58 protein-coding genes, 3 tRNA genes and 2 riboswitches (1 of these 63 running past the window's edge) are annotated in these 57,224 nt (G+C 44.7%); of the genes, 39 read left to right on the top strand and 22 right to left on the bottom strand.

Annotation, left to right across the window (positions count from 1 at the left end):
* Both BM283_RS04205 and lpdA read left to right on the top strand, forming a co-directional pair.
* On the top strand, positions 1–1,165 hold the 3' portion of the coding sequence (locus BM283_RS04205; protein ID WP_090689982.1) for a glutamate-5-semialdehyde dehydrogenase. Its footprint begins 101 nt before the window's first position; the window shows 1,165 of its 1,266 coding nt (coding positions 102–1,266); the start codon falls outside the window, past its left edge; it ends in the stop codon at positions 1,163–1,165.
* Between the two features lie 49 nt (positions 1,166–1,214).
* Entirely contained in the window at positions 1,215–2,930 is a 1,716-nt protein-coding gene (gene lpdA, locus BM283_RS04200; RefSeq protein WP_090689979.1) for a dihydrolipoyl dehydrogenase, read from the top strand.
* 5 nt (positions 2,931–2,935) lie between these two features.
* Here the strand turns inward: lpdA and BM283_RS04195 are convergent, their stop codons facing one another.
* Complete coding sequence (locus BM283_RS04195) at positions 2,936–3,892, bottom strand: LysR family transcriptional regulator (protein WP_090689977.1); 957 nt, start codon at positions 3,890–3,892, stop codon at positions 2,936–2,938.
* 345 nt (positions 3,893–4,237) lie between these two features.
* On the opposite strand from BM283_RS04195, the gene BM283_RS04190 reads away from it, so the two are divergent.
* Entirely contained in the window at positions 4,238–4,657 is a 420-nt protein-coding gene (locus BM283_RS04190; protein WP_090689973.1) for a hypothetical protein, read from the top strand.
* A 79-nt stretch (positions 4,658–4,736) separates the two neighbouring features.
* Here the strand turns inward: BM283_RS04190 and BM283_RS04185 are convergent, their stop codons facing one another.
* Both BM283_RS04185 and fur read right to left on the bottom strand, forming a co-directional pair.
* Complete coding sequence (locus BM283_RS04185) at positions 4,737–5,291, bottom strand: hypothetical protein (RefSeq protein WP_090689971.1); 555 nt, start codon at positions 5,289–5,291, stop codon at positions 4,737–4,739.
* Complete coding sequence (gene fur, locus BM283_RS04180; RefSeq protein WP_046850747.1) at positions 5,288–5,731, bottom strand: ferric iron uptake transcriptional regulator; 444 nt, start codon at positions 5,729–5,731, stop codon at positions 5,288–5,290. Before fur ends, BM283_RS04185 begins: the two co-directional genes overlap by 4 nt.
* Before the next feature lie 96 nt (positions 5,732–5,827).
* Here fur and BM283_RS04175 point away from each other — a divergent pair, with 96 nt between their 5' ends.
* The 3 genes from BM283_RS04175 to BM283_RS04165 all read left to right on the top strand — a co-directional run bounded on the left by BM283_RS04175 (position 5,828) and on the right by BM283_RS04165 (position 8,029).
* A complete protein-coding gene (locus BM283_RS04175) occupies positions 5,828–6,253 on the top strand; it encodes an outer membrane protein assembly factor BamE (RefSeq protein ID WP_090689969.1) in 426 nt (141 codons plus the stop codon).
* Positions 6,254–6,389: 136 nt separating this feature from the next.
* Complete coding sequence (dapB, locus tag BM283_RS04170) at positions 6,390–7,196, top strand: 4-hydroxy-tetrahydrodipicolinate reductase (RefSeq protein ID WP_090689966.1); 807 nt, start codon at positions 6,390–6,392, stop codon at positions 7,194–7,196.
* Positions 7,197–7,228: 32 nt separating this feature from the next.
* Positions 7,229–8,029, top strand: a complete 801-nt coding sequence (locus BM283_RS04165) for a symmetrical bis(5'-nucleosyl)-tetraphosphatase (RefSeq protein WP_090689964.1) — start codon at positions 7,229–7,231, stop codon at positions 8,027–8,029.
* On the opposite strand, the gene BM283_RS04160 is transcribed toward BM283_RS04165, so the two are convergent.
* From BM283_RS04160 to gcvT, 6 genes are all read right to left on the bottom strand, one after another.
* Entirely contained in the window at positions 7,983–8,654 is a 672-nt protein-coding gene (locus tag BM283_RS04160; RefSeq protein WP_254776151.1) for a lysophospholipid acyltransferase family protein, read from the bottom strand. The two genes, BM283_RS04165 and BM283_RS04160, sit on opposite strands and share 47 nt — an antisense overlap.
* 204 nt (positions 8,655–8,858) lie before the next feature.
* Positions 8,859–9,794 carry a carbohydrate kinase family protein gene (locus BM283_RS04155; RefSeq protein WP_090689959.1) on the bottom strand — a complete coding sequence of 312 codons (936 nt, stop codon included), beginning with the start codon at positions 9,792–9,794 and terminating at the stop codon, positions 8,859–8,861.
* A 124-nt stretch (positions 9,795–9,918) separates the two neighbouring features.
* Positions 9,919–11,364, bottom strand: a complete 1,446-nt coding sequence (gene gcvPB, locus BM283_RS04150) for an aminomethyl-transferring glycine dehydrogenase subunit GcvPB (protein WP_090689957.1) — start codon at positions 11,362–11,364, stop codon at positions 9,919–9,921.
* A gap of 65 nt (positions 11,365–11,429) precedes the next feature.
* Positions 11,430–12,791: an aminomethyl-transferring glycine dehydrogenase subunit GcvPA gene (gene gcvPA / locus BM283_RS04145; protein WP_090689955.1), complete on the bottom strand. Its 1,362-nt coding sequence runs from the start codon at positions 12,789–12,791 to the stop codon at positions 11,430–11,432.
* A 57-nt stretch (positions 12,792–12,848) separates the two neighbouring features.
* Positions 12,849–13,238, bottom strand: coding sequence for a glycine cleavage system protein GcvH (gene gcvH, locus BM283_RS04140; protein ID WP_090689953.1), 390 nt, complete (start codon positions 13,236–13,238; stop codon positions 12,849–12,851).
* A 41-nt stretch (positions 13,239–13,279) separates the two neighbouring features.
* Positions 13,280–14,371: a glycine cleavage system aminomethyltransferase GcvT gene (gene gcvT, locus BM283_RS04135; RefSeq protein WP_090689950.1), complete on the bottom strand. Its 1,092-nt coding sequence runs from the start codon at positions 14,369–14,371 to the stop codon at positions 13,280–13,282.
* Between the two features lie 41 nt (positions 14,372–14,412).
* A riboswitch (glycine riboswitch) is annotated at positions 14,413–14,520 on the bottom strand.
* 12 nt (positions 14,521–14,532) lie between these two features.
* A riboswitch (glycine riboswitch) is annotated at positions 14,533–14,629 on the bottom strand.
* A 502-nt stretch (positions 14,630–15,131) separates the two neighbouring features.
* On the opposite strand from gcvT, the gene BM283_RS04130 reads away from it, so the two are divergent.
* From BM283_RS04130 to BM283_RS04070, 13 genes are all read left to right on the top strand, one after another.
* Positions 15,132–15,208 (top strand) — tRNA-Pro (locus BM283_RS04130).
* A gap of 38 nt (positions 15,209–15,246) precedes the next feature.
* Positions 15,247–15,323, top strand: a tRNA-Arg gene (locus tag BM283_RS04125).
* 66 nt (positions 15,324–15,389) lie between these two features.
* A tRNA-His gene (locus tag BM283_RS04120) sits at positions 15,390–15,464 on the top strand.
* Between the two features lie 572 nt (positions 15,465–16,036).
* Positions 16,037–16,921, top strand: coding sequence for a non-homologous end joining protein Ku (locus BM283_RS04115; RefSeq protein ID WP_090689948.1), 885 nt, complete (start codon positions 16,037–16,039; stop codon positions 16,919–16,921).
* Positions 16,922–19,462: a DNA ligase D gene (gene ligD / locus BM283_RS04110; protein WP_090689946.1), complete on the top strand. Its 2,541-nt coding sequence runs from the start codon at positions 16,922–16,924 to the stop codon at positions 19,460–19,462.
* Between the two features lie 19 nt (positions 19,463–19,481).
* On the top strand, positions 19,482–19,670 hold the full coding sequence (locus BM283_RS04105) for a hypothetical protein (protein ID WP_090689943.1): 189 nt from the start codon (positions 19,482–19,484) through the stop codon (positions 19,668–19,670).
* On the top strand, positions 19,667–20,077 hold the full coding sequence (locus BM283_RS04100) for a hypothetical protein (protein WP_090689941.1): 411 nt from the start codon (positions 19,667–19,669) through the stop codon (positions 20,075–20,077). The genes BM283_RS04105 and BM283_RS04100 overlap by 4 nt, the downstream gene beginning before the upstream one ends.
* A gap of 201 nt (positions 20,078–20,278) precedes the next feature.
* Positions 20,279–20,653, top strand: a complete 375-nt coding sequence (locus BM283_RS19240; RefSeq protein ID WP_217646433.1) for a hypothetical protein — start codon at positions 20,279–20,281, stop codon at positions 20,651–20,653.
* Positions 20,635–20,970, top strand: coding sequence for a hypothetical protein (locus BM283_RS19235; protein ID WP_217646432.1), 336 nt, complete (start codon positions 20,635–20,637; stop codon positions 20,968–20,970). Before BM283_RS19240 ends, BM283_RS19235 begins: the two co-directional genes overlap by 19 nt.
* Before the next feature lie 119 nt (positions 20,971–21,089).
* Positions 21,090–21,332 (top strand): ISAzo13-like element transposase-related protein, encoded by a 243-nt coding sequence (locus tag BM283_RS04090; protein WP_090689938.1) that lies wholly within the window; start codon positions 21,090–21,092, stop codon positions 21,330–21,332.
* A gap of 279 nt (positions 21,333–21,611) precedes the next feature.
* Complete coding sequence (locus BM283_RS04085) at positions 21,612–21,989, top strand: hypothetical protein (RefSeq protein WP_090689936.1); 378 nt, start codon at positions 21,612–21,614, stop codon at positions 21,987–21,989.
* A gap of 520 nt (positions 21,990–22,509) precedes the next feature.
* On the top strand, positions 22,510–22,854 hold the full coding sequence (locus tag BM283_RS04080; RefSeq protein WP_254776148.1) for a hypothetical protein: 345 nt from the start codon (positions 22,510–22,512) through the stop codon (positions 22,852–22,854).
* A 503-nt stretch (positions 22,855–23,357) separates the two neighbouring features.
* The gene (locus BM283_RS04070; RefSeq protein WP_090689930.1) at positions 23,358–23,732 is read left to right on the top strand and encodes a hypothetical protein; all 375 of its coding nucleotides are present in this window, start codon (positions 23,358–23,360) and stop codon (positions 23,730–23,732) included.
* Between the two features lie 620 nt (positions 23,733–24,352).
* Here the strand turns inward: BM283_RS04070 and BM283_RS04065 are convergent.
* The gene (locus BM283_RS04065) at positions 24,353–24,823 is read right to left on the bottom strand and encodes a transposase (protein ID WP_254776161.1); all 471 of its coding nucleotides are present in this window, start codon (positions 24,821–24,823) and stop codon (positions 24,353–24,355) included.
* A 59-nt stretch (positions 24,824–24,882) separates the two neighbouring features.
* Complete coding sequence (locus BM283_RS04060; RefSeq protein ID WP_090689926.1) at positions 24,883–25,179, bottom strand: IS630 transposase-related protein; 297 nt, start codon at positions 25,177–25,179, stop codon at positions 24,883–24,885.
* 772 nt (positions 25,180–25,951) lie between these two features.
* On the opposite strand from BM283_RS04060, the gene BM283_RS04050 reads away from it, so the two are divergent.
* Together BM283_RS04050 and BM283_RS04045 are read left to right on the top strand one after the other, a co-directional pair.
* A complete protein-coding gene (locus BM283_RS04050; RefSeq protein ID WP_090689920.1) occupies positions 25,952–26,359 on the top strand; it encodes an IS30 family transposase in 408 nt (135 codons plus the stop codon).
* A gap of 444 nt (positions 26,360–26,803) precedes the next feature.
* On the top strand, positions 26,804–28,339 hold the full coding sequence (locus tag BM283_RS04045; RefSeq protein ID WP_175492020.1) for a hypothetical protein: 1,536 nt from the start codon (positions 26,804–26,806) through the stop codon (positions 28,337–28,339).
* A gap of 685 nt (positions 28,340–29,024) precedes the next feature.
* On the opposite strand, the gene BM283_RS04040 is transcribed toward BM283_RS04045, so the two are convergent.
* The gene (locus BM283_RS04040) at positions 29,025–29,348 is read right to left on the bottom strand and encodes a hypothetical protein (RefSeq protein ID WP_254776159.1); all 324 of its coding nucleotides are present in this window, start codon (positions 29,346–29,348) and stop codon (positions 29,025–29,027) included.
* Positions 29,349–30,037: 689 nt separating this feature from the next.
* Here BM283_RS04040 and BM283_RS04035 point away from each other — a divergent pair.
* A complete protein-coding gene (locus BM283_RS04035) occupies positions 30,038–30,364 on the top strand; it encodes a hypothetical protein (protein ID WP_090689915.1) in 327 nt (108 codons plus the stop codon).
* A gap of 201 nt (positions 30,365–30,565) precedes the next feature.
* Here BM283_RS04035 and BM283_RS04030 read toward each other — a convergent pair whose 3' ends face one another.
* Positions 30,566–31,192, bottom strand: coding sequence for a hypothetical protein (locus BM283_RS04030; protein ID WP_090689914.1), 627 nt, complete (start codon positions 31,190–31,192; stop codon positions 30,566–30,568).
* A 414-nt stretch (positions 31,193–31,606) separates the two neighbouring features.
* On the opposite strand from BM283_RS04030, the gene BM283_RS04025 reads away from it, so the two are divergent.
* From BM283_RS04025 to BM283_RS04005, 5 genes are all read left to right on the top strand, one after another.
* Positions 31,607–33,703: a sensor histidine kinase gene (locus BM283_RS04025; RefSeq protein ID WP_254776146.1), complete on the top strand. Its 2,097-nt coding sequence runs from the start codon at positions 31,607–31,609 to the stop codon at positions 33,701–33,703.
* A gap of 11 nt (positions 33,704–33,714) precedes the next feature.
* Positions 33,715–34,389 carry a response regulator gene (locus BM283_RS04020; RefSeq protein ID WP_046850729.1) on the top strand — a complete coding sequence of 225 codons (675 nt, stop codon included), beginning with the start codon at positions 33,715–33,717 and terminating at the stop codon, positions 34,387–34,389.
* A 1,767-nt stretch (positions 34,390–36,156) separates the two neighbouring features.
* Positions 36,157–37,506 (top strand): SulP family inorganic anion transporter, encoded by a 1,350-nt coding sequence (locus BM283_RS04015; RefSeq protein ID WP_090689911.1) that lies wholly within the window; start codon positions 36,157–36,159, stop codon positions 37,504–37,506.
* Positions 37,507–37,631: 125 nt separating this feature from the next.
* Positions 37,632–38,042: a universal stress protein gene (locus BM283_RS04010; protein WP_090689910.1), complete on the top strand. Its 411-nt coding sequence runs from the start codon at positions 37,632–37,634 to the stop codon at positions 38,040–38,042.
* A 4-nt stretch (positions 38,043–38,046) separates the two neighbouring features.
* On the top strand, positions 38,047–38,451 hold the full coding sequence (locus BM283_RS04005) for a universal stress protein (RefSeq protein WP_090689907.1): 405 nt from the start codon (positions 38,047–38,049) through the stop codon (positions 38,449–38,451).
* Positions 38,452–38,589: 138 nt separating this feature from the next.
* Here BM283_RS04005 and BM283_RS04000 read toward each other — a convergent pair whose 3' ends face one another.
* On the bottom strand, positions 38,590–39,321 hold the full coding sequence (locus tag BM283_RS04000; RefSeq protein WP_090689906.1) for a hypothetical protein: 732 nt from the start codon (positions 39,319–39,321) through the stop codon (positions 38,590–38,592).
* A gap of 578 nt (positions 39,322–39,899) precedes the next feature.
* On the opposite strand from BM283_RS04000, the gene BM283_RS03990 reads away from it, so the two are divergent.
* The 7 genes from BM283_RS03990 (at position 39,900) to BM283_RS03960 (ending at position 45,261) form a co-directional block, all read left to right on the top strand.
* Positions 39,900–41,225, top strand: a complete 1,326-nt coding sequence (locus BM283_RS03990) for a SulP family inorganic anion transporter (RefSeq protein ID WP_090689902.1) — start codon at positions 39,900–39,902, stop codon at positions 41,223–41,225.
* Positions 41,226–41,340: 115 nt separating this feature from the next.
* On the top strand, positions 41,341–41,751 hold the full coding sequence (locus BM283_RS03985; RefSeq protein ID WP_090689900.1) for a universal stress protein: 411 nt from the start codon (positions 41,341–41,343) through the stop codon (positions 41,749–41,751).
* A gap of 696 nt (positions 41,752–42,447) precedes the next feature.
* The gene (locus BM283_RS03980) at positions 42,448–42,879 is read left to right on the top strand and encodes a glycine zipper family protein (RefSeq protein ID WP_090689897.1); all 432 of its coding nucleotides are present in this window, start codon (positions 42,448–42,450) and stop codon (positions 42,877–42,879) included.
* A 72-nt stretch (positions 42,880–42,951) separates the two neighbouring features.
* Positions 42,952–43,308, top strand: a complete 357-nt coding sequence (locus BM283_RS03975) for a HopJ type III effector protein (RefSeq protein ID WP_217646431.1) — start codon at positions 42,952–42,954, stop codon at positions 43,306–43,308.
* 1 nt (position 43,309) lies between these two features.
* On the top strand, positions 43,310–44,356 hold the full coding sequence (locus tag BM283_RS03970) for an NAD(P)/FAD-dependent oxidoreductase (RefSeq protein ID WP_217646430.1): 1,047 nt from the start codon (positions 43,310–43,312) through the stop codon (positions 44,354–44,356).
* Positions 44,331–44,909, top strand: coding sequence for a tRNA 5-(aminomethyl)-2-thiouridylate-methyltransferase MnmM (locus tag BM283_RS03965; RefSeq protein ID WP_090689892.1), 579 nt, complete (start codon positions 44,331–44,333; stop codon positions 44,907–44,909). Before BM283_RS03970 ends, BM283_RS03965 begins: the two co-directional genes overlap by 26 nt.
* 40 nt (positions 44,910–44,949) lie before the next feature.
* Positions 44,950–45,261 (top strand): pyrimidine/purine nucleoside phosphorylase, encoded by a 312-nt coding sequence (locus BM283_RS03960; protein WP_090689890.1) that lies wholly within the window; start codon positions 44,950–44,952, stop codon positions 45,259–45,261.
* A 20-nt stretch (positions 45,262–45,281) separates the two neighbouring features.
* Here the strand turns inward: BM283_RS03960 and BM283_RS03955 are convergent, their stop codons facing one another.
* From BM283_RS03955 to BM283_RS03925, 7 genes are all read right to left on the bottom strand, one after another.
* Entirely contained in the window at positions 45,282–46,763 is a 1,482-nt protein-coding gene (locus BM283_RS03955) for a protein adenylyltransferase SelO (protein WP_090689888.1), read from the bottom strand.
* Between the two features lie 200 nt (positions 46,764–46,963).
* The gene (locus BM283_RS03950) at positions 46,964–47,461 is read right to left on the bottom strand and encodes a ribonuclease HI (RefSeq protein WP_090689886.1); all 498 of its coding nucleotides are present in this window, start codon (positions 47,459–47,461) and stop codon (positions 46,964–46,966) included.
* Between the two features lie 71 nt (positions 47,462–47,532).
* Entirely contained in the window at positions 47,533–49,011 is a 1,479-nt protein-coding gene (locus tag BM283_RS03945; RefSeq protein WP_090689885.1) for a flavin-dependent monooxygenase QhpG, read from the bottom strand.
* Positions 48,995–50,404, bottom strand: coding sequence for a radical SAM/SPASM domain-containing protein (locus BM283_RS03940; protein WP_217646429.1), 1,410 nt, complete (start codon positions 50,402–50,404; stop codon positions 48,995–48,997). Before BM283_RS03940 ends, BM283_RS03945 begins: the two co-directional genes overlap by 17 nt.
* 43 nt (positions 50,405–50,447) lie before the next feature.
* Complete coding sequence (locus BM283_RS03935; RefSeq protein ID WP_217646428.1) at positions 50,448–51,272, bottom strand: hypothetical protein; 825 nt, start codon at positions 51,270–51,272, stop codon at positions 50,448–50,450.
* A complete protein-coding gene (locus tag BM283_RS03930) occupies positions 51,265–52,683 on the bottom strand; it encodes a hypothetical protein (protein ID WP_217646427.1) in 1,419 nt (472 codons plus the stop codon). Before BM283_RS03930 ends, BM283_RS03935 begins: the two co-directional genes overlap by 8 nt.
* Positions 52,684–52,689: 6 nt before the next feature.
* The gene (locus tag BM283_RS03925) at positions 52,690–54,222 is read right to left on the bottom strand and encodes a ferritin-like domain-containing protein (protein ID WP_090689879.1); all 1,533 of its coding nucleotides are present in this window, start codon (positions 54,220–54,222) and stop codon (positions 52,690–52,692) included.
* Between the two features lie 463 nt (positions 54,223–54,685).
* Here BM283_RS03925 and BM283_RS03920 point away from each other — a divergent pair, with 463 nt between their 5' ends.
* On the top strand, positions 54,686–55,477 hold the full coding sequence (locus tag BM283_RS03920) for a Shedu immune nuclease family protein (protein WP_090689876.1): 792 nt from the start codon (positions 54,686–54,688) through the stop codon (positions 55,475–55,477).
* A 123-nt stretch (positions 55,478–55,600) separates the two neighbouring features.
* Here BM283_RS03920 and BM283_RS19840 read toward each other — a convergent pair whose 3' ends face one another.
* Positions 55,601–55,738: a hypothetical protein gene (locus BM283_RS19840; RefSeq protein ID WP_254776144.1), complete on the bottom strand. Its 138-nt coding sequence runs from the start codon at positions 55,736–55,738 to the stop codon at positions 55,601–55,603.
* On the opposite strand from BM283_RS19840, the gene BM283_RS20465 reads away from it, so the two are divergent.
* From BM283_RS20465 to BM283_RS18625, 4 genes are all read left to right on the top strand, one after another.
* Complete coding sequence (locus tag BM283_RS20465; RefSeq protein WP_368086402.1) at positions 55,706–55,780, top strand: hypothetical protein; 75 nt, start codon at positions 55,706–55,708, stop codon at positions 55,778–55,780. The genes BM283_RS19840 and BM283_RS20465 overlap by 33 nt on opposite strands.
* Before the next feature lie 94 nt (positions 55,781–55,874).
* The gene (locus tag BM283_RS03910) at positions 55,875–56,360 is read left to right on the top strand and encodes an antitoxin Xre/MbcA/ParS toxin-binding domain-containing protein (RefSeq protein ID WP_090690112.1); all 486 of its coding nucleotides are present in this window, start codon (positions 55,875–55,877) and stop codon (positions 56,358–56,360) included.
* Complete coding sequence (locus tag BM283_RS03905; protein WP_090689874.1) at positions 56,360–56,818, top strand: RES family NAD+ phosphorylase; 459 nt, start codon at positions 56,360–56,362, stop codon at positions 56,816–56,818. Before BM283_RS03910 ends, BM283_RS03905 begins: the two co-directional genes overlap by 1 nt.
* Before the next feature lie 35 nt (positions 56,819–56,853).
* Positions 56,854–57,015 (top strand): hypothetical protein, encoded by a 162-nt coding sequence (locus tag BM283_RS18625; protein WP_175492018.1) that lies wholly within the window; start codon positions 56,854–56,856, stop codon positions 57,013–57,015.
* Positions 57,016–57,224 lie beyond the last annotated feature (209 nt).

The following is a 57,224-nucleotide window of genomic DNA, read 5'->3' as shown; positions in this document are numbered from 1 at the left end:
GGCACTCATTGCAATGGCCAAAGCGATCAGGCACGATGAGAAAAATTTATTAGGTGCCAATACACGCGATCTCGAGAATGCAAAAGCTAAAGGGTTGGGTTCAGCGATGATCGACCGTTTGGCGCTTTCTTCTAAGAGTATCGCAAGCATGGCTGATGGCTTGCTGCAAATTGCAGCTTTGTCTGATCCTATTGGCGAGATGAGTGATTTGAATTATCGGCCTTCCGGTATTCAAGTAGGCAAAATGCGCGTACCGTTGGGGGTGATCGGCATCATTTATGAAGCGCGACCGAATGTAACCGCGGATGCAGCGGGTCTATGCCTGAAAGCAGGCAATGCAGCGATATTGCGCGGCGGATCGGAAGCGATGCACAGCAATCAAGCCATTGCTGTCTGTGTGAAAGAAGGGCTACGGGCTGCCAGGCTGCCGGAAACAGCCGTGCAAATAATTGAAACCAGCGACCGTGCGGCAGTGGGTGAGCTGATTACCATGAAAGAATTTGTCGACATCATTGTGCCACGCGGAGGCAAAGGACTCATTGAGCGCATTTCCAGTGAGGCATGCATCCCTGTGATCAAGCATCTGGATGGGATCTGTCATGTTTATATCGACGATCAAGCCGATCTGGAAAAAGCCATCCGTATTGCTGACAATGCCAAGACACAGCGCTATGGCACGTGCAATACCATGGAAACCTTACTCGTGCATGAAGGCGTTGCCAAACAAGTTTTGCCTCCTCTTTGCAAAATCTACCTGGATAAAGATGTCGAGCTACGAGGTAACAAGGCGGCTTGTGCCATTATTCCGCAAATGAAACTGGCCACAGAAGAAGACTGGCGCACCGAATACCTGGCGCCTATCCTGAATATCGGCGTTGTTAGTGGTCTGGATCAGGCAATCGAGCATATTACTGCCTATGGGTCTCAGCATACCGATGCAATTGTGACAGAAAATTATAGTCATGTACGCCGTTTTCTGCGCGAAGTGGATTCAAGTTCAGTCATGGTCAATACTTCCACGCGTTTTGCCGATGGCTTTGAATATGGGCTGGGGGCAGAAATTGGTATTTCCACCGATAAAATTCATGCACGCGGTCCGGTAGGATTGGAAGGACTGACGAGTCAGAAATTTATCGTGCTCGGCGATGGCCAGATACGACAGTAACCGATGAATTGATCACCCTCAAATCTTCTCAATTTTAAAAACAAGAAGTATGGCAAATCTAATTAAAGTAGAAGTTCCTGATATTGGCGATTTCAAAGCCGTTTCCGTCATTGAAGTGCTGGTTAAACCAGGTGATAAGATTGAAAAAGAAACTTCATTAATTACCCTGGAGACGGAGAAAGCCTCGATGGAAGTACCTTCTCCTGAAGCAGGGCTTGTCAAGGAAATGCTCGTTAAGGTGGGAGATAAGATATCGCAGGGATCACCGATCATGACGTTAGAAGTCCTTGCTCCTGCTCCCGCTCCAGCACCAGAAACTGCTTCAACTGAAGCCCGGACAGCAGCGACCACGCGCGGGACTCAACATGCCGAAGTCGTTGTGCTGGGGGCAGGGCCGGGTGGTTACACGGCAGCTTTCCGTGCAGCTGATCTGGGTAAGCAAGTGGTACTGATAGAGCGTTATCCCACACTAGGGGGAGTATGCCTGAATGTGGGCTGTATTCCTTCTAAAGCACTGCTGCATGTGGCGAAGGTGATTGCTGAGACTAAAGAGATCGAGCAGCAGGGTATTATTTTTAGCCAGCCTCAGATCGCTATCGATAAGTTGCGAACTTGGAAAGAGTCTGTTGTGGGTAAGCTCACTAAAGGGTTGGCAGCACTTGCCAAACAGCGCAAGGTAGAAATTATCCAGGGTGCCGGTAAGTTTGTTTCCCCTAACATGATGGAAGTGAACACCGCTGACGGTATCAAAACGGTTTCATTCGATCATTGTATTATCGCTGCAGGTTCCACTGCCACGCGTATTCCGGGTTTTCCTTATGATGATGGCCGTATGATGGATTCTACCGATGCATTGAGATTGCGGGATATTCCTAAACGGATGCTGGTGATCGGTGGGGGCATTATCGGCCTGGAAATGGCGACCGTGTATGATGCGCTGGGCAGCCAAATAAGCATAGTCGAGCAGATGGATCAACTCATTCCGGGGGCTGATAGTGATCTGGTCAAACCGCTTTACCAGCATATATTGAAACGTTATGAAGCGATCTATTTCGGCACCAAGGTCAGTAAGATTGAAGCCGGAGAGAAAGGATTAAATGTGTTTTTCGAAGGGGATCATGCACCTGAGCCTCAATTATATGATCGTATTCTGGTTGCAGTTGGGCGTCGTCCTAATGGAAAAATGATTGGTGCAGAACATGCAAATGTGCAGGTAAACGAGCGTGGTTTTATTCCGGTGGATGGGCAAATGCGCACCAATATCCCGCATATTTTTGCGATTGGTGATATTGCAGGCGAGCCTATGCTAGCGCATAAGGCGACGCATGAAGGTAAACTTGCTGCCGAGGTGATTGCTGGGCACAAAGTAGCCTTTGATGCACGTGCTATCCCTTCAGTGGCTTATACTGATCCAGAAATTGCCTGGATGGGTTTGACTGAGATCGAAGCCAAAAAACAAGGAATTGATTATGAAAAAGCGATATTTCCTTGGGCAGCCAGCGGCCGCGCGATTGCCATGGCGCGGGAAGAAGGCTTCACCAAGTTGTTATTAGATAAAAATTCCCGTCAAATCCTGGGTGCAGGTATTGTCGGTACGCATGCTGGTGAGTTAATTGCAGAAGCCGTACTCGCGCTGGAGATGGGCGTCGATGCGCAAGATATCAGTCTGACCATTCATCCTCATCCGACTTTATCTGAAACGATTTTCTTCTCTGCGGAGATAGCAGAGAATACGATAACCGATTTATATATGCCTAGGCGATAATTTTATCATTCATGTTTCATAGAGTTTGATGGACGATTTTTAGGTTCGGGTTGTGCAGACGGGCTATCCCAATAAGGTTCTCTGCCAATCCGTGCTGAAAGAAAATCAATAAATGAGCGAACCTTGGCTGGCAGATAACGATTAGGAAGATAACACGCATACACATAGCGTTCTACCGGGATATATTCAGACAATACAGCCTGTAAATGACCATTTTGCAGTTCTTTTCCAATGGTAAAGGTGGGTAACAGAGCAATCCCCAGACCGCCGAGCACAGCTTGAGAAAGCGCATCGTCATCGTTGATACGCAGTGTTCCTGAAACAGGTACGGCAATTTCTCCTTCCGGCCCTTTAAAGCGCCAGTAACCTTGCTCACCTGAAAGGGTGTAGTCGAGGCAATTATGATTAACCAGGTCACTCGGTGTTAGTGGCACGCCGCGTCTAAGAAAATAGTCCGGGGTGGCAACCAGTTTTCGACGTACAGGAGCCAGCTTACGAGCTATCAAATTAAGGTTTGGTTCGCCAGTGACACGAATGATGACATCGTATCCTTCTTCCACGATATCTACTGGACGATCCGTAATGGTCAAATCAATTCGAATTTCGGGATATCGAGCAAGGAAATCAGCCAGGGCAGGTGCAACGTGAAGAGTACCAAATGCCACCGAGGCACAAATTCTCAGCATACCCCGCGGTTCGGCATGTAGACTTGTAACCACCTGCTCAGCGTGCTCTGCTTCTTCCAGGATGCGTACCGAATGTTCGGCAAAGGCACTCCCCACTTCGGTCAAGCTAAGATGACGTGTGCTGCGATTCAGCAATCTTGCGCCTAGATCAACTTCAAGTTTAGCTACAGCTTTACTTACTGCAGAGCGAGAAGTATCCATGCGGCGGGCTGCTTCAGCAAAGCTGCCTGCTTCTACAACACGTGCAAAGGTGGCAATCAGATTAAGATCTTGCATAAATTAATTTCTCATCATAACCAAATATTGAATTATAAATTATTTTATTGTGTCCTTACAAACAACAATATATTTCATTCTAACCTACTTATTTTCTCACTCTTTTACCAATATCATTCATCCATAAGAAGAGGCTCAAAGGTTGAATCGTAACAAATTTCATTTGTTTATATTGGGAATTAAAGGTGAAATTTAAGAGTACCTGATTGGTATAATTTTTAATAGAGACGGGAAGTGAAATTATTGTTCGTATAAAGCAAGCATATTACTGTTGACGGATGAGCACGTATACTAATGCAATTATACCAAGTAGAAAATAATTGAAAATTTAAAGGTATAAGTGAAATGAAAATTAAATTATTTAATTTCATAATTGCACTACCGCGGATACTTCTGATCGGTATACAAGCTTTGGTTATCTCTCTCGGCTTTGTGACAGCTGTTGCCGTAGCAGCAGGAAATTCATATAACATTGTTCAAGTTGCTAAAGCCGAGATGGAGAGTAAAAGATGTAATTATCTTGGGAAAGTATGGGGAAGCTCAGATTGGGGTAAGTTATCTATGAATGCGAGAAAGCATAAGGCGGAAGACAGAGCCTTAAGAATGGCTTCGGAGCTTAAAGCTACCCATCTCGTGTGGCGAGAAAATTCAACAGAATCTGATTCCTATCCACATGCTTCCGGTGATGCTTATCAGTGTGGAAATACAGTAAAAACAGGGAATATCGCTAAGGATCGAAGTAATACTGAGAAGAAAATATATTGATAATAATAAAATTATAAAGTGTAGTTGGAATTGAGGCGTGACTGGAAGGCTTATTTAACCTAAGTCACGCCATTTTATTTTATCGAGTGAGCTCTTCTTGTTGCTTGCTTCGCCTCAAGTCAATTATTTGTTCCATTAGAACTCTTTTTTCAGTTTCCAATTCTTGATATTGGGCATGGAGTCGATCCAGATCCGAGTTGTATTGCTGTATCCGCTTCTGGCGCTCTTGCTTTTTTCGGACCATTTCTTCGTAACTTGGCGGAGAACCGCCGATGGTTACTTCTGGTAAAAAATCGCTCATTTTGGCTGATCCCAGTTCGGGGGCTGCTCCTGTTTGAGGATATGTTCCCATGGGAGGAATAGAAGTGATTTCTTCTTGCTGTTGTAATTCATTACGACGAAGTTCTTGCGTCATCTGGAATTGCTGATAAATATTTTGTTGATTTTGATTTATTTGTAATAAGTCAGTTTCTAGTTGACGAATTTGCTCGTCAATGACAGATTGTGCTTGTACAGAAAGTGAAATCAGCAGCAAGCAAAGAGGAAGGAAAACAAATGATGCTGTACTCCATCCATAACTGATTCCGATAAATCGCCATGCCCTGTTCCTAATATTTCGCAGCGGGTATTTCATAATTTTCGATAAGGGCAATCTGTTTTAGTACAATCAGCATAGAGCGACAGTGAGTGGGCCTGCAGACTGAATCCACGGTCTTTGGCGATTCTGATTTGGCGTTTCTCGATTTCTGCATCATAAAATTCTTCTACACGACCGCATTGTAAACAAACTAAATGATCATGATGCGAGTCACTACTTAGTTCGAACACAGCTTTGCCACTTTCAAAATGATGGCGTTCAAGTAAACCAGCCTGCTCAAACTGCGTTAATACACGGTAGACTGTCGCAAGACCAATATCTTCTCCTTCATTGAGTAATTCCTTATAGACATCTTCTGCCGATAAGTGGCGAACCGAGCTATTCTCAAACAGGTTGAGTATCTTGAGGCGGGGCAGGGTCGTTTTTAAGCCAATTGTTTTGAGGTCAATGCCTTTGAGATCTTCATATTTGCTCATGGTTTAATCAATCCGAGAAATTATTTGCTGTATCATATAGTATAGTGCTTAGTTCACTTTGAAAATACTCCTTTGAACATCATACCCGTGCTTAGTATGCATCTAAAAATACTACTGTTATTGGTTGCTTTTTTATTTTTTGGTTGTACTTATATCCCTGCACTGCCTTATAAAATCGATATCCAGCAGGGTAATGTAGTTACTCAAGAAATGATAGAGAAATTAAAACCGGGGATGACCCGGTCGCAAGTGCGTTTTGTTTTAGGCACACCACTTATTACTGATGTGTTCCATAACAATCGCTGGGACTATTTTTATTATTTGGCACCACGTGGAACATTGTCTGAGAAGCGAACGCTTACTGTAATTTTTGATGGCGATCGGCTTTCTCATATTAACGGCGATTTTTCACTTTCTCCTTCTTCAGATAATTTGTTGTCAGCAACGCCTCGTCTGGGAGAAGAGCGTCTGCCATACTTGAAAGAAGATCAGGGTGAAAATGATAAAGGTTCCCAAGAATAGAATAGCTTGACAAAACAGGTTGTAGCAAGCAGTAAGGAATAAATTCACCCTATTATTTGATCTACAGAGATCCAATCAGTTCAATCTCGGAATGGGGTAGAATGGAATTAACTAATTAGATAGTTTTTCTGGAAAAATGACAATTCTGAATATTGCTGTGGCTGGAAGTACCGGGCGCATGGGTAGAGTGCTGCTGGAAATGATTGCTGAGTCATCAGATATGCGGTTATCTGCTGCATTGGACCAAAAAGATAATCCATTCTTAATGAAGGATGCGGGTGAGCTGATTGGATCACCTTGTGGTATCCCGATTAAGAGCGATTTTGTGTCAGCGTTACCTGGTAGTGATGTGCTGATAGATTTTACGCGTCCAGCCGGCACACTGGCGCATCTCGCCATCTGCCGTAATGCCGGTATAAAAATGGTCATTGGCACCACTGGATTTTCGGCAGCTGAGAAAGAAGTACTCAAGGCGGCATCGGAGGATATTGCGATCGTATTTGCTCCCAATATGAGTGTGGGTGTAAATGTCATGTTCAAACTATTAGAAGTGGCTGCAAGCAAGTTACTTAATGATTACGATATAGAAATTGTAGAAGCACATCATCGGCACAAAGTAGATGCACCGTCTGGTACGGCTTTGCGTATGGGCGAAGTAATTGCGCAAACATTGGCCAGAGACCTCACGAAAGTCGCAGTTTATGGCCGTGAAGGCGTCACCGGAGAGCGTGCTGCTGAAACAATTGGTTTTGCAACGATTCGTGGTGGCGATATAGTAGGTGATCATACTGCTATTTTTGCGGGTATAGGTGAACGCATAGAGATCACTCACAAGGCTAGTAGTCGCAAAACATTTGCTGTCGGAGCATTACGCGCTGCCCGGTTCCTTGCTACGCAACGTAATGGCTTGTTTGATATGCAAGATGTGCTAGGCTTGCGGTAAAGAAAATCAAATCCTAATTATCCGGTCTCATTATGGCCACTTACGCTATTGGCGATGTGCAAGGTTGCTATCAATCATTCCAACAGCTTGTTGAATTAATTGGGTTTAACGCTACAAGAGATAAATTGTGGTTAGTGGGTGATCTCGTCAACCGTGGGCCAGATTCACTCACTTTGTTGCGTTCTATCATAGAACTAGACAACGCAGTTATTCCAGTATTGGGTAATCATGATTTACATTTGCTTCTGGTTGCAGAAGGCTTGAGCAAACAGCATTCAGGTGATACGTTGCAGGATATACTGGATGCGCCTGATCGTAATGATTTACTCAACTGGTTGCGCCATCAAAAATTGTTTTATGTTGAGGATGAATATGCTTTAGTCCATGCTGGGATATTACCAAGCTGGGATATTCCTCAAGCAGCAGAGCTTGCACATGAAGTAGAAACTGCCTTATGTAAACAAAATTATCATGAATTTTTGTTACATATGTATGGCAATGAACCCAATTTCTGGCATGACGGCTTGGCTGGCTATGAACGCTTGCGCGTCATTATTAATGCGATGACTCGTCTACGTGTTTGTACAGCGGACGGTAGGATGGATTTTACCTATAAAGGTCTGCTGCAGTCTATTCCTCAAGGTTACCTACCGTGGTTTGAAGTACCTCATCGTGCCAGCAAATCAACAACCCTTATTTTTGGTCATTGGTCTGCGCTCGGCCTACAGATAAGGGAAAACTTGATAGCGTTGGATACAGGTTGTTTTTGGAAAGGGAAGCTTACTGCTATTCGTCTGGAAGACCGGAAAGTTTTTCAGGTGCCTTGCTTATAACGGGTAATTGTAGCGTTTCAGCAATAGCATGCTCTGATAAGCGTGTTAATTCTCGCCGATTTTTGCCTGTACAATTGATTGGATCCAGAAAATATAATTCAGCCTTAATGGTAGGTTGCTTCAGTATAAGTTTTAGCGACTCTACGATAGTCGAGTCGACATAGGCAACGTTCGTATTAGACGCTCCTGCTATATCGCGATATCTGATTGCAACCGGGTATAGAATGGCTTGCACGGTTACCGCAGATTGGAGCAAAGAGGCATGAAAGTGAAGAAGAGCTGTCCCATCACTCGTTCTGCCTTCTGGAAAGATGGCAACACTATCTCCACCCACCAGTACTTCACCGATATCCTGGTTAACGCGTCGCGTATCATTGCGTTTCCCGCGTGCAATAAATATGGTCCCCGCTCTATCACATAAGATGTTAAGTAAGGGCCAGCTGAGAATCTCAGTTTTAGCTACAAATCTGACAGGATATAGTGCCAGAATAATTATGATATCCAGCCAGGAGATATGATTGGCAATTAATATGACACGCTGCTTATCTTCAGGGGGTAAGGAGCCACGACAACTTAATTTAATATTCAAAATTTCAAGCAGTTTTGTCGCCCATTTGCGTACCATATATCTCTGCCTGGGTCGACTAAAATAAGGATAGGCAAGGGATTGAAACAAACCAGAAAAGATATGCAGCAATAGTCTAACGAGTCTGATGACCTGAATTATTTTAGAAGTTTGGATGCTATTCATGAGATCATAAGGCGGTTAATGCACCTTGAGGAAGAGTAGAGTAGATTTATCTCAATCCTAATCCAAATTCCGTTTCTTCTAGAAGATTCGATTCCCAAATGCTTCAAAATAAAGCTGATCGATTTCGTCATGACTAAACCGATGATTCTGGCCGCCACGGTGTGCAATTTTGATGGCACCTAATAATGAAGCAAGCTGGCCAGTGGTTTGCCAATCCATATCATGGGTGATGCCATAAAGTAATCCAGCTCGATAAGCATCCCCACAACCCGTGGGATCGATAATAGTATCGGACTTAACGCAAGGAATTTCAAGTTGGCGACCTTCTGCATAAATTGTCGATCCCTGTGCGCCTTTAGTAATGATCAGGGCTTTCACGTTACCGGCAAGCTCACTCAAAGTGTATTTTGTACGTTCTTGCAGCAACTGGCCTTCATAATCATTGACTGCGATATAATCAGCTTTAGCGACAAAATCAATCAATTCATCACCATTGAACATTGGTAGCCCTTGACCGGGATCAAATATAAAAGGAATACCGCATTCGTGGAATTCGCGTGCATGAGCAATCATTCCCTCTCGACCATCGGGTGCAATGATGCCCAGATTGATATCCTTGGCATCTTTTACAGAATTATAGTGCGAAAAATTCATAGCACCAGGATGAAAGGCCGTAATTTGGTTATCATCTAAATCCGTTGTAATAAACGCCTGCGCAGTAAATGCTTCATTTATCTGACGAATATAGACTTTTGCCAAATTCAATTTCTCTAACCGATAAGCATAAGGCTGGAAATCATTGCCTACGGTGGCCATGATCATTGGATTTCCACCCAACATGTTTAGATTATAAGCAATATTGGCAGCACATCCTCCGAACTCACGACGCATGTCGGGGACCAGAAAGGCCACATTTAGCACATGAAGTTTGTCAGGCAAAATATGGTGCTTAAAATGGTCCTGAAACACCATTATGGTGTCATAAGCAATAGAGCCGCATATAAGTGTATGCATGGATTATAAGTGTGAGAGCTTGAGAGTATCTGAGGTACCTTAGAACAGCTTTTCCCCGAACAGATCAATATTCAAACAGATCAGTCGGGGAGTCAGCTAATATGTGAAGTACAATCGCAATGGATTATGGCTTCCAGGTTAAATCTAATTCCCGGGCAGCTTTGACGTCATCCAGTTTGCGTAGAGGCATATCATGCGGAGCACTTTTTACCATGTCTGGTTGCTCCTGAATTTCTACCAGAATTTCCTTCATGGCAGCAGTAAATGCGTCTAACGTCTCTTTGGACTCTGTTTCGGCGGGTTCAATGAGCAAACACTCGGGAATTAAGATTGGAAAATAGGTGGTAGGCGCATGGTAGCCTTTATCCAGGAGTCGTTTAGCTAAATTCATCGCAGTGACACCTGTTTTTTCTTTGATATCTTTCAGCGTGACGATAAACTCATGGCTGGCGCGTCGGGTCGGGAAGGCAATCTCAAAGCCGGCTTTGCTCAATTCTGCCATTAAATAATTGGCGTTGAGCGTGGCGTACTCAGAAACACGGTTCATTCCTTTTACGCCCAGCAAACGTACATAAACATAAGCTCGCAGCAATACCCCCGCATTCCCCATATGTGCGGATAATCGACCGATTGTGTGTGGTACATCCTTTTCAGTCAACCAGCGATAAACTCCCCTTTCATGAGCAACCATAGGTACAGGTAAATAGGGCAGCAAACGCTCGGCGACACCTACTGGGGCCGCGCCAGGGCCACCGCCGCCATGAGGTGTTGAAAAAGTTTTGTGTAAATTGATATGAATAACATCGAACCCCATATCGCCTGGTTTGACTTTACCGAGTACAGCGTTAAGGTTAGCTCCATCATAATACAATAACCCACCTGCATCATGAACGATACGGCTCATCTCGGAAACATTTTTCTCAAAAACTCCCAAAGTTGAGGGATTAGTCAGCATCAAACCCGCAGTCTGTGGCCCGACCGCTGCTTTTAATGCAGCCATATCCACATTGCCTTCTTTATCTGTGGCTATTTCAACAACTTTGTAGCCGCACATGACAGCAGTAGCCGGATTGGTGCCATGCGCAGCATCAGGAACGATGATTTCCGTGCGATTTTTGTCGCCGCGCGCTTCATGGTAGGCGCGTATCATCATGACTCCGATGAGCTCACCTTGTGCCCCTGCCATGGGTGTCAGACTGACTCCTGCCATCCCGGTCACATCCTTCAATATTTCCTGCAATTCATACATACAGGCAAGAAAGCCTTGTCCTGTGTCTTCGGGCGCCAAAGGATGTCGTGCCAGAAACTGCGGTAACATCGCGAGCGCATTGCAAGCGCGCGGGTTGTATTTCATAGTACAGGAACCCAGTGGGTAGAATTCCGTGTCGATCGAAAAATTCTTTTGGGAGAGACGGGTGTAATGACGCACGACATCCATCTCTGAAGCCTCCGGCAGAAGCATGGGCGATTTGCGTAGCAGATTTTGTGGAATATTCTTTTTTTCTGCTGTGGTGGTTGAAAATTGCGAGCGATTACGCCGTCCAGGTCGTGAGTGTTCAAATATCAACATATAATCTTTACATAATTGGAGATTAATTCAAAGCAACTAAAACTGCATCATAATGGGAATTCGATTCAACCGTATTTTTTAAGAATCTTCCCGAGCATTTCGCTGTACTTGTTCAAATCATCAGCTGTTTTCGTTTCGGTGGCACATACCAGCAAAGCATTCTCCAATTCAGGGTAATGCTCTTGCAAGTTTAATCCGCCAAGAATTCCTTGTTCCTTAAGGGCTTGTAGAATTTCATTAACTGGTCTCGGCAGTGTCAGTGCAACCTCATGAAAACAAGGTCCGCTATAGACTCGTTTTACCCCAGGTAATTGCTCCAATTGCTCTGCTAACTGTAACATATTGGCATGTGATTGAGCCGCTACCTGCCGTAATCCTTCAGGGCCTAATAAAGACATATAAATGGTGGCTGCTGTTACCATTAATCCTTGATTAGTACAAATATTCGAGGTGGCTTTGGAGCGGCGGATATGTTGTTCGCGTGCTTGTAAAGTCAGCACAAAACCTGGTTTATTATCTAAATCAACCGTCCGGCCGATGATGCGCCCTGGCATTTGGCGAACCAAGTCATGCTTGCAGGTCATAAACCCGAAATAAGGCCCACCGCTGGAAAGAGGAATACCCAGAGGTTGACCTTCACCCACGGCAATATCTGCACCTTGAGTGCCCCATTCACCTGGGGGCACCAGCATCGCCAGTGACATTGGGTTAACGACAGCGATGACTGATGAATGTTTTGCGTGCGCCCAGTCTGTCATCGCATCGACTTGCTCAAGAACACCAAAGAAATTAGGTTGAGGAATGACGAGTGCAGCAAAATCTTCCTGGCCAAACGGTTCAAGATGTTCAAGCAGAACCTGTCCTGACTCAGGGCAGAAAGGAATTTCCACTACCTCAATATCCTGGTTTCTGACGATAGCGCTTAATACCTTGCGGTAAGCAGGATGAACCGTGCGCGGCACCAGGATACGGCGCGATGTCTTATGTTGGCGAACAGCCATCAAAGCAGCCTCAGCAAGTGCCGTGGCACCGTCATATAGGCTGGCGTTGGATACGTCCATACCAGTTAATGAGGCCATCATTGTCTGGTATTCATACAATAATTGGAGCGTACCCTGGCTCGCTTCAGCTTGATAGGGCGTATAGGAAGAATAGAATTCACCGCGAGTGGTGATTTGCCAGACTGCTGCAGGAATATGGTGCTCATAGGCCCCCGCGCCAATGAAGCTGAGATAAAAGCCATCAGCTTGCGCGCGCTCCAGCATGAGTCTTGAGATCTCCATCTCAGACATGCCTGGGGGTACACATGTTAATGCGCCTGTTTTTAGGTCAGGCGGAATTTCATCAAATAATTCTTCAATAGAGCTTGCTCCGATACTGGCAAGCATTTCTTTGACATCTTCTTCAGTATGAGGAATGAACGGCATGATTGATAGTGTGTAAAGTATTTTGTTGCAATGAATCAAAAAGAAAAGAACTGGAAATTAATGCCCTTCGCTTTCCAATGCTTTTTCATACCCTTGCGCATCAAGTAAACCTGCTAGATCAGCAGCATTGGCTGGCTTCAATTTAAATAACCATGCTTGATAGGGATCTTGATTGATTTTCTCTGGTGAAGACTCCAATTCAGAGTTCACTGCAACCACTTCACCTGCTACAGGAGAATAAACATCGGCTGCAGCTTTGACAGATTCAACCACCACGCATTCCTCTTTTTGTGCAAGCGTGCGGCCAATTTTTGGTAATTCAACAAATACCATGTCTCCGAGTAATTCTTGAGCGTGCTGGGTGATGCCTACCGTGATTGTGCCATCACTTTCGGATTTTACCCATTCATGTGATTTTGTATATTTTAGTTGTGTTGGGATACTCATTTTTTAACTCCAAAATTAGGAAAATTTTATTGGTCTCGGGGTCAAACCAAAATTTGACCGTTTCGTACAAATGGATATTTTACGACTTTGGCAGCGAGTTTTTTATCTCGTACCAGTACATGAACTTCTTCGCCAATGGCGACTTCTGCTGGCAGGCGTGCCAAAGCGATTGATTGATTAAGCGTGGGTGAGAAACCACCGCTGGTAATTTCTCCCTCACCATCAGCTTGATCACGATGCGTTACCACTTTCTGATGACTACGAAGTACACCTTTATCCAATAATAATAGACCGAATAATTGTCGTTTGGTAGTAGTTTGCAAGAGCGCTTGCTTACCAATAAAATCCCGCTCGCTTTTTAGATCGACTGTCCAGGCTAATCCTGATTCGAGTGGGTTAGTGGTTTCATCCATGTCCTGACCATAAAGATTCATTCCTGCTTCTAAACGCAACGTATCGCGTGCACCTAATCCTGCCGGCGCTACACCCGCTGCGTATAGTTTTTTCCAGAAATCCACTGCGTCATTGGCGGGTAAAATAATTTCAAAACCATCTTCCCCGGTATAGCCCGTGCGTGCGATAAAATATTGCTCGAATGAGGCTGCTTGGAATTGCTTTAGATTGTCCGTGGTTGACTGGGCACCGGGTATGACTTGCCAGACTTTAACGCGCGCATTGGGGCCTTGTACAGCAATCATTGCCAAATCACGGCGTGGTTTTATTTCGAGATAAGGTGCGGTTTTATCACGTTGTGAGGTGATCCATGCAACATCTTTATCTGCAGTACCTGCATTGACTACTAATCGAAACCAGGATTCTGATAAAAAATAGATAATAAGATCATCAATGATTCCGCCATCAGGATTAAGCATACAAGTATAAAGCGCTTTACCTGATACAGTAAGCTTATCTACATTATTGGCAACCAGTTGCCGCAGGAAATGACGAACATTTTCCCCATGAATATCGACAACCAGCATATGTGACACATCGAACATGCCTGCATCCTGCCTGATCTTATGGTGTTCTTCTAGTTGTGATCCATAATGAAGCGGCATATCCCAACCACCGAAATCAACCATTTTTGCGTTCATTTCTCGGTGGGTCTGATTAAGAGGGGTTATTTTTAGCACAGATTTTCTCCCTAAGATAAAAAATGAAGCCTTCTCTTGGACTTCACCCCTCTGTCCTTTTACCTGAGAGTTTTACGGTAGAATTCTGTCCGCGTGCCCCTTCGGTGGCTGAACTCACAGTTAGTTCGGCGCTCTCCAGATTGCCTGTCGCAAGCAGTTTTTTAGTCAATGCTGTTTTTATAACTATACCTGAGCGATTCCGGGGGGGTTACGCCTTCGGCGGCGCTTAAATAAAGCGCGCTCTCCTGCTTGGATATATTAAATGGCAGGTCGCCACTATACCTTAGCTAAGTTAGTGAAACAAGATGGTTGTATGAATCATTCTCTTTTCAGGTATCAAGCTATCAAAATATTATTTTCAGTAAGCGGCAACGTATCTGGATTTTCTCATACAATGGAGAATCTAAAGGAATAGATAAGGTGCTGTATTGATCAAGAAATATTAGAAATAAAGGACGGAGGAGACGTAGATGTTATCTGTTATTAGCTTTTTATCCATTTGTGACAGGTCAATAATCAATAATCTGTGGCTGCTCAATAGTAATAAATAAAAGTTGTTGAATAGAGACAAAATGGTTTATTTCAATTAATATTGAATCATTCATATTTATCCTGATACTAATTCTGCAAATGAGCTGGAAAAAGTCTTTACTTTAGCCTTATTAGCCGGCCATCCTGTAGAAATAAAAATTTGCTGTGCAAGTAAATATAAATTGGAATTTGACGAATACTTTCTAAGAAGGTATATTAGCCGACTTTCCGGGGTGTAGCGTAGCCTGGTAGCGCGCCTGGTTTGGGACCAGGATGTCGGGAGTTCAAATCTCTCCACCCCGACCAGTATATTCTGCTGTGTTGGATTAAACCCGGCTTGAGTAGTGCCCGTAGCTCAACCGGATAGAGCACCAGCCTTCTAAGCTGGGGGTTACAGGTTCGATTCCTGTCGGGCACGCCAAGATTACGTCTTTAAATTACAAAATATCATTGCTAAAGTGATAAGCATACCGATTTAGCGTAGATGGTGGCTGTAGCTCAGTGGTAGAGTCCCGGATTGTGATTCCGGTTGTCGTGGGTTCGACCCCCATCAGCCACCCCAAAAAAATCAAATACTTGCGTCATTTAAGCCTATCTATTTATTGGTTGTGGGACATTTTTTGAGGCATTCACAAAAAATTTCCTTAATTTCATTTTCATCGTAGTAACGAATGGATGCGACCAATCCATGATTGCATGCCCATTATCCTTCCTCCTGAAGCTTGGCATACCTAGCTTTATTAGACAATTTTACCGAGCGTATTGGTCCTATTTATCCCCTGTTGAGGGTGGGTAACAGAGAAATCTACGCGATTCGATAAGACAATAATAAATGAACTTTATTCTCAAAGATCACACCTTCTATTTATGGTACTAACACTCTCGTTGTATTAGGTGGAGACATTGATATTTGTGTTTTAGCAATCATCCTAAGGTAATTGTAGCTTCAAGCCTTATGTAGCTCCGACAATAAGATAAGAGTTAGGCTCCATAATGAATATACTTAAACAACAATTGTCAACCCAAATAGAAATCAAGAAACTGAGAAAATTCCCTCCAACTGGCATTAATTATCCGAAATTATAGGGGCGGTTTCCCGGTTTATTATGGATAAGTTATCTTAAGGAGAAGGACATGCCACAGCACGAATACTGGAAAGGACAGATCAGATTGTCCCTTGTTTCCTTTCCGGTCCGCCTTTACCCAGCCGTGACCGAAAGCGAAAAAATCCGTCTTCATAAATACGATAAGGAGACTGGCCAACGAATCCATTATCAAACTGTCAACGAAGAAGGAGAGGTCGTTGAAGCAGACGATATTGTCAAAGGTTATGAATACGAAAAGGGCGCTTTTATTCCTATTGAAGATGAAGAGATCGAAAAGCTGCGCTTAGAGAGCGAACACACAATTGATCTCGTTCAGTTTGCTGACCTGTCTTCAATTGATCCAATCTATTTTGATCATCCTTATTACGTCTCCCCGGACAATAAGCTAGCGCATGAAGCTTATGTGACCATTCGAGATGCATTGAAGAAAAGCAGGAAAGTGGCCATAGGCCAGGTCGTCATTGCAAACCGTGAACGCATTGTAGCGCTTAAAGCTTGTAGCAAAGGGCTGATACTCGAAACCTTGCGATACAATTATGAAGTTCGCAAAGCCGAGCAATATTTTGAAGATATCCCATCCAATGCCGAGTCAGAAAAAGACCAAATGGATTTGGCCTTGGAACTTATTGAACGCAAATCTGGCGACTTTGATCCTACCAAGTTCAAGGACCTTTATCAAGAAGGCCTGAAAGAAATTATCGAGGCTAAGATGGAAAAGCGCGCCCCACGGGTTAAGGGCGAGAAAAAGCCAACTGAGAAAGTCATCAGTATCATGGACGCCTTGCGTAAGAGTCTAGCACAATCCAAAGGCGGCCAGGCATCCGAGTCAAAGGCGGAAAGTACCCCTAAAAAAGCTGCGTCGAAGAAACCTGCTGCAAAGAAGAAGGTAACCAGGAAAAAGCAGGCAGCCTAAATGTCGCGTGACCTTTTAAAAAAATATAACGAAAAGCGAGACTTTGGCATTACGGCTGAACCGAAAGGCAAAGTCGGAAAACGCGCTAAAACAAATCTGGGTTTTGTTATTCAGCTGCACGAGGCGACCCGTACTCACTATGACTTCCGGCTTGAATGGCACGGGGTAATGAAAAGCTGGGCGGTGACAAAAGGCCCGAGCTACGACCCTGCAGATAAACGGCTGGCAGTTCGTACCGAAGATCATCCGATGGATTACAATGATTTTGAAGGCGTCATTGCAGACAAACAATATGGTGCCGGGCCGGTCATGATCTGGGATAAGGGAACCTGGATGCCCGAAGACGATCCAGACAAGATGGAGAAAGAGGGCCGTATTACTTTTACAATTGAAGGTAGCCGCATGAAGGGGCTGTGGCATTTGATCCGAATGCGCACGTTGGATAAACGCGAGAACTGGCTGCTCATTAAGGGCAAAGACGACTTTGCGTTAAGCAAAATCGAGAACGCTGATTTCCTCAAACGCGAGAATACCAGTATCGTAACAGGTCGTACTATGGACGAGATTCGAAAGGCAGGGCTTGGCAAAACCACCGAGCGTACAAAAGCGCTCAAATTAGAACCCATTAAACCCGTATCGAAACCCAACAAGGCGGTCTCCCAACCAACGACCTCTCTGAATGCTCTTTTAAAGCAGTACGATGAGCCAGAACTCGCCACTCTCGTTGACCAGGCACCTGGGGACGATGCATGGGTTCACGAGATCAAATTTGATGGCTATCGCCTCATGGCCTTTGTCTCAGATGGAAAAGTTGTTCTACGTACCCGAAGCAAAAAAGACTGGACCCATAAGTTTGAATCGTTGGCCAAGGCTATCGCGGCATTGAATGTTAAGAATGCGGTTTTCGATTTAGAGGCTTGTGCCCTTGACCGGAATGGCAGGATCGCTTTCGGGGCATTACAGGTTGCGCTCTCAAACGATGAACCTGAAAAGATTGAAGGCTGGATTTTTGATCTCCTCCATTTAAACGGCGAAGCCTTGATCCAGGAGACTTTGATTGATCGCAAAGCGCTGCTGGAGCAGATTTTAAAGGAGGCAAAAGGTCCCATCCATTACTCAGAACATTTCGAAAGTGCCCCAGACCTTCTGGATAAGGCTTGCAAAATTGGCGCAGAAGGTTTGGTTTCCAAGAAGAAGGATAGCCTTTACTGCGGATGCCGGACTAAAGATTGGGTGAAAAGTAAATGCGGCCTTGAGCAGGAATTTGTAATAGGCGGCTTGATGCCTGGTAAAGCTCACGATAAGGCCATCGGTGCGCTATTGTTGGGATATTATAAGAATAACCAATTCACCTATGCAGGCAAGGTGGGAGCAGGTTTTTCTCGAGAGCTTGCCAAGGAGATTTATCAAAAGCTCATTGCGCTCAAAACGGATAAATCGCCCTTCTTGGACAAGGTGCCCAGAGGGTTACGCGGATATATTTATGTGAGGCCCGAAAAACTCTGTGAAATATCCTTTACGGAGTGGACGCGAGATGGTCGTATCCGCCACGCATCCTTTAAAGGGCTTCGGAAAGATAAAAATCCTAAGGCAGTGGTGGAAGAAATACCACATCCTTTGAGAGAGGTAACCGGCGGTATGAAGCCTCGCACGAAAGCGAGTAAGGTGAAGGGGGCGGTATCATTCAACGGTGTAACGATTTCGCATCCCGAACGGATTGTTTATCCGGATACTGCCATCACCAAAGGGGAGGTCGCAGCATATTACGCGAAGGTTGCGCCCTCGATGTTTCCGTTCATTAAAGGGCGTTTAATTAGTTTTTTGCGTTGCACGGATGGCATCGGTGGGGAATGTTTCTTTCAACGAACCGCTATGGAGGGCCTGGGCAGCTCGGTCAAATCAAAAACTGTCACGCATAAGGTCAATAAGCACGAATATATTTACGTTGAAGATGAAGTGGGAATTTTGCAGCTTGCGCAAATGGGAACGATAGAATTCCACGCATGGCAGAGCACTTTGGAAAATGAGGGAAAACCCGATCAAATCATCTTTGATCTTGATCCAGATGAAGGCATTCCGTTTGAGGCGGTAAAATTAGCGGCAGAAGATATACGCAACCGTCTTGAGAAAGCCGGGCTTGTCTCATTTCCACGGCTCTCAGGCGGTAAAGGCGTTCACATCGTTGTTCCCATTAAACCGGATTATGAGTGGGACGAGATTAAAGAATTCTCTCGTGAGTTCTCGGAGAACATGGCGCGGGAAGTGCCGGAGGCATATGTCGCCAATATGAGCAAGAAGAAACGTGCAGGGAAAATCTTCATAGACTTCTTCCGCAACGACTTCTCTTCCACGGCAATTGTACCGTTTTCATTGCGCGCGCGAGCAGGTGCATCGATTGCATGGCCTGTTACGTGGACGGAGTTGAAGAAATATAAGAAGGCCAATGCCATTACTCTTAAAGACATCGATGCTAAACTCTTGAAGAATGCAGAAAAAGTATCGGCAGAATTCTTGAAAACCTCTCAGAAGCTTAAACTCTAATTCCGAATGGAAATTAATAATGCTAGAACAACACGTGGCTGGCAAGACTATCGTTATGGTCAGCGCTTCCAGTGGATACGAAGCGACAATTAAATTAGCCACCTGTAGAATTAAGATGCTAGAGGAAGTTGCGGCAGAAATTACCAATGGTGGTGACCACATTCGAGAAAGAATGAAAGCTGAAGACGAAACAAGAAAAGAATCATGAAACTTGTTCAGTTCCTACTTCCGCTAAACGATAATTTGGGAAAGAAATTTCCGAAAAAACTCTTCAAGGATATCAAGGAAGAGCTAACCAAGAAATTCAGCGGCATTACTGCATTTTCGCAATCGCCAGCGGAAGGTGTCTGGGAAGATGAGGGATATGTTCAGAAAGACCAAATCATTATTTATGAAGTGATGGCCGTCGAGTTTGATCAAAATTGGTGTGTGATTTTACCCACAAGCTTGAGGCAAAACTCAAACAAGAAAAGATTGTGCTTCGCTGGTTTGATGTTTCAACGCTTTAAGCAGCCAACCCCTGCCTATATATGGAGGAAAATGAGGAATACCAGTTCCTTTAACCCAGGGAGCAGCGTCCCAGGTTCTAGTAATGGATCTTGCCATCTATTTTGAGGAACACTTCTAAAAATTTAATTAAATGCGAATTAAGAGCTGAAATAGAAGCCAGTTCATCAATAACGTTAAACTATTGAGGAAGACATCACCCAACCTCAATAAATCAAATTACCAATGAACTGGCAAAACCGATTAATAACAATTTATCTCTATATTTGGAAGCATTATCAGCAAAATCTTTGGGCTTATAGTCAAAGAATGAGCCATTACGCGGATTTAAGTTTTAGCGACGAAGAAGTGATTGCTCTCTACCTGTTCGGTGTGATGGACAAGGATCGAGAGATTAAAGGCATTTATAAGTACGCAGATGGCCATTTACGCGATGGGTTTCCACGACTTCCAGGTTATGTGGCTTATGTTCAGCGCCTGAATCGGGTTGCCGATGTGTTTGCACCCTTATTAGCACTGATTCAGCAGGAACAGGAAACGAAGAATCCCAGGCAAGTTTGGCTGATCGATTCATTTCCGGTAGTCTTAGCCAAACAAGGTCATCGGTTTAACGCGTGTGTAGCGAAACAGTTGGCGGATGCAGATTATTGCTCAACCAGGAAGCTGTGCGGGTTCATATCGTAGGACGCCGCCAACCAGGCTCATTGCCGGTCCCTGCGTACATCGGTGTGACTGGTACCAGCGATCATGATGGCAAGATATTTGATCAGATTCGGCCACAATTGCACAACAACCAACTGTATGGTGATAAAGGTTATCAACGGCCCGACGCCGAAGAAGTCAGACAAGCCCAGAATCTGACCGTCTTGATATCGGTTAAAAAACAAAAAGGGCAACCTTACCTGGAACCACAGGATCAATGGTTGTCTACAGCAGTTGCTCACGTGCGGCAATCGATTGAGGCATTATTTGCCTGGATTGAAGAAAAAAACAGGCATTGAATGTGCCAGCAAAGTTCGTTCTTATAAGGGGCTTATGGTACATGTATTTGGAAAGCTGGCTGCGGCTCTGTTTTTCTGGAATTTCTTGCGAGTTAGCTCTTAATTGACATTGTAATCCCATCGAACCATATTGGGGAATTTGGGAACAGCATTGGAATGGAGCCCAACTGGTGGATACCGCAACCATGCTGGCATGGGCGAAAAGCATGACCTGGAAAGGTAGCCACCCGATGGTAAAATTGAGCCGCAGGCTCTACCGGAAAGGCGTTTCTCTATCCAGGAAAGCCATGCGGAAGATTGAAGCCAGATTGGAGCGCAACCCGCTTTTGCCCAAATGGGACATTCTGATTCGGCCTACCTGATGGGGATGTTTACTTTCGGAAATCGCCTTAGCTTGCTATAGCATGCAGGTAGATGTCCATTAGTGAATATCCTATAGCTTTGGGTATTTCTTCTAACGACATTACCAATATCCAAGGGAGTAATACTGCTGGCCGAGACTAGTTGATCTGTTCTAATGTTTTTTTAATAGCGTACTGAAACATTTTTTTACTCTGTGGGTTAGCGAACAGTATTTTTCCAGACGCCGGAGTAGAGTATGAGGGCAGCAATTTTGCTGTAATGATATGGAGGGATAAGTCATGAAAGTTTTGTCTATACTTAAAAATTCTGCTTCATCCGTTCTAATGGCAGGCCTGATGGTAGGCTTAATTGGTTTTGCTCAAGCGCAAACCGGTGCATCTGGGGCCTCAGGTGGCTCAATGTCCGGCCAAGGAGCTAGCCAAGGTGGCAGCAGCATGAGCGGTAGCAGCAACACGTCAGGCTCTGTGGGTGGTTCATCATCAACTTCTACTCAAAAACCAGGATCAGGTTCATCAGACTCCACTTCATCGAGCTCGGGGTCGTCTGGAGCTACGGGCAATGGTTCAAGCGGAGGTAGCTCTGGGCACTCCTCGGGTAGTTACGGATCGGGAGGGGCGGGAACTCCATCAGGAACCCCGGGGGGTACCAGCTATTAAGCTGCTCTGGTCTTGTGGGAAAGCCCTATTTCAGGGCTTTTCGATGATTTGCCGACTAAACCCATACTTAACCAACTCACCTGTTATTACTGCTTCACGTGCAAATATGGTGAAGTGAGTGGATACAGTAGGTTCCCGTAATTATCAGTCGGGAGGTTGCTATTAACGATAAATAGAAGGAAGGTTATGAGATGCTGATGGATAAAAAATGATAAATAATTAAACCTGAATAAATAATAAATTGATTATATTGCTTTAGACAAATTTTACTTTTTAGTTCTGCGGCAAGCTAACGTATCCAAGATGGTAATCTCTCCAAGAGTTAAACCGTGCCACCACTCAGGCACAAAAAGCATATTGTTTTTTTAAATAGTAGACCTACCAATCTTTATCTAACGGTGCTGGCTATCCTGCTTTTATTTTTCTCAGCTTATTCAGCTTGTATTCATGTTCTTCAGTATAAAGTTATTGCTATCAGAAGAAATTCTAATAAACAAAATAACAATGAACGAGGTTAAACATGAAAACGAGCACTAAAATAGACATGCCGATAAAATTATTATCTGGAATGTTGTTGAGTTTTGTTCTGGCTGCTCCTATGATAGTTGAAGCTGGAAGAGGCCATCACCATCACCATGGTCACCACCACAATCATGGCCATCACCATCATCATGGCCATCATCGTCACCACCATCATTACAACCCGCCGAACATTTATTACAACCAATCCTACTATCCTCCTGCGCCTGTCTATTATTCCCCTGCGCCTGTGTATTATCCTCCTGCGCCTGTGTATGGCGTAGGACCGGGTCATTTATTCATGGGTATTACTACTGGTAATGCCGGCTTTATGTTTGGTTATTAAATCCGATATCTCATTAGGGCTTGTTGGCATTTCTCATAGATAACAAGAGATATCTGCAAGCCATGGCAATTATGCTTTCTTAAATTTTATTTAGCTTGTCATATTGTGTTGTCACTACTCGATACTGCTTTAATCGGGCAAAAGTATTTTTCACTCAATGACGACTCTATATAAGCCCCAGCCCATGTCTGTATTACCTTTAGCCGAGTTACCTCTCTTGCTCTTGCCGCTCTAGCACTTTTTTTCACGATTTCCTCCCATATGCCCCACTGGTTTAACCCTTTATATATTTTGCCCACACTCAAGCAAATTGCCAAATTCTTCCGCTATCGATGATAATCATGTGTTTGGTGTGGCTATGTTTTTGTTTTTATTCTTATATTAATCAGTTGGGTGCTGAAATATTTTCTTACTCTGTGGGTTAGCGAACAGTAATTTGCTGAACGCCGGAGTAGAGTATAAGGACAGCAATTTTGCTGTAATGTAATATGGAGGAATAAATCATGAAACCTTTTTCTATTGTTAAAAATCTTGCTTCATCTGTTCTAATGACGGGCCTGATTGTGGGCTTGGTTGGTTTTGCCCAAGCGCAAACCGGTGGAACTACTGGGCAATCAGGTGGTTCAATGCCCGGCCAAGGAGCTAGCCAGGGTGGCAGTATGAGCGGTAGCGGCAGCACGTCAGGATCAAGGGATTCATCGTCAACCTCTACTCAACGACAAGGATCGCCGGGCACGCCAGGCTCCACTCCATCGGGCACGGGCTCCTCTGGAACCTCAGGTGGTGGATCAGGCGGAGGTGGCTATGGGTCACCATCAGGTACCCCGGGATCGGGAGGAACGGGAGCTCCTTCGGGAACGGGGGGTAGCCGGTATTAAACCACTTTGGTCTTGCGGGAAAGTCCTATTTCAGGGCTTTCCGATGACTTGCCAAATAAACCCATACGGTAACTAATCTACCAACGATTATTGTGCCTGGGCGTGGACATGGTCGAATGAACGGATAATAATGATTATCGCCATTATCGGTCAGATAATTGTTAAAAAAAATAAATAGTGGGATACTGATGGGTAAAAAATGAAAAAAAGCCAAAGTGAATCAGAATAAGTATTACTTTATGTATTATGGACTGCGCTGGTTTTTTTGGTTTATCCGATTTGTGATTCCGATTGGCGTAGGTTCGAATTTCATCAATCATTCTAATGCTTTGGAGTTATTTTAGAATGAGCCGAAGTGTTTTTCTTGAAAGTTTTCTTCCATTTTTAAATTAAAACTGGCTTTGTCGGCCTCACCTTGCCATATTATTTATGCTGTCTGTGGCTCGCCCTCGCGTCATGTTTGATTTGGAAATGGAATTAGGCACCCTATCTCTAATCTTTTTCTATTTTTAGTCTAACCGGTAACCGACAAAATATTGCTTCAGTTGCTGGTACAGTAAGCGCGATAATTCGTAGAACTCTCTCTTTTACTTAATATAGCAGATCTCATATAAAATGATTTAAATTTCATAATCGGCAAAGAGCTGCTCGATGGAACACCCTTCCCTTTTTCTGATGGCTTTGGCCTGAGCCCATTTGGGTTCAATGTCATTTAAGTCCGGGGAATAAGGCGGCAGGTATTCAAGTGTATGCCCGGCATTGGCAATGGCGGTTTGGATATCCTGCCGTTTATGGAACGTTGCGTTGTCCATGACAATCACGCAAGCGGGCAGAAGTTTAGGCAACAAGTCCTGCGTTATCCACGCATAGAAAATGTCAGCGTTGATATTGGCGATGAACAGACTTATGGTCAGCAGCGTCTTTCCGATCAGAGCGCCAATCACATTGGTTCGACCTCGTGCATGCCAGTCTTTTACGCCATGGACGCGCTCACCCACTGGCGCATAGCCATGCGTGCGGGGCATGTCGTGCGCAAAGCCGCTTTCATCAAGATAAACGATGACGCGGCCTTCGCGCTCATAGCCTTCAATTTTTTGCTGGAAGATACGCCGCTCTTCTTCGCTGGCTTTGGGGTGACGCAGGCTTTTTTTTATAAGTCACGCCCAGACCGCTTTAAAGCGTGATTAATGCCTTGCTTGCTGACACCCAGCCGTTTGGCGCGCTCGTACTGATATGCGTCCGGATAATTCTTGACGTCTTGCGCCAACTTCTCCATGTCGATCTTGGTGGCAGGCTTGTTGCGGGTGGTCTTCGGAGCGGGTGTTTTGATCCAGCGCGTCACGCTGGCTATTCCGACGCAAAAACGCTTGGCCACTTGTGCGATTGAGAGATTCTCCTTCTCCCGAACGGATAATACTTTACGGCGAAATGATATCGGATAGGTCATCTGTAAATTATAATCAATTTATAGGGGACATGCTATAGAAGTCACGAACGCTGGTTCGTGACAGCAAAAACTTAGTTAATCTGAATCCGCGATTTAGTCATAAATTTTCCGTCTTTCTTGTTGAGTTATTTATACTTTAAAGAAATAAATCGGCTCATTCTTGCTCAGATAAATCATAAATCTATTGCCCCGCTATTTACAGCTTGCCTGAAGCTAGTGCGTTTTCTCGTTGTGGTAAAAGTGAAGAAAGCATTGATACTGTTTTGTTCCAACAGTACGCTCAAAGTATTGTTGGATAGAAAAACTACTCTTATTACCCAGCTGATCCTTTTGTTTATCGTGCTACCAAAGTCTGCTTCTTCTATTGGCATAGACATAGAAATTCAGATGTTTGATGTCTACTCCTCAAGTATTTGACAGGTAAATTAGAGCATTATCCGCTTCTAGTCTCAGGATATAGAAGCAATTGTTCAAAATTGGGCTGTGCCATGCTCAAATTCTCCTGTTTATTCGATTTTGAAACCTCTCCATTAAATCGCTGAAGGTTCGCAAATCAGCTGTACCTGAAATTACGCCACTATGCGAAAGAAATATCGTAAACGTTATGGTAGCCTCATACGCAGCCGTAAGGACATTCCCAATCGATAGATATTGATAGATACCCTGAGGTAGCAAACCGACGAGAACGGTTAGGTAACTGGGGAGCAGACACCATGATTAGCTAGGGACACAAAGGCACACTAGTCACGCTAGACGAACGCAAATCCAAACTATGTCTTGCCTACCAGCGGCAAATAAAACTGCAGAGGCGGTGACATGCGGGATCATCACCCTGCTGGATATATTCAAGGACTGGGTGCATACCCTTACCTTTGACAATGGTAAGGAGTTTGCTAAGCATGAACAGGTAGCGGATGGTATTGAATCTGAAACATATTTTGCCAAGCTTTGCCACTCGTGGGGGCGTGGCCAGAACGAGAGCGCCAACGGGCTGCTGCGCCAGTACTTTCCCAAAGCGATGGGGCTGCTGGATGTGACTGCCCAGCAGATGTTGGAAGCTGTCCACAAACTTAACAGCAGGCCAAGAAAGTGCTTGGGGTTTAGGACGCCTTACGAGGTGTTCCGCGAATTATCAGGCACAGATGCTGAAAAATTGATGGGTTATGCACTTATTACTTGAATTCAAGTATTTTTAACAAAGACAAAATAAATTTCTAAAAATTAACTGGTTATGCGACGTTATGGAATGCGTCTCTAATTCTATACAAAATAAATGGTTTAAAAATAAATAGTTATATGAAATACCAACTTTGATTGTCGTATGATGGTGACAATTATTTCTTTAGATTTTCTATTTACTCTAAATAATTTATTGATTTATAACAATAAATACATTATGGCATGAATAATGCTCTGCATAACGCTAATACTAATTATTTTTATTAGTAGTTGTTTTTTTATTTAATCAATTAATACTAAAAAGAATCACAATCTCAAAATCTTCGTCATCAGTAAAGTTGCAAGGCTATTCTTCAGTTTTCCGACTTGATTTTGGTGCTTGGTGAAAATTTAGGTTCATCAAGATTTTTGCAAGTTAATTTGATTCTAAACATAGGAGTATGTAGTGAGTAGTAAATACAAAATTAAATTGAAAACATTATCCGCTTTACTGTTGTTGCTAGCAGCGCCAGTAATTGCAGATAGGACAGCATCTGCGGAAAGGAATGTCCACTCAAATACTAATGCCAGCTCAAATAGCAATGACAGTTTAAATAGCAATAAAAGCTCAAATAGTAATGGCAACTCAAATCGCCAGCCAAATATGCTTCGTACGAAGAATAACCATGGTACCGACGTATCATTTAGTACTGCCGGTTTTATAGATCTTGATAATCCATTTTTTAAAAGTTTTGGATCTAATGGTCGTAGCTGTGCTTCCTGTCATATTTCTTCGCAAGGATGGACGATTACACCCAAAGGAGTGCAAGAGCTCTTCGAAAAAACAGAAGGGTTGGATCCACTTTTTAGGCCGGTAGATGGCGCGAATAATCCTGAGTCTCCTCATCCGGATCAATTAACGCTTGAAGAACGCCGCAACGCTTACAGCATGCTGCTGAATAAAGCAAATATACGCGTAGGAATCGGTATGCCTGCTAACGCAGAATTTGAATTAACAGATGTTGATGATCCTTACGGTTTTGCAAGCGAAACCGAGCTGTCTTTGTTCCGCCGTCCGATGCCAAGTGCCAATCTTAAATTTTTAAGCGCTGTCATGTGGGATAGTCGAGAAACTACGGAGGATCTAACTTCTACGAATTGTATTATTGGAACTGCACATTGTTTTTCTCCTATATCTGTAGATTTAACTACTCAATCCAACAATGCTACCTTAGGTCATGCTGAGGCATTGAATGATTTGAGCGAAGAAGAGCGAAAAGCGATCGTGGATTTTGAATTAAGTCTGTTCAGCGCACAGATAGAGGATAATGAGGCGGGTTCTCTAACCGCGGAGAAAGCGCGTGGCGGTCCTCAAGCACTTTTGGAACAAGATTATTATTTTGGTATAAATGATACTATAGAGGGCGATTATCAAACTGGTGCGGCTTTTAATCCCAATGCGATGTCGCTTTATGATAGTTGGAATCGTTTTAATAAACGCACTCGATCAGCAAAAAGGACTACGCAGGCACGTGCTGCCATTGCGCGCGGTCAAGCGTTATTTAATACAAAACCTATCAATATTACTGGTGTTAAGGGGCTTAATGATGATTTAGACGAACCCGTCATTGCAGGTACGTGCACGACATGCCACAACACCCCTAATTCTGGTAATCACTCTACACCGGTGCCGCTGGATATTGGTATTTCTGATGCCTCACGCCGCACATCGGATATGCCGCTCTATACCCTGAGAAACAAAGAAACTGGTGAAACGATCCAGACAACCGATCCGGGACGCGCTTTGGTTACAGGTAAATGGAAAGACATTGGTCGTTTCAAAGGACCCATTCTGCGCTCTGTAGCATCACGACCACCATACTTCCATGATGGTTCAGCTGCTGATTTGCCTGCAGTAGTTGAGTTTTACAATAATCGTTTTAATATCGGCCTTACCGCAAAAGAGAGGGCAGATCTTGTCGCTTTCTTAGCAGCGCTATAAAACTCTCGCATTCATCAGCAATGAACACCTTCCCTCAAGGGAGGGTGTTCATACGTGGCTTTATGTAAAATTAACCATAGTTTTGTTGTGTTGAGCTTTGGTTTTGATAAACATGATCCTGGCATTCACCTATATTATTAGTTTATCATTCTCGTAATTAAAGAGATAAACATTGTCGCTGAAACAATCGATAGCCATTACTGTCAGCTGAATATAGTTATCATAAGTGTTTAAAAAAGTTAGCAACTGTGCGTTATTATTGCGCGCACTAACTGAGCTAGCTGATAACGTGAGCATGCATATAATAGATTACCTGAGCTAGTAGCTTCTTCATTAAAACAACCTTTCTAAAATATTAATTTTAAGTTCCGCCAATTTTGCTGATATAGGGAATCGCAAGGACGGTACACATTTGCTATGAATCGGCTATCTCCCGCGAGGTTCTTTGCGAACTATAGTGGCTGACTAGCGCTCATTCTTTGCCTGATAAATCACTTTGGTACCTTTAGTACATTAGATTAATACAATAGTTGGAATCATAATTTCCACTATATGGCAAAAAATCAAATTATTGTTAAATATTCTCTAAAAGTCAGCTTAATTCAGTGCTCATGCTATTTTGAGCGGTTATAGTCGCTATGGCAACATCAGGGATTGTATCTGGCTTGATTTGAAGTCGTCTAGCTTACAAAGATTTTGGAGGGCGGAATAAGGAATCCAGAATAAATTCTGGAGCGGTAACGGAAGTAAATGAAGCTAAAGCTTCTTTACTAGCGGGAATAGATATTATAATTAAGGGTGCATTAAAGAATAAGGGAATGAATTGTCCGGCTGCATGAAGACATAAATGAGTTGCTTCATCCAACACTCCATTATCGTCGCCAAGAGCAACATGCAAATCGATATGCTTCTGTGGATCACCGAAAAACAAAGCAGCACGGTAGTGATGATCTAACTCATGAGCAAAAACCTTACCATTAAAAGACCAACCGAATGTATTCGTGAGCATGCTCACGAAAAATATCAGGATGACAGAATTAATGAATGATTGTTTTCGCATATTATTTGTAATATATCACTACTAATATCCTTGTCATAACGAATTATGTTTTGGACAAGGTGAATCTGTGTTTCTCCTTAAAATCATCTTTTATAGTACTACTAAAAAAATATTTCTAACACATTGATTGGCAATGTGATACGTGTTAATGCTCTCCTTGGCAAAAGGAGAGCGAGTATAATTGCATATTAGCTTAATGTCAAATAAAAGATAATGGATAATGTCAAATAAAAGATAATGGATAATGACGAGTTTATGCTTCGTCATTATCTTTTACTCAAGTTTTGGAATTAATTTCTGGTAAAGAAATCATTGTAATAAATTGATTTTAATGAAGTAAAAGACTCCTGAGTGATAAAACTTAGTTTGCTTGACGAACTTAACTAGCCACAAGAGGGTTTTGATAAATCGTGATATAAAACGATTAGGCTTGCCAAGTTTAATTGGTGATTAATTTGACTAGTCGGAGCTGCAGATTGATAATGTTTTTCCATCATTGTGGAATCATTGTATGTAGTCATTTTGCTGCATCGCGCTGGCTTGCATAAGCGCTCGGGGCGGTCACGCAAGTTGTCTATTTGCTGTTACTGTGGGTGTAGTTAAAGGTTGATTCGATTGACATGATTTTCTGCAAATCCATGCAAAGTTTCAGCGATGCCCGAAAAGATTTTATATATGATTATCTCAAGCGGGAAGATGTTAATTGGCGACGCCTGCATTACCAGATTGCACGACTACTGAAGAAGTGTTTCTCCCGCTGGATAGAGAGCTTTATATCAGTCAGAAGAATATTGCTGAGCTTAAGCGAGCCTTTTGTGATGGTCGCTGCATATGGCAAAACACTACTAACCGCTATCTTGCGCATGAAGAAGGATAAAACCCGGCATCGCTATAGCTGTTACATTACAGATACGATACCGCGCAGGCAAGTCGTATTCTGGACATGGTTTTTTCCATTTGGATAGTTACTTACACTTCAAAATCAGAAACTCTCTAAGTTAATCTTCCATTACCTCGTCTGTCTTGCCCAGAAAACGATTGGCTGGTGGCATAGCTTGTCACTCATCTGTTGGTCGATTGTTTCGTCCTAAGCTGTGGCACCCATGTTATTTTAATTAACCTGAAAGCAATCAAGTTCGGTTATATTTCGGTTATATATTAACGCGTTATTGCAAGGCAAGCGTCTGAAGAGAAGATAGCAAATTATCACGGAATGTTTCACATTGAGTCACGTACATAAAGCTAACGCGCTCATGCACACAGGGCGGATTGATCGCGCCATAATCGATTCTTAGCTTTCCTCTCTTTTCTCTGGTGAGGTAATATCGATCATTCCGGTTGGTAGCAGTCGCCAGCACAACATGAAATATATCGGTATCTACGCTAGCTTCGGGGATTGATAAACTTTCGTACTCAATCATTTCAACTGTTTTATACAAATTTTTCCTTTTTATCAGTTCAACTACCATTTTGAAATTTTCATTAACGCCTGAATATAATGGATCATAACGTAGATCTTCCCTGGTCATAGGATAATCCGGGGAAATTGCTTTAAGATTCGTTAAAATAGTTGTATAGATCAATTCCTGGGAAGGAATCAAAGCGATGAGCTTTCGCTCAATAAGCGGCGCAGGAAGCGGTTCGGTGCTTTCGATACAGCGGGTATGCATCGCAGCTCTCGCTGCGATATATTTTTTCTTACCTTTATATTCTGCGCCTTCAAGATAATAAGTTGTGCTGCAACCAGATAGTACCAAAGTAGTCATTAAAATAACGAGTACAGCTTTTTTCATATTGATTATTTTTCTTTATAGATATGTGTATTTTTTAATCTCATTATTCCATTTCTAAATCAAAACTGGCTTTATCGGTTGCACATTGCTGTATGATTGATACTGTCTGCGGCTCGCCTTCGCGTCATTTTTGATTTAGAAATGGAATTAGGCAATAAATATTAGCTGCCTAATTTTTGCGATAAATCTTATACCCAAATATTATGGGAACAAACGCTTCAAAGAAGAATCTTTAGTCATTAATTTCTAATTTATTTGTAATATTAAAGCTGACTTTCCTCTCTGAAGTTGTATGGTAATTGTACCTGCAATTCTAGCCATGATAGCCTTAACACCCTATATTTACTGGTCTTGCATATAAGCACATGATATTAAGCCAAATAAACATAAAAAAACAAAGCGGGTGACTTGGTTATGATTCGCGAACACCGAAGCATCAGTATTATTGGCGGATTATTGCTGCTAGGATTGACTCTGACAACAGGTATTGCAGTTTATGATGTAATGCATCGCCAGATTGAATCCGCACTTGGTAGAGGACTGGATGCAGTATTAGAAGGCAAAACGTATTTATTCGAGATTCAAATTGAAAAAGGTCTCGCGGACACACGTGCGCTAACCATGCGGCCTTTCATGATTCAGCCAATCCAGCAGCTTAATGTTCAACCGGACAACTTCAATGCACTGCACGACCTTGATCGGAACGTTAATTCATTAACACAAATCGGTTTTTCGGCTGCTATCGTTTATGATGTGCACGGGAGAGTATTGTCACAGGTAGGCCATTTTTCTGATAAACAAACTCAATCATTACCGCTGACTATACAAAATAATACTTTTCTCTTATGGGATGATCAATTTATTTTGCGCACTAGTGAAGATGTGTTAGACCAGGATGGGCATCGCATTGGCAGAATTACGACAGAGAGTTTTTTGCCGTACCTGACTCGTAGATTTAGTGGAATAAGATCAATTGGTGAAACTGGGGAGTTTATGTTATGCGCACCTCCAGCTCCAGGAGATAGTGCGAAAGAAATGGCTTGTCTGATGAGTCAGATGGATGGTGTCAAATTCAAATATCTGTATCAGGCAACGAGAGATGAGCTGTTGCCGATAAATAATGCATTAACAGGAAAAAGTGGGGTTATGGCTGTAAAAGATTATCGCCATATGCAAGTAATTGCGGCATATGCTCCATTAGAGAAGATTGGTTTAGGCATGGTATTGAAGTTGGATGAGGAAGAATTACTTAGGCCAGCAGCTGAACAATTAAAATTTGTCATATTATATCTTGCGGGATTGATCGCTGCAGAAATACTGCTATTAAACTGGTTTGTGCGTAAACTGATTAAATCCAGGCGGGAAGCGCAAGAAGCAAAAGAAAAGGCTGAGCTATTTTCGATAGAATTGAGTCATAAGGAATTAGAGTTACGTAAACGTCTGAAAGAAATCACCTGTCTTTATGAAATTCGTCGTGGTATGGGATTAGATGTATCAATTGATAATGTTTGCCAGAATATTTTTGAGCATTTGATTCCAGCCATGCAATTCCCGAAAATAGCGACTGCCATCATTGAGCTTTATGGCTGGCGATACATTTCTGGCAAGTATGATCACGGTTTTATATGCACTTTGCGATCAAAGGCTAAAATCACCGATAAGATTGCTGGTTATCACTGGCATAAGGATCAAAACTCTTTTTGTACCTATTTATCTGAAATTATCGTCAACGATGAGGTCTGCGGCCAATTACGTTTATTCTACTCAGAAGACAAAACATTCCCAGTAATTGAGGAGCAAAAACTTATCAATGCCATTGCAAGCGATCTGGCAGGTTGGCTTGAGCGCAAGCGGTTAGAACAAGCATTGGTTTTTGTTGCCGAGGAGCAGGCGCATACCATCGGGCAGGAATTGCATGACAATCTGGGGCAACGGGTTGCTGCAATTGGCTATCAGGCCAGGGCATTGGAGAAAAAAATCTTTGTTTTGGGAAAAGATAATCTGGCAGGCGTAGCGGCTTCTATTGCATCGCAAGCCCAGGCTTCTGTAGTACAAATCAAACAGCTCGCTCAGGGGCTGCTACCATTTGAACTGGAAGCAAATGGTTTGGTAGCGGCATTACGAGCTCTTGCGTCGAGAATCGCTTCGACTTATAAGATTGATTGTGAATTTGTGTGTGAAAATGAAGCTATTATAAATGAAGCTATTACTAATGATAATAATCTTGCACTCAATCTTTATCGAATTACACAGGAAGCTGCTAATAATGCAATACGTCATGGTGGAGCACGATCTCTAAGAATATTTTTGAATCTTGAAGAAGGAATGCTTACCCTTTCCATATGTGATGATGGAAGCGGTATTGTCGAGGTGGATAAAAAGCATGAAGTAACCCAGGGAATGGGTATTAAAATTATGCAATATCGTGCAAAGCAGCTAGGTGCCAAGTTAGAAATATTAACGCGTCCAGAAGGGGGTACGGAAGTGCGTTTGGAAATGCAACTTATTTAAACTGATTTAATATGACGAATTCAAAAGCACAGGTAATGTTAGTGGATGATCATGCCATGTTACGCCATGGCATGGCGATGCTCATAAATTTGGAGCCAGATTTAGAGGTTTGCGCTGAGGTTGGCGATGGGAATGAGGCTCTGGCGTTACTCAAGAAAGCTGATAGGGTTGATATTGTTTTATTGGATGTCACGCTCAAAACAAGTTCAGGCTTTGAAGTAATTAAATATATGCATGCGTTGAAACCCGCATTGCCAGTGTTGTTTGTGTCGATGCATGATGAGACGGTTTATGCTGAACGTGCTTTGCGGGCAGGGGCTTCAGGTTATGTCATGAAGCAGGAGCCTGGTGAAGTTTTGCTTACGGCTATCCGCGAAGTCTTGAAAGGGAATGTTTATCTGAGCAAGGAAATGAATGCAAAGTTGCTGAATCGCATAGTAGCAGGGCATCCAGAGCATGAACAGTTGATTAATAGTCTAACGCCGAGTGAGTTTGAGGTGTTGCATTTGATTGGATGTGGACATAGTAGTAAAGAAATTGCCACGCTACTTAACCGTAGCATTAAAACGATCGAAACACATCGCTTCAATATTCGCACCAAGTTGAATTTGAAAAATGGCGCTGATTTGATACGCTACGCCACTCGCTGGTTTTCGGAAGAACCTATTGATCAGGTTCATAGATAGCTTTAGGTGACATAATGAACAAGGAGATCGTGATTTCAGTAAGCTCCTCAACTCTGATTTGCTGGATAACATTAGTCAACACACTATTTTGGTTTAGTCAGCTTTGCCCTAGTGACATAAATCATATCAAGGAAAGTTCTCGACTATCTCGACTATTATGCATTTAAGCGTCTTATCGAATTTGGAATTAAGTTTCTTCAATTGAGTCCCTTTTATGTTTCACCAATCGACGCATGGGTAATCCCATCGATAAAATTTCTCTTGGTAACTTCAACTATTACAAAGTGAATCATGACCAACGCTGCTAAAATGAATAGAAAGAAGTGGCGGTGAAACGAAACCAAGGTACGACCCCAAAAGGGTAAATGGAACGATGGCAGTAAACGCTACAACCAAAAGGAATATTACGATTAATTCTATTTATAATAAAGTTCACCAGTACATGAGTGTATAGTGATTCCATAAACCAGCCGATTTGGAACTACGCTTCGTATGATTTTAGTGCTGCAAGCGTGACGTAGAGGGTCCGGAATCATGCATTGAGCCGACAGAACCAATCGTCAGCATGTAATTTTGTATAAAGTTTATAATCTAATTCTCTCGGTTTGCGGGGCTTTTCAGGATCTCCTTTATTCAAAGGACTCGGCATTTCGGCAAATCATATAAAATACTATTGAGTAATATTGAGTGGGTGGCGCAAGCAGGAATAGGGCTGAGCCGGCCATGTTAGATCTATTGCCAAAATTAGTGCTGGTGCCCATCATGATATACGTGATTATATTGCCGAAGGTGCGCCTTCATTCTGGCACACCAGTATGACACTTAAGTTCGATTCCAGAAGCATCCTATCAGCCAACTCCCAGGCGACATCAACAGTTGCACCAACTGATAGGTCCCCGCCTGCTGGGTAAAGCAATGGGGGCATTATTGATGCCATCCCCCAGATAGCCTATTCATGATCTCGAGCTTTCAGTATTCAATTAATTATGCGCTCTTTTTCGGAGGGAGTAACCCTGCAAAATAAGTTTGCATTTTTTGCTCTGATCCGAAGGGTAGCATCATTGATCTGTGAAATTCCAATATACATTCCTCATTATTCGTTGGTCAGTTTCGCTCTGAGATTCACCCTTATCCAAATGGACCGGTATTAGTAATTATTATGAAATGCTGCCAGATCAAGAGGTCAGTGATTGATTAATATACACATCAGTTAGATCTTCTCAGTCTACGTTAGCTAATGGATTCAATTATCAATGGGTAATAGATTTTCCTATAACCATAAGGGTTTTACTTGCATGCATCTGAGATTCATTTTCATCCAACCTGGATCTGTTTTTGTGACTTCATCAAACGCCAATAGACGACGTAATCAGTGATTTATCTCAACTAACTCTTCCAAGCCCACATTATCTAATGGTTTCTATTATTTGCGAGTAATGGATTGACTCATAAACATAAGGGTTTTGCTTATTTTTAATACAGGGAAACCATCATGATAAAACAATGGTTTCCCTAATATACATCAGGGTTTTGATTGAGATACGATTGATCAACGCTTGTAAAAGTAAGCGTAAGTAAATAATAAGAATCTTCTTTAAAGATCACAAAAAAAAGAAAAATATTATATAAAACATTCGGACTAACAATATTCGGACTAACTGATTGCTCACAAAGGACAAAGCTAACAGCAGTCTCAGTAATCTACGGGCAAAAGGTATTTTTTATAGTCTATCTATTACTTATACAGCATAGGAGAAAAGTAATATTATGGCTACACAAATAGAAAGTAAACCGTTGACAGACGGACAACCAGATGTGGCGGAAAGCGCTGCTCCAGTAGGAGCAGGTTCTGCCGCTTTTCAATCACAATATTTTTTGCGCGATACCGCAGCGGGTGTGATAACGGGCGCTATGGCCATTCCGTTATCGATTGGCATTGCAATCATGTCTGATTATCCGATCAAGGTAGGTTTGGCAACTGTGGTTTTTGCCTGTTTAGTTGGTTGGATCAATGCCTGGTTCAAACCAGGTAATTATATTGGTACACCTGGTATTGCGGCTGGATTGGCTCCGGTGTTAGCTCTGGGGGTAGCTACTTTTGGAATACAAAATATGGCATTTTGTATTTTATTGACCGCGATTATGCAGGCGATCATATGGAAGTTTAATTGGCAAAGATTTCTACTTGTTGCTGTCCCGGTTTATCTGGTAGAAGGTTTGTTAGCAGGTATAGGATTAAAGATACTCTTGAAATTCTCAGAGTTTACCTACGAAATACCAGCAGAATTAGTTACTGAAACTTTCTGGAATGCTACCCGTATCCAAATGGTTGCGATTTCTGCAGTTGGCTTTGGAGCGTTTGTATTCTTATTTTCCAAATTCAAAAATACCCAACCTGCTATTCCCTATTTCGCACTGATCATTGGGGGCGTTGTTTTGGCTCAGTTTGTTTCTGTGCCGATGATATCGGTGGAAGATGTTCCTCTTGAACTGAGATTGCCATTGCCAACCGCAGACGTAACGATAATGATGCTGGTTTATATGTTCTTTTTCTGTGCCATGCTCGCTATTGTTGATGTCATTGAACAGGTTATGAGTAACGCGGCCATTGAGAAAATAGATCCGCTTAAACGCAAAACAAACAGCAATAATAGCTTGCTTGCCATCTGGATTGCTAATTTTGGCTCAAGTTTCTTTGGCGGTATGACCAACTTGGATGGTCTGGCGAAAAGCACAACCAATAAATTAGCAGGTGCAATGACCAAGTTTTCTGTTCTGATCGTTGGTTGTGTAGTGTGCTTTTTTATGCTCAATACCCAGTTTTTAGATTACTTACCGAAATTTGCATTGGCGGCGATTATGATGTTTACCGGCTATAAGATGATTGCCGGCTTGGTGCATGTGACACATTATGGTCCATATGCTCTGATGTTAGCGCTTTTCACTGGCGGTTTGGTGTACAAGGTAGGTATTTTTGAGGGCATGTTGATTGCGATGGCAGTACATGGAATCATCCATTTCCTGGTCTACACCAAGCACGATAATATGCCAGGAAAAGACGTTGTGAAACGATATTTTGATAATTTGAAAAGAGATAGTAGCAGTAATTTACAGTAGCAATTTATACACATAATTGGTACGTATTGGATAAATAAACTATTCGGTGATCTGAGGGCGAAGAGAATAAGACTTCGTCCTCAAACAGAATAAATAGAATAAATGCTGATAAGAGGATTGATCTTATGTATAAGAAGATAATGATCGCTATTGATGGTAGCAATACTGCTCAGCGGGCATTAGAAGAAGCAGTAAATATTGCCAATAATTACAACGCAGCATTGCATATTGTTCATTGCGTAACTGGTGATACCGAAACCGATAAAAGTACAGGCTCTCAGATACTGGAACAAGCCAAATCATATGTTGATGCAGCGAACATAGAAACAAGTCTTCTGCAGGCAGATGCCGTGTATGGTTTGACTGGTATTGCTGATTCGATTGCGACCGCTGCCTCTGATTGGGGGGCAGATTTGCTGGCAGTAGGTACGAGTAACCGTCGGGGGTTGGAGCGTCTATATATCGGATCGGTTGCCGAACAACTAATTTCTAAAGTTGATGCTTCAGTGTTATTGATTCGTCCACAGAAAGGATAAAAATATGATTTCCGCATTATTAGATGCTATAAATATTGCCAGTAATCATAATGCAGCATTATGTATCGTCCATTCAGAGGATGGTAGTGATATTGAAGTCGATGAAAAGACCGATACTACAATACTGGAAAAAGCAAAAACTTATCTTAACGAATTAAATGTCGAAGCGCGACTTTTGGATGCTAAAAAAGAAGAAGGAATAAATGGTATTTCTAATGCGATTGCTGCTGCTACTTTTGAGTGGGGAGCAGACGCACTAGTAGTTGGAACAGCTAATGTTAGAGGATTTGAGTATTTTTATGTTGGATCAGTTGCCGAACAACTGATCGCTAAAGTTGGCTCTTTGATACTATTGGTTCGTCCCAAAAAGGCTAATTTAATTTTTAGTGCAAATAAAATGGTAGTTTAAAAATTACGTAATAATAGGTTGAATTACCTCCGGGTTTTCTAGAGGTAATTCAACTGTAAGTATCGTAATATAAAATCATAGCGTTGGTTCTTCGCATTAAATTAGGATATTAGGTTTATTTATTGGAAGTGTTTGGCTTTAATCTCCTTTTAATAATTTATCATTTACTGCTTCGGTAAATTCTTTATCAGTAAGCGTGCCTCTTTCTGGGCGAAGTGTGAGCAGCTTTTCCACCCCTTTTTTAACTGTATTCTGAGTATCATCTGAAGAAACAACAAAAAAAGAAACAGGTGTTTCACGCATTGCTATTATTTCTATTCTGCTCTTAAGCTTACTTATCTGCTTCTCAAGATTTCGATTTTGTATCAAGCCGCCTCCAATAACAGAGCCATGAAGAAAAATGGTGGTATGCGATAAATCATCACCAGATACAATAATTTCGACTTTAATTGGCCAGTAAAAGGAGAAAATTTGGAAAAACTCTTTACATTGAATACGATTTGGGCTTGTCTCTAAAATACGCCAATCATTTTCTTCAACGATTTTCTTGCAAATAGATAGTGCGCTCTCAACCGAAATATTAGTTTCAATTCTTTCATCTACGCTTGAACTTATCTTATGTAGTACTTCAGCAACTTTAATTTTAATTCGCTCTAACCCAAAAGAACTTAAGTGGATAAATTGATTTCTGCTGTTTAATGTAAGTTTGCTCTGGTAAGGTGTGGCTGGAGTATTTTTGGTACCAAATTTTAATAGCATTACACCGGCATAGGAAACAACAAACGCTAATAAGAGGCTGTACTGTGCATTTACCGCTATAATGTTATCTAACATGGCAATAATAAGAGCTGCGATACCGATTATTTTCATGATCAGGTAACCTCCAAGTTAATAATTACGCGACAAAGATTTACTTTGTTGCAATATTATTAACATAGACTTCATGAAGTTTATGTTAAGAAAGTGCCTCTCATAGGTATTATTTATTTATTTTGGAGAGGAAATGAGTAACGGGGCAAGACTCAATAACGCTCTTCAATATCCGACCATAAGCATAGCTGGCTATTACAATACAAGTGCCACAACAATTGTTATTCCATTTCCAATCAAAATTGGCTTTGTCGTCTTCACCTTGTCGTATAATTTATACTATCTGCAGTTCGTCTTCGCATCAGTTTTGATTTGGAAGTGGATTACGTGTCACTATCAAGGAATATTTAACATTGAGTCATAGGCGAAAAGTTGGCGTGATTCATGAATACTCCAAGTTCATCATGCAGTAGCTGAGTTGATGAGCTTCCTCTTTCAAAGAAAACCGTCAGCTATTAAGAGTCTTTAGTGAGGACGGACTTCAGATATAGATGTCATAAGCCAGTTTTTATTTAAGCTCTGGCAAAAATGATGGTTTGTAGTTAGTTATTTACAATTTTGTAGGAGAAAAGGAGTTTATGTCCAAATTAACGGAAAACGAGTCTCTAGATAGGGAACTTGTTACTTCGACAGGTTCTGCCGCTTTTCAGTCTCAATATTTTCTGCGTGATACTGCTGCGGGTGTGATAACGGGCGCCATGGCAATTCCTCTGACGATTGGGATTGCAATTATGTCAGATTATCCGATTAAGGTAGGCTTGGCAACTGTGGCTTTCGCCTGCCTAATCGGCTGGATTAATGCCTGGCTTAGACCAGGCAATTTTATTGGAGCACCTGGAATTGCGGCAGGGCTCGCTCCGGTGCTGGCTATGGGCGTAGCCACTTTTGGGTGGGAAAATATGGCATTCTGTATTTTCTTGACTTCGGTAATGCAAGCGATCATCTGGAAATTTAATTGGCAACGATTTTTACTCGTCGCGGTTCCGGTTTATCTGGTCGAAGGCCTGTTAGCTGGTGTTGGACTAAAGATACTATTGAAATTCTCAGAGTTTACTTACGAAATACCTGAAGAACTGGTTACTGAAACTTTCTGGAATGCTGCGCGTATCCAGATGGCTGCGATTTCCGCGGTAGGTCTCGCATTATTTTTATTCTTGTTTTCCAAGTTCAAAGATACTCAACCCGCTATTCCTTATTTCGTGCTGATTATTGGTGGAGCATTGCTGGCGCAATTTATTAATGTGCCTATGATAAACGTGGAAGATATTGATCTTCATTTTAAGCTGCCGTTACCTCAAGCTGATGTAACATTTCTCATGTTCGGTTATATGGTGCTTTTCTGTGCCATGCTGGCCATCGTTGATGTCATCGAGCAGGTCATGAGTAACGCTGCCATTGAGAAAATAGATCCGCTAAAACGTAAGACAAACAGCAATAATAGCTTGCTTGCTATCTGGATTGCGAATTTGGGCTCAAGTTTCTTCCATGGAATGACCAACCTGGACGGTCTGGCTAAGAGTACGACTAATAAGCTGGCGGGTGCTATGACTAAGTTTTCGGTTCTGGTTATTGGTGGGGTAGTATGCTTTTTTACCTTCAATCCGCATTATCTCAATTATCTACCGAAATTTGCTCTGGCGGCGATTATGATGTTTACTGGCTATAAGATGATTGCAGGGCTGGTACACGTCACGCACCATGGTCCTTATGCACTCATATTGGCCATTTTAACCGGCGGCCTGGTTTACAAGGTGGGTATTTTTGAAGGTCTATTGATTGCCATGGCGGTGCACGGTGTCATACATTTTCTGGTTTATACCAACCATGACCATATTCCAGGTAAAGAAGTCATCAAACGTTATTTTGAAAATTTAAAAAAAGACAGCAGCAGTCATTTACAGTAACTATCTCTAAAATATATTTAAATATTGGATAAGTAAATTATTCATTGCTTTGCGGACGGAAAGGCCAAAACGTCGTCCGCGAACAAAATAAATTTCAATAAGAGGGGTAGAGTTTATGTACAAAAAAATAATGGTCGCTGTTGATGGCAGTGATGCTGCTCAGCAGGCACTGGAAGAGGCAGTTAATATTGCCAAAACTTATAATGCAACCTTGCGTATTGTCCATTGCATAAGCGGTGATACTGAAGTTGATAGAGGGGCAGGTTTAGAGATATTGAAGCGTTCCAAATCAAATATTGACGCTCTAAGCGTAGAGACCAGCCTTTTAAAGGCTGAAGCTGAGTATGGTTTGGCGGGTATTGTTGATGCGATTGCCGCTGCTGTTTCTGAATGGGGAGCAGACTTGCTGGCAGTAGGAACGAGTCACCGTCAAGGATTAGAGCGTTTTTACATTGGTTCGGTTGCCGAACGGCTTGTTACCAAAGTAAATGCTTCTGTGCTGTTGTTTCGCCCAAAAAAAGGATAGAAGGCAATTCTATTTCTAAATCAAGCCTGATTTTATCGTGGCTTTCCGTTTGCCGTATTATTTACGGGTGCCTCTAAAAATTCAGAGATCTGAATAAAACCAGGCGAGAATAAAAAATGTTGACGCAGCTTATCACTGATAGGTAAGGAAGCATTTTTTGTGAACCGCGAAGCGGATGCCCACAAATATGATTTTTTAGAGATGTCCTTATTCTGTCTGTGGCTTACTTTCGCATCATGTTTGATTTGGAAATAGAATCATTTATAAACAGCAGTTCACAAGGGAGTGATAGCAATACCAATAATGGGTAAAAAATTACTCTGAAATCATCGCATCCGTAACAGCCAGAAAAAATGGCTGCAATTAATCAACCTGTGTTCAAGAAAATTAAAATATCTTCTCTCCCTCCGGTTACAGCTTGTAAATTTATTTGCCGATTAAGCCATTCAGCAGGATCGTCTCGTTCTGCTTTACCTTTTATTCCGTTTCCCAATCAAACATGACACGAAGGCGAGCCGCAGACAATATCAATAATACGGCAAGCTGAAGCCGACAAAGTCAGGCATGATTTAGAAACGGAATTATGGATGATTATGGATAGAAAAATAGAATATAGTGGGTTGGGAATAACTCCATTACCCTGTAAAGTTCAAGCTATACTTGTTCAATCAGATATATTGGTAGGTAGGGAACGCAATGAAGTTAGTAATGATGTTGAGTAGTGGATTGATATTGCTATTGCTTTCAGCTTGCTCCAGCATGCAACCTATCTTGTATCCCAACACGCATTTTTTGTCGGTGGGGAAGGAGGTTGCGGAACAAGATATCAATGCGTGTGAACAACTCGCCAAATCAGCTGGGGCTAAGGAAAAAAGCTATGGCAAGAGTGGTGATGTTGCTTCAAGTACCGTGATGGGAGCAGGGGTTGGAGCTGCGAGCGGTGCTGCTGGCGGAGCTGTGACCGGCGCAGCAGGTACGGGTTCCATGGTAGGAGCGGTCAGTGGCGCTGTGTGGGGACTGATGAGAGGGTTGCTTTATTCGCAACCCTCGCAACCTGATCGGGCTTATGCTAATTTCGTTAATCGCTGTCTGCAAGAGAAAGGCTACGAGGTGACCGGCTGGCAATAATTGCCGCTTGCAGGCCCAGGTTCTATCATCCAGAATACCTTAATAGTAATGCACTTTGAGAGTAATGGTTTAATGTTGAATGATTTTATCGATCGTGTTAAAGCCGGCCAGGCGGTTGATTTTAAAGAAACGATGGCAGTGATTGCAGAAGCGTATGATTACCAGCCGACAACATTCAGCAATGGTCTTCACCAGCCATTAATGAATGAAGCCGGGCACAATGAAGGCTCGTGCAAGATTTTTGCCTTTGCCAAACTGCATGGATTAAATCAGAACCAGACCTTGGTTTTGTTTGGTGATTATTATCGTAAAGATGTGCTGGGAAATCCTGCTGGTCATGATCACCAGAATATCCGCATTTTTATGCGCGATGGTTGGGACGGTATTGTTTTTCAAGGCGAGGTGTTAACTGCCAAGCAGGCCGGTTGATGTGCTGATTGTTGGTCAGGGCCTGGCTGGCAGTTTGCTGGCCTGGGAGTTGATCCGCCAGCAGGCTCGTGTCATGGTGATCGATAGCGGTGAGACCAATGCGTCGCACGTCGCTGCCGGACTGATCAATCCAGTCACCGGTAAGCGGCTGGTCAAAGCTGCTGAAATCGAGCAATTATTACCGGCTGCCATGGATTGCTACCAACAACTGGCGTTAGCATTCAAACAGCAGTTTTTTGTGCCGATCCCCATGCTACGCCTATTAAAAAGTGAGCACGAACGGCATATTGCCCAGCAAAGGCTGATACAAGCCGAGTATCAAGCATTTTTAACGGATGAGCCATCTTGCCCTCCTGGTATTAACTCTGCTTTTGGCGTGCTGCAGCAGCTGCAGACCGGCTATATAAAAATTCGCCAGCTACTGAAACGTTTGCAGGATTTTTTTGTGGCGAATGGCTGCTACCGGCAAGCCAGGTTAGATTACCGTGAGATCATGTTCCAGCCGCATTTGCAGTGGCAGGATTGGCAGCCACGGCACATCGTGTTTTGCGAAGGTCATCAGGCGACAGTCAATCCCTGGTTTGGTAAATTACCGTTCCAACCGGTGAAAGGAGAGATTCTCCACTGTAAAACCCATGCAGTATCTCTGACCCGGATTCTCAATTTCGGGTATTGGATGATTCCTACCGAGCCGCATCAATTCAGGCTAGGGGCGACTTTTGATTACACCCATCTAGATACGCAACCTACTGAGCGTGCCCGTCACCAGTTGATACAGGCTTTGACTGAAGTCTATCCCGGTTTACACCCGGTTGAGATTGTTGAACATCAGGCAGGTATTCGCCCAGCCACGCAGGATAAACGGCCTTTTATCGGTTCCCATCCAGTCTACCGCCAGTTGCATATTTTCAACGGCTTTGGCGCCAAAGGTAGCCTGGCCATTCCCTGGTATGCGCAGCAATTTGCCGCAGCTTTGAATCAGGCTGCATTCATCCCCGACACCGTGCATGTGCGGCGTTATTATGACTCGCATTTTCCCTCTGCCTGAAACAGCGCATCACATCGTTCGCCAGCATTTACTGCAGGGAGGCAGTGCAGTCGATGCCACTGTCGGAAACGGACATGACACGACTTTTCTAGCTCAGTTAGTCGGTGACAGAGGGGCTGTGTTTGGTTTTGATGTGCAGATTCAGGCCATAGGCGTTACCGCACGGCTATTACAGCAGCGGGATTTGCTGCACAGAGTTACGCTGATTCACGCCAGCCATTCCTTGATGGATCAGTATATTCCGCAAACATTCCACGGCCAGATACAGGTGATTATGTTTAATCTGGGCTATTTACCAGGGGGAAATAAAAGCATTATTACCCGAGCTGACTCGACTTTGACAGCTATTGAGATAGCTTGTCGGTTGCTCACCACACAAGGGATTGTGACCGTGCTGGCTTATCATGGTCATGTCGGCGGCGATGAAGAAACCCTGCACCTGAGCAGATGGTGTCAACAACTTGATCCGCGTCATTTTCAGGTCGATACGGTGCTGAGCCATTACCCAAAACCTCATGCGCCACGACTTTTTGTGATCCGGAAAATGAATTGATCTGTTATCATGCCCAATTTTTCAACCGTAAAGCATCGTTATGTCAGACTTCACACATGTCACTGTCGTCAAGCGAGCCAACGTTTATTTCGATGGCAAAGTTAACAGCCGAACCCTTATTTTTGCCGATGGCAGTAAAAAAACCTTGGGCTTTATGCAGCCGGGTGAATACACCTTTCATACCGCTGATCCTGAATTGATGGAAATCCTGGCCGGTGAACTGGAAGTTCGCCTGCCGGCCTCTGGTTGGCAAAGCGTCAAAGGCGGGGAAGCTTTTAACGTACCCGCGAATAGTGAATTTACCATGAAAGTAAAAACTCCCACTGATTATTGCTGCTCCTTCCTGAAATAACGCATTTGCGGCAAGTAAAATTAAGTGCCACAGAAGGTCTGACAGACGCGTTCTGACGGTAGCGGAGGAGTGCGGTAATCCTGATACTCCGGTGCGTCGGTGTAGGGCGCTGTAACTGCTGCCAGCAGTCGTTGCAGCAGAGAATAATCACCCCGTTCTGTAGCTGCTGCCAGTGCCGCTTCAACCTGGTGGTTGCGCGGATGGATCGCAGGATTATGCGCCCGCATCAAACTCACTGAAGCCTGCCTGGACTCGGCCTGACGCAATAATCTCACCTGCCAGCGTCCATGCCACTCTATAAACTCGGCATTCTGGAATAGGGCATCTTGCGGCATAGTGTCCGCAGCCAGTGCGCGCAAGGTATTAGTGTAATCGGCTTGATGCTGCTGCATCCATGCCAGCACGGTTTTGATCAACTCACTATCCTCTGCTTCTTCAGTAAATAATCCCAGCTTTTTGCGCATCCCTGTTAACCAGTGGTGCTGGAAGATAGCGGAGAAAGTATGGATCGCTTCTTCCGCTAACGCGACTGCTTTCTCTTGGTCCCGGTGTAGCAGCGGTAATAATGTTTCGGCGAAACGTGCGAGATTCCACTGTGCTATCAGGGGCTGATTGCTATAGCGATAGCGACCATGCTGATCAATCGAGCTGAAAACGGTGTCCGGATCATAGGCATCCATAAAGGCACACGGACCATAATCAATCGTTTCACCACTGATGGTCATATTATCCGTATTCATCACGCCGTGAATGAAACCCACCAGCATCCATTGTGCGACCAGCGAGGCCTGACGTTGTATGACATTGTGCAACAGCGCAAGGTAGGGATTTTCAGCCGCGGCAACATCGGGGTAATGCCGGTCGATAGTATAATCGGCCAGAATTTTGATCGCTTCACTATTGCCCAGCCGCGCAACATATTCAAACGTACCCACCCGAATGTGACTGGCAGCCACCCGCGTGAGTATTGCACCGGGCAGCAGGGTTTCGCGTATGACTGACTCGCCGGTGGTGACTACGGCAAGACTGCGCGTAGTGGGAATATTGAATGCATGCATTGCCTCGCTGACGAGATACTCACGTAGCATCGGCGCCAGTGCTGCGCGGCCATCGCCACGCCGTGAGAATCGGGTTTGACCAGAACCTTTTAGCTGGATGTCAAATCTGTCCCCTGTGGGCGTAAGATGCTCACCCAGCAATATTGCTCTCCCATCACCCAGCATAGTGAAATGGCCGTATTGATGGCCAGCATAGGCTTGCGCAATAGGCTCTGATCCGTCAGGCAGCACATTACCGGCAAACAGCAAGGCAGCCTCTTGTTCGGACAGCATGTGGAAATCCAGTCCAAGCGATGCCGCGAGCGTATGATTCAACATCGCTAACTGTGGAGCGCGCACTGGCACCGGGTTCAGACGCGCATAAAAAAATTCTGGCAAACGGGCATAGCTGTTATCAAACTGCCAGCCGACGCTGTCCTTCGCATATTTTCTATCTGGGTTCATGTGATCTTATTGTATTCATTTAATCCGACAATATCTGTCAAAACGGGAATTGCCAAGCGAATCATTCCGTCTCCGAATCAGGCAAGGTGAAGCGAACCAGGTCAATTTAGAGCTGGAATGGAATAAGACAGGGCGTGGAAACTTATGTTCCAATGAGAGCCTGCTCTTTTCACATACTTTATTCACTCTCTACATCTCGATTAACGATTTTCTCGCAACGCACGCCTGGATGCGCGATCAACCAAACTGAACAGTTTGTCGATCTCATCTTTCTGATGAGAGGCTGAGTGACCTGCCACCTTCACAAACCTGCAATTGAGCCTGGCATGCAAGCGGTAAAATGCCTGGTAGAGCTCATAATTATTCAGTGGCTTGTTTTTACCTGAGAAAAAATGATTGTGTTCAAGACGGGCGCGCCTCCCCGGCAGACTCATAATATTTTGTGAGTCGGTATAAACCACCAAAGGCATATTACCAGCATCAGTTAAGTTAATGGTTTCATACGTTTCATTTAGCGCCCATAACAACGTTTGCAATTCCAATCTGGTCGAGCTGGTTTGTTCAAAGCGCTTCACTTTCACCGCATTTTTTAGCGTTTCTATCGGCGTAACCAAGTCAGCTATCGCAAAGTAAGCACCATACCCTGTTTTTGATTGGGTATTGACACTGCCGTCGGTAAAAATATGGATGTGATTCAAATCGTTATAATCTGAGCAGAGTCAATGAATAATATTGATGTGAGTACAGATTCTAACAGAACCTGCCTGATTTAGTGGGTAGCTTCCAGCAAGCCACGCTGCCACAGCCACTCCAGTAAGCGCCGTGCCTTGTGGATACTCATCGATTGGCTGAGTAAACCCAGTACTGCAGCCAGCGTCGGCTGGTGCCACAAGATAGCTAGACGTGGCAGCAAGGCCTCATTTTCCAAAAATGCAAGGGGAGATTCCAAATGCGGATGCTGCAATGCAGGCCATAGTTGCACTCGATCATTCATCACACAGGGTGCTTTGATGACTTTCACATCGCGACTAAACCGGATCGCTTGATGCTCGCGTAAACAAGGCTGCCGCTTCAGTTCCGGCTGGCGATAATTTTGCAGATGCGAAAATTCCTGTTGCAACGCATCGAATAGTGCATGGGTGCTGGCATCTGCAGTTAACTTGAGCGTATCGGGATAAGGCACGGCCCTCTCGCGCCAGAATGCGTGGTGGCTACACCAGACTTGCGCGTAATACCGTTGCGTCCATAAGCTATGTCGTGCACAAGTTTCAATTAAACGCCGCTGGAAAAACTCACGTGCCAGTTCATGGTGGGAGGCTTGTTGAGTATGATGAACAGTGTGAATTGCAATCACCGCCTGCAGGGAAAAGCGCATTGCTTTTTCCACTCCAGACGATGAAATAGGATCTAATGCAAAGGCCGCATCGCCGAGCTTTAAGCAACCTTCCTGCCAACTGTCATACGCCAGATAGGGCGTGGCGGAGCAAGCCTGTAAGCGACCCACAAACGGCAGCCCGGCGATGGCCGCGAATAATTGACTGGAGGCACAATTTGCACGCAGCCATACTTCGGGGCGACCTGGCATCAATTGATGTTGCGTGGCCGGGTCGCACAGCAGCATCACACGGTAACGTTTGTCGGGTAGATGCGTACCCCACAGCCAGCCGTGTTCGACGGCTTCTACTTGCGTCAGATGGGCTAGCCCAACGGGTATATCAGCATGGGCAAGCTCGGCCCAACTAGCTGATAAACGCGGCGCACACGCGATATGCTGGGCACTGCGACCGCGTGCATCCAGAATGAAGCAAGCCTGGATCTGCTGCTGGCCGGCCGGAGTCGCAAAGTTCAATTGCCAGGCACCGGCCTGACCGCTTACGCTGCTCAGGGAGGCAGGCTGATAAACTTGCACGCCACGCTCGCGCGCCAATCGCAACAGCGCGGCATCAAATGCTGCCCGGTTGACCACGGCTGAATTTGAATGCGCCACGATCTCTGGCGTGTGGCTTTGCCAACACAAACGGGTTGGCAAGCGTGCGAGATGAGGCACTTTTTCCAGGGCTTGGTTGGCATCGAGGAAATCAATGATGTTCTTTACACCTGGCGTTAACGCTTCGCCAATCTGAGGTCTTGGCCAGCGTGGGCTGCGTTCGATCAGCGCTACGCGATAACCTAATTGTTGCAAGCGCAGGGCGGCACACAGCCCTGCCGGGCCAGCGCCCATGATAAAGACGTCAACCGAGGGGATCATTCGCGCTGGCTACACGCTCGGCCCCTGGATCAGTAAACCATGCAGGCGCCAATTGGTTTAAGCGCTGGTGCGCGCCAATGGTGTAATGCAACCAGCCTCGAATATAGTCGCAAGCGCTGCGTCCACGCGCCAATACTTCATGATGGCAGCCGCCTCCACATAAATAGCGCGCCCAGCAGGTATGGCAGGGGTGCTGCTGGTGTACATGACGTTCCGCCAGCCACTGGGTTTGTCTTGCCGGATCAACTCCATGCGTCAAATCGCCCATTTTCCCTTGCTCATCGCCGACAAAGCGATGACAAGCGGATAGTTCACCCTCAGCCGATACGCCGAAATACCCCGCACCTGCGCCACACGGATACGGGCGATGCGTACCTCGCTGCAATTCACGCAGTGCATTCTGCATATTCATAAAGGGATAGCGCTCACCACGCAACACATGTTGTTCAAACGCCAGACCACAGGCAATCATTCCTTCCAGCATATTCGTCATATCATCCGGCCCCATTTCTGCCTGTCCATTGGGGGCACGCAATAACGGTGAAAAACCGACACTATGAAATCCCATGCCAATAAACAGGTCCAGTGTGTGCGGCAAATTCAGATTAAAGGGGGTAACGGTGACACGTGCTGATACTTGCATCTGGCGCTGCTTTTCCAGCAAGGGCGCAAGGCGTGTCACAATTTGATCAAATGAACCTTTGCCGCCTTTGAACGGGCGCAGGCGATCATGCTGCTCGGCCGGTCCGTCTAAACTGACCGTCACTGCAAAACCATGCTGTTCAAAAAAATCAGCGTCTTCCCGCTGTAATAAACTGCCATTAGTCGTGATTGAGAAATGGCAGCGGATGTCACGTTGAGCCGCCTGGGCTCGCGCATACTCGGTGACCGTGCGAAGGACTCTGCGATTGGCGAGCGGTTCGCCGCCCATGAAAGCCAGATTGACCTTCGAGCCGGGTGCCGCTTTCGCCAGCAGCAGATCCACTGCCTGCTGCGCAGTCGCTAGCTCCATGTTCTTTGCCCTGCCACCAAATTCGCCTTGCTGGGCATAGCAGTAGGTGCAGCCAAGATTGCATTTTTGTGCAATTGCCAGTGAGAGCGCGTGGATAGGAGGGGGCGCAAGCGGTGCATCATCAATGAGCGGCGCAGCTTGCAGGCCATGCCAGGCGATCAAGCTTTGCAGTACACGGACATCCGTATCGTGCAACGCGGCACGGAATTCAGTCGCCAACTCTGGCGGCAAATGATAAAGACGGCTGCCGTTGACCAGCAATAAGTGCGCACCGTGCGCATCCTCAACCAGATGCGCATCCGGGTGGTGCGGGCGCGAGGTGGTCACAATGTGCTGCGTGAATGCAGCCGTAAAGCTGGCGTCCATGGATGGGATGGTCATGGTTTAATCCACCAAAAGGATGATGTGCGGTGTCAATCGATTATTAAGATTTATCCGCATCCTTTCCCCGAATGATAAATTGCAAATGTTGTTGCCAGGCCAGGAATAAATCATCGTATGACCAGAGTCGTGTATCAGTTCTATTGTCGGGAATATAGTTGCCGGTTCGTTTTTTGGCGAACCACATGTCACCTTGGCTCAAACCATCGGAACCTACTTCTACATTGACATAATCCGGCCGGCTGGCCGCCCAATAATAGCAGGCACATTCGCGGTAATCATTCTGCCATGGCGAGCACAAACCCTGCGTCAATTCACCCGGCTGCAGCAGATCTTCTGATAGCGCGGCCGTATTGGGCGTGAAAAATACGCGCAATTTGAGTGGCACTTTGATGGTGTCGGCACCGTCAGCCAGTACTTCCGTATCTGCATGCTGGTGCGCGGTGAATTCACACTCAACCATTTGCCCTTGCAGATGCATAATGCGCGCCAATGAATTCGACCATTCCATGAACGATACCGCATTCGGGTTAGTGCTGGTAGCGAGCGTGCTGGAATCGCCGTCAGGAAACACCGGACCGCTGGTGGGCACCATCGCATCGAAGCCGGCAAAACGCAATAAACGCCGTGTCACCAAATCGTCGTATTTCGGATCTTCAGCCGCAATCACATAATTATTATTTTCGATCAGCACAATACCTTCAAAGGCACGCCGCCAGACATTACGATAATCAAATTCCAGACCAGGGAAGCAATTTGAAATCGCGCTACGCGGCAATACTGAGGCCGGGTTACCGGCGCCACGATGATGGATTTGCGCCGTCAGATTACTGGCGCTGAGGGCAGGGGTCATTTTCTTCTCAGTCATCTTTAGCTCCCTTATGGATTGGATTAGCAGCGGCAAACATCGCATTTTTTGCGGCTTTGGTCACCATATCGATATGACGCCGTGTCAGCGTCAGGCTGCGTCCATCTGCACCTCGCATCAAGGCAGGCATCTTGCGCAAACCCTTGGCGGACAAATCGCCGATTTCTTCCGGCTGGCGCAGCAACTGGGGAAACCAGGGCGCCCCTCCAGCCGTCAGGACGCTGAATACACGTTCATGCAACGCACGCAATGCCAGATTATCCACCAGCGAACTCGCGGCGATGGGTTCATAGTAACGCTCAAAATCATTGGTATTTTGCCGCACCATGGTGCTTGCGGTATTGAGACGGCCATTTACCGGATTGCCGTTCATCACGGCCGTATTCATCAGGCGCACCGATTCCAGTGCGCGCAACACCAGTTCTGTTGCATCGTCAAGCGAGACTTCTTCCTCGGCTACGCTTGGGCCATATAGAATCTGCTCCATTTCATCCGAAATGACGCGAACGGGCAGGGTATCCGGTGCATAGGCGGGCGGCCCTGCACCGATATGCCCTTGCGCCCGCAATTCGTTGCCATCGGCCAGCTTCAATATGACGCGGACCACCCCATCACATTCATCATCGAAATACCCCCAACTGACATGATTGCCGGCATCATCGTTGTAGCCGGCATAGATCTGGGCGGGCATGGTCAGTTCCGGCCCGAGATTTTCCTTATAGCCGCGCCAGGAACCTTTATTGCAATCGTATAAAATCAGGTCTTCATTGTGAATGAACACCGGATCATCTTCCACCTCAGTGTCTGAAATATGGCGCTTCAGGCTGGCACCATACACTAATCCTTTGGCAGGTGTGAAACGCAGGCGTATTTCTGGAAAGTTTTCAGTAGGCTTGATGAATTGCACATGACCAAGGGGCAGCGTTTTATTGGGCAGGAAATTGGCACATTCACCCTTCATTGGATGAAGTTTATGATCATTTAACTGGCTGATTCTGGCATAAATCCTGTCATTTTGGTTGTTGGTACGGCGGTAAATTTTAATATTGCCGAGTTCCACTTCCCAATACACATCCTGCAACGTCAAATTTTCAGCTTTTAGCAGATCGACTGTCAGCGGTACTAATTGATCGGGCTGATGGCTGGTGCGGGCATACACTTCGAGAAACGGGGCAACTGGCCGCACCAGTTGGTTATCATCTTTAAAACGAATGCTCTCCGGCATATAACAACGCGTAATTTCACCGCTTTGTGGATCAACCTGAAAACTGGGGCGCGGTACGATACGACGGTAATCAAAGAGATTATCCGGATTGGTTTCCAGCTCGAAGGCTTCCAGCGGCTCGGCGGCGCCCCCTAAGCGGGCAATGGCAAAGGGCGGCAGAATACGTAATTCCAGAATGGGCATCATTATCTCCTAAAGCAGTGCACGATCGATATCGCCGGACAGGATGCGGGTCGCTATTTGAATCATATTTTTGTCAGCTTCACGCAAGGTCGATAAAAACGGATGACGTTCAGGCGGGGCGAGCCGGAATAGCGCTGCAATCAAATTTTCTGCGGCGCTCAACAAATCCAGGTGTGCTCTCCAGCGATTAGCTTCTCCGAATGGGCTATTCAGCGTATACGGTATCTGGAACGGTGGACCAGCGAAACCCGCTTTCGGATCAGTGGCTGAAACCGGCAACTGCATCAGAATTTCTGAAATCGCACGCAGGTTATACATTTCACCAAACGTCGCGTTGACTATGGTACCGCGCGGCGTGACTAAACCGGCCACATTCAAGCCGCCATATAACGTGAAGCTATGGATTAAATAGTTCAACAGCATACGGTAACGCAGGTTGTGCAGGGTCGCCCACAGAGCCGATTCCGGATGAGTAATGGGAGTAGCCGGACCGTTACTCAACGCAGGATCATTATTCGGATCAAGGGAGACATACGGATTGATGGCCACTTTACGCGAAGCCGACCAGGGTGCAGCGCTGGCACGATAGCCGAGATGTGCGGCGGGATACAGTTGATTCCATTTTTCTTCGGAAAAATCAGCCGGGCGCGCTTGATCCCATTGGCAGGTATCGCAGGTTTGCTGCGTCATTTTTTCCCGCATATCGACATAAATACGCAGAAAGCGCACAAAATGTGAAGGATCTGAACCCGAAGTGGCTTCCCCTTGCTGTGCGATCGCGGTGAGCGCGTTAACGACATCATCTCGGCAGGTGACCGGTGCCACCAGGACATCCGGGGTACTGGCCGGCTGAGCCCCCATGCTATTGCCCCGGTTACCTCCGTGGTAACCACGCCCCCATTCGGCCCAATTGGCCTGGCAGGGGTAGGTATCAGCCTGAAATGCTTCGTCCGATAGATAATTCGGATCCTTGACCAGTGGAATCAGCGTATTGAATAATTCCGATACCTGGTGAGGACTTGAAGTTTGCGAGTCGACCCGCCGCCGGATTTCATCACCCAGTTTACCCCCATCCCAATCCACTGGGGATTCGGCATACACATATTTAGCCAGCGAATCGAGCGTAAGAGGCTCCAACATAAACGGAAAAGGATAAAACGGCACATCCCACGGATAATCTTCGCGCTCCATATGCAGCGGCGCCCCGATCAAACGCAGGATATTTTGGACCGAAATCAAATGCCCCATTTCTTCCTTGGCGATGCCGAGAATGACCTCCTGCCAGCCACGCACTGCATCACGAAATTCCGGCGGCACCTGTGGTCCACCGAGGGAGTAGGCAGCATATAAGTACTGCACCATCAAACAATGCTCGATTTCAGCATCGATTGAGAGCAGAAACGCGATGTAATCACGCGGAGCAAATTCGAGGTTGAGTAAAGCAGAGGAAGGCAGGGTTTCTGCCTTGGCAAGCCTGAACGCCGCATGGGGTAGGAGTTTACCATCCGTGGCAAAATGGCGAAGAATCTGTGCAGCACGCATTACTTCTCCTTCGAGTAAAGCATATCCATACCGGATATGCAACTAGGTTAAGGAAGACAGTTAGAAACGCAGCACGGGGAGTACCATGAGCCTGGTTTCTTGTCTATAAACTAAAAAGAGTGTGCATGCTAACCGGTATATTGTAAGAACGCAAGAGTCGCTTGGTTCCTTGCTGTAGCATTTTTTTTAATGACAAATAGTTTCATGACAAAGTTCTTGAACTATTGGTTGCTTGAGTATTTCGCGTGTTATGTCATTTTCCAACCAATCTTGATGTGAATGCGAGCCGCGGACGGTATCAATCATGCGGCGAGGTGAAGCCGGCCAAGTCAAATTTGATCTGGAAGAGAAATAAGTCATCTATCGCAAAGTAAGCATATTCTCCCACTTTAGATTGTTCAGCTTGTGTTCAAGATCTTTGATATAAAGTGATGATTCACTAATTTCCTAATTGCGAAAGGGCATGATGAAAAAATATTGCAGTCCCCATTCAGTTACTTTTCTTTGGTTATGGATTTTGATTTTGGCCCTGCTTCCTAAACTCGTTTTTGCAGAAACGCTATTTATTGATAATAAAGGTTATATTTATGGCAGATTGAGTACGGTGAATCTGGAAAGAACTTCTAGCGGCGCCTACGTAGGGGACATCTTACTGGGCCATGACAGTACCACTTTCACCAGTGTTGGCAATCAACCTCCTAATTTAGTTTCTAATCCATGGGAGTTTTGTTTTAAAAAAGACCGTTATGAAGAAGTTGAAAACCTCATCGGCCATTACGTTGTGCTTGAATTCAAAACACCTAAAAGTAATGAACTGCTTTCTTGTTCCGCCACTAAAGAATTAGTCGCCATCCATCCGGTTGCGGAAAATCAAGTATTGGATCAAATGCATTTTATTGGAGACATCAATACGAATGATCAGGAAATTTCCCGTGGTGTTGAGTTTGGCAGAATAGTTAATGTCATTGAAAATAAAAATGGACATAGAAATTATTTTATGACAGTGCAGATGGGAAGCAGCGGAAATAGCTTTCGTCATTTTTTTATCGATGATCATGATTTATATAATTTTGCAGTCATAAGCCTGCAAGCAGGGGTAATGGCAAAAATTCATTATAGTGAACGGTTATTGATGAGTAATCCTTTTGGCCAGAGTGGCCTGAGTTCCATGGCATATGTCTCGGAAATCGAAATTGTTGGCGGGAAGCCGGGCGCTTCGGAACGAGAAATTGCTGGCGAGCAGTCTGACTCATAATATAACTGATAGGATGCAATAAGTGTAACGCATTGCACCAGATGGTGAGGTAGCACATACGGCGCAATGCCCGATGGTTATTGCGCCTTACGCGGGTTGCGTTAAGTTTCCGCATGCGCGCCATTACTGATGGATCACGCGACCTTGTTGGCGTTCGCAGCACACTGAGGCACGGAAACCAAGCCAACCCAGCGCGACCTGCCGCGCCTGACGCCGGCAGAGCAAGCGTTGTACGATAATTTGCACGAGTACCGTTTGCACAAGAATCTGCGGCTTGAACAGGAATGCATAGGCTTCGAGTGACTAAAAGCAGCGCTTGCGGCGCTCGCGTGAACTTATCAAGATAGAATCTCTCAATTGAGTTATGATTATTACTCAAATGAGTAAAGGTGACTTCATGGAAACAACACGCGCAGCAAAAGAAAAACTGGCTACCCCTGTCGCCGCAGAAACTAGTGAACGTACAAGCCCCAGCCAGGAATTTTCATGCTGGAGCAAGAAAATTCTCAAAAGCAATGCTGGCGAAAGAATACGCCTGATTCGGGCAGGCGTCGATGCAATGCTATTGGTCAAAGCCAGCGAATATTATGAAATGCCGCGCGCCAAACTGGCCAGGATTATCGGTTTATCGAGCGCCACGGCAGACCGCAAAATTAAAGCAGGTGACAAGCTGGGGTCAGCCGAATCGGAGCGGCTCACGCGCATTGCGCTGATCGAGGCAGAAGCAGAACAGGTGTTTGGTTCGGTGGAGCTGGCCAAACAATGGATGCTAAGCAACAATCTGGTACTGGGCGAATCTCCTTTGTCCTTGCTGGATACCGATGCCGGTTCTGCTGAAGTCCGGCGGATTCTGTCAGCCATTGCCCATGGCGGCGCAGTCTGATGCGGGCTTGGCGCATCGCCAAGCACAAATTTGCTCTGGATCGAAGCGGAGCAGGCGCATATCAGCATGGCGGGCGCTGGAATAATGCTGGCATGCATGCCATCTATGCTGGCCTGACGCCCGAGATCGCCGCGCTGGAAAAACTGATCCATACTGGCGATATTCTTCCGGCTGATCTGGTGTTGGTGCTGATTGAATTGCCAGATGATGCCACACTATACGAGACACTCGCCCTCGCGGCCTTACCGGCTGGATGGAATGAATTACCTAGCTCAGTCGCTGCCGCCAGCCTAGGCAGCAGCTTTCTCATGAAGGGAAAGCAGTTAGGCCTCATCATTCCGTCAGTAGTCATACCGGAAGCAAGCAATATCATGATCAATCCCCACCACCCAGACTTTACCAGCGTCACGATGAACATCGTACGCCCATTCAAGTTTGACTCCCGCTTCAGACCATGAGCAACGCATCCGTGCAGTAGCCTGCAGCCGCTGGCATGCAACCTCGATTCTATAAGGATTCCTCTGGCACACTAACTTGCCCTGATGGCAGGCTGGCGCAAATACGGCATCCTTGGCATGCGCCTTGCGGCGGGGACGTTGCGATTTTGCTGCATTTTCTGCATGGCTCAATCGGATACGTTCCAACAACACGCTGACGGGTTCGTTGTTGGTGTCTCGCGACACCAGCTTGTAGGGTGCAATAAGCGCGGCGCATCGCACTGGATGGTAAGGTAGCACATACGGCGCAATGCCCGATGGTTATTGCGCCCTAGTGTGCCCGGCATGGGTTAAAACTTGTTATCTGAGAGGAGATAACCGGAGTTAGTAACGACAACCGTAGTGAAACGCAAGGGGGAAACCGCGA

This window comes from Nitrosomonas sp. Nm34, from assembly GCF_900113925.1.
In the GTDB taxonomy this organism is placed as follows: domain Bacteria; phylum Pseudomonadota; class Gammaproteobacteria; order Burkholderiales; family Nitrosomonadaceae; genus Nitrosomonas.
This window is presented reverse-complemented; position numbering and strand designations above follow the sequence as displayed.

What these genes read in the sequence shown, in the direction of transcription:
- lpdA (WP_090689979.1), top strand. Translation starts at nt 1,215, where the DNA reads ATGGCAAATCTAATTAAAGTAGAAGTTCCTGATATTGGCGATTTCAAA.
- BM283_RS04195 (WP_090689977.1), bottom strand. Translation starts at nt 3,892, where the DNA reads ATGCAAGATCTTAATCTGATTGCCACCTTTGCACGTGTTGTAGAAGCA.
- BM283_RS04190 (WP_090689973.1), top strand. Translation starts at nt 4,238, where the DNA reads ATGAAAATTAAATTATTTAATTTCATAATTGCACTACCGCGGATACTT.
- BM283_RS04185 (WP_090689971.1), bottom strand. Translation starts at nt 5,291, where the DNA reads ATGAAATACCCGCTGCGAAATATTAGGAACAGGGCATGGCGATTTATC.
- fur (WP_046850747.1), bottom strand. Translation starts at nt 5,731, where the DNA reads ATGAGCAAATATGAAGATCTCAAAGGCATTGACCTCAAAACAATTGGC.
- BM283_RS04175 (WP_090689969.1), top strand. Translation starts at nt 5,828, where the DNA reads ATGCATCTAAAAATACTACTGTTATTGGTTGCTTTTTTATTTTTTGGT.
- dapB (WP_090689966.1), top strand. Translation starts at nt 6,390, where the DNA reads ATGACAATTCTGAATATTGCTGTGGCTGGAAGTACCGGGCGCATGGGT.
- BM283_RS04165 (WP_090689964.1), top strand. Translation starts at nt 7,229, where the DNA reads ATGGCCACTTACGCTATTGGCGATGTGCAAGGTTGCTATCAATCATTC.
- BM283_RS04160 (WP_254776151.1), bottom strand. Translation starts at nt 8,654, where the DNA reads ATGGTACGCAAATGGGCGACAAAACTGCTTGAAATTTTGAATATTAAA.
- BM283_RS04155 (WP_090689959.1), bottom strand. Translation starts at nt 9,794, where the DNA reads ATGCATACACTTATATGCGGCTCTATTGCTTATGACACCATAATGGTG.
- gcvPB (WP_090689957.1), bottom strand. Translation starts at nt 11,364, where the DNA reads ATGTTGATATTTGAACACTCACGACCTGGACGGCGTAATCGCTCGCAA.
- gcvPA (WP_090689955.1), bottom strand. Translation starts at nt 12,791, where the DNA reads ATGCCGTTCATTCCTCATACTGAAGAAGATGTCAAAGAAATGCTTGCC.
- gcvH (WP_090689953.1), bottom strand. Translation starts at nt 13,238, where the DNA reads ATGAGTATCCCAACACAACTAAAATATACAAAATCACATGAATGGGTA.
- BM283_RS04115 (WP_090689948.1), top strand. Translation starts at nt 16,037, where the DNA reads ATGCCACAGCACGAATACTGGAAAGGACAGATCAGATTGTCCCTTGTT.
- ligD (WP_090689946.1), top strand. Translation starts at nt 16,922, where the DNA reads ATGTCGCGTGACCTTTTAAAAAAATATAACGAAAAGCGAGACTTTGGC.
- BM283_RS04105 (WP_090689943.1), top strand. Translation starts at nt 19,482, where the DNA reads ATGCTAGAACAACACGTGGCTGGCAAGACTATCGTTATGGTCAGCGCT.
- BM283_RS04100 (WP_090689941.1), top strand. Translation starts at nt 19,667, where the DNA reads ATGAAACTTGTTCAGTTCCTACTTCCGCTAAACGATAATTTGGGAAAG.
- BM283_RS19240 (WP_217646433.1), top strand. Translation starts at nt 20,279, where the DNA reads ATGAGCCATTACGCGGATTTAAGTTTTAGCGACGAAGAAGTGATTGCT.
- BM283_RS04085 (WP_090689936.1), top strand. Translation starts at nt 21,612, where the DNA reads ATGAAAGTTTTGTCTATACTTAAAAATTCTGCTTCATCCGTTCTAATG.
- BM283_RS04080 (WP_254776148.1), top strand. Translation starts at nt 22,510, where the DNA reads ATGAAAACGAGCACTAAAATAGACATGCCGATAAAATTATTATCTGGA.
- BM283_RS04070 (WP_090689930.1), top strand. Translation starts at nt 23,358, where the DNA reads ATGAAACCTTTTTCTATTGTTAAAAATCTTGCTTCATCTGTTCTAATG.
- BM283_RS04060 (WP_090689926.1), bottom strand. Translation starts at nt 25,179, where the DNA reads ATGACCTATCCGATATCATTTCGCCGTAAAGTATTATCCGTTCGGGAG.
- BM283_RS04050 (WP_090689920.1), top strand. Translation starts at nt 25,952, where the DNA reads ATGTCTTGCCTACCAGCGGCAAATAAAACTGCAGAGGCGGTGACATGC.
- BM283_RS04040 (WP_254776159.1), bottom strand. Translation starts at nt 29,348, where the DNA reads ATGCTCACGAATACATTCGGTTGGTCTTTTAATGGTAAGGTTTTTGCT.
- BM283_RS04035 (WP_090689915.1), top strand. Translation starts at nt 30,038, where the DNA reads ATGCAAAGTTTCAGCGATGCCCGAAAAGATTTTATATATGATTATCTC.
- BM283_RS04030 (WP_090689914.1), bottom strand. Translation starts at nt 31,192, where the DNA reads ATGAAAAAAGCTGTACTCGTTATTTTAATGACTACTTTGGTACTATCT.
- BM283_RS04025 (WP_254776146.1), top strand. Translation starts at nt 31,607, where the DNA reads ATGATTCGCGAACACCGAAGCATCAGTATTATTGGCGGATTATTGCTG.
- BM283_RS04020 (WP_046850729.1), top strand. Translation starts at nt 33,715, where the DNA reads ATGACGAATTCAAAAGCACAGGTAATGTTAGTGGATGATCATGCCATG.
- BM283_RS04015 (WP_090689911.1), top strand. Translation starts at nt 36,157, where the DNA reads ATGGCTACACAAATAGAAAGTAAACCGTTGACAGACGGACAACCAGAT.
- BM283_RS04010 (WP_090689910.1), top strand. Translation starts at nt 37,632, where the DNA reads ATGTATAAGAAGATAATGATCGCTATTGATGGTAGCAATACTGCTCAG.
- BM283_RS04005 (WP_090689907.1), top strand. Translation starts at nt 38,047, where the DNA reads ATGATTTCCGCATTATTAGATGCTATAAATATTGCCAGTAATCATAAT.
- BM283_RS04000 (WP_090689906.1), bottom strand. Translation starts at nt 39,321, where the DNA reads ATGAAAATAATCGGTATCGCAGCTCTTATTATTGCCATGTTAGATAAC.
- BM283_RS03990 (WP_090689902.1), top strand. Translation starts at nt 39,900, where the DNA reads ATGTCCAAATTAACGGAAAACGAGTCTCTAGATAGGGAACTTGTTACT.
- BM283_RS03985 (WP_090689900.1), top strand. Translation starts at nt 41,341, where the DNA reads ATGTACAAAAAAATAATGGTCGCTGTTGATGGCAGTGATGCTGCTCAG.
- BM283_RS03980 (WP_090689897.1), top strand. Translation starts at nt 42,448, where the DNA reads ATGAAGTTAGTAATGATGTTGAGTAGTGGATTGATATTGCTATTGCTT.
- BM283_RS03975 (WP_217646431.1), top strand. Translation starts at nt 42,952, where the DNA reads ATGTTGAATGATTTTATCGATCGTGTTAAAGCCGGCCAGGCGGTTGAT.
- BM283_RS03965 (WP_090689892.1), top strand. Translation starts at nt 44,331, where the DNA reads ATGACTCGCATTTTCCCTCTGCCTGAAACAGCGCATCACATCGTTCGC.
- BM283_RS03960 (WP_090689890.1), top strand. Translation starts at nt 44,950, where the DNA reads ATGTCAGACTTCACACATGTCACTGTCGTCAAGCGAGCCAACGTTTAT.
- BM283_RS03955 (WP_090689888.1), bottom strand. Translation starts at nt 46,763, where the DNA reads ATGAACCCAGATAGAAAATATGCGAAGGACAGCGTCGGCTGGCAGTTT.
- BM283_RS03945 (WP_090689885.1), bottom strand. Translation starts at nt 49,011, where the DNA reads ATGATCCCCTCGGTTGACGTCTTTATCATGGGCGCTGGCCCGGCAGGG.
- BM283_RS03940 (WP_217646429.1), bottom strand. Translation starts at nt 50,404, where the DNA reads ATGACCATCCCATCCATGGACGCCAGCTTTACGGCTGCATTCACGCAG.
- BM283_RS03935 (WP_217646428.1), bottom strand. Translation starts at nt 51,272, where the DNA reads ATGACTGAGAAGAAAATGACCCCTGCCCTCAGCGCCAGTAATCTGACG.
- BM283_RS03930 (WP_217646427.1), bottom strand. Translation starts at nt 52,683, where the DNA reads ATGATGCCCATTCTGGAATTACGTATTCTGCCGCCCTTTGCCATTGCC.
- BM283_RS03925 (WP_090689879.1), bottom strand. Translation starts at nt 54,222, where the DNA reads ATGCGTGCTGCACAGATTCTTCGCCATTTTGCCACGGATGGTAAACTC.
- BM283_RS03920 (WP_090689876.1), top strand. Translation starts at nt 54,686, where the DNA reads ATGATGAAAAAATATTGCAGTCCCCATTCAGTTACTTTTCTTTGGTTA.
- BM283_RS03910 (WP_090690112.1), top strand. Translation starts at nt 55,875, where the DNA reads ATGGAAACAACACGCGCAGCAAAAGAAAAACTGGCTACCCCTGTCGCC.
- BM283_RS03905 (WP_090689874.1), top strand. Translation starts at nt 56,360, where the DNA reads ATGCGGGCTTGGCGCATCGCCAAGCACAAATTTGCTCTGGATCGAAGC.
- BM283_RS18625 (WP_175492018.1), top strand. Translation starts at nt 56,854, where the DNA reads ATGCAACCTCGATTCTATAAGGATTCCTCTGGCACACTAACTTGCCCT.